The organism is uncultured Pseudokineococcus sp., from assembly GCF_947495735.1.
Classification (GTDB): domain Bacteria; phylum Actinomycetota; class Actinomycetes; order Actinomycetales; family Quadrisphaeraceae; genus Pseudokineococcus.
The window spans coordinates 633,367-691,037 of record NZ_CANMAA010000001.1; the positions used below are offsets into that span (position 1 = coordinate 633,367).

Sequence of the window (57,671 nt, forward strand, 5' to 3'; positions counted from 1 at the left end):
TGGAGCCGGCGGCAGCTGCTCGAGGTGGTCGTCGACGTCCTGTCCGACCACCTCCACGTCGCCAGCCCCTCGGACGACGTCTGGTACTGCCGGATGGACTACGACACCACCGTCCTGCGCCGCCACGCCCTCGGCCGCTTCGAGGACGCGCTGGTCGCCTCGGCGCAGCACCCGGCGATGCTCTGGTTCCTGGACAACGCCCGCAGCACCAAGCGCGCCCCGAACGAGAACTACGGCCGGGAGCTGCTCGAGCTGCACACCGTCGGCGTGGACGCCGGCTACACCGAGGCCGACGTCGTCGCGTGCGCGCGGCTGCTCACGGGCATGACCGTGGACCGCGCGAGCGGGCTGCACGTCTTCCGCCCGACCCAGCACGACACCTCCGCGGTCCGCGTCATGGACTGGAGCGCCCCGGCGCACGCGGCGGCGGACGGCGCCGCGCTGCAGGTCTCGCTGCTGCGCCACCTGGCCCGTCATCCGGCCACCGCCCGCCACCTCGTCACCAAGCTGGCCCGCCGCCTCGTCGCGGACGACCCGCCCGCGGCGCTCGTCGACCGCCTGGCGCGCGTCTACCTCGACGGCGGCACGGCGATCGCGCCGGTGGTGCGCGAGCTGCTGCTCGCCCCGGACGCCCTGGCGGCGTCGACGCCGAAGACCAAGCGCCCGCGCGAGGACCTGGTCTCCGCGCTGCGCGCGCTCGGTCACCGCCCCGACGCCACGGGCACGCAGGGTGTGGCGTCCCTCTACTGGATGGTGCGCAGCCGGGGCCACGCGCCGGCCGACTGGGCGCCGCCCAACGGGTTCCCCGACGTCGCGGGCGCCTGGGCCTCGGCGTCGGGGTCCCTCGCCGCCTGGGACCACCACCTGGAGCTCTCCTCCGCCTGGTGGCCCAAGGGCCTGGGCTTCACCGCCGCCCGCGACCTCCTGCCCGCGGCACCGCCGGCGACCGTCGGGGCGCTCGTCGACGCCCTGGCGCTGCGCCTGCTGCACGAGCCGCTGGCGCCGACCGAGCGCGCCGCCGTCGTGGCCTTCACCGGCCGCGCGGCGCTCTCCCCGCTGCGCGGCGACGACGAGTGGCTCGGCTGGCGCCTGGCCTCGCTCGCCTGCCTCGTCCTCGACAGCCCCTCCTTCGCGACCCGGTGAGGTCCCCCGTGAGCCCCTCGGACATGAAGCCCCTGGACATGAGCTCCCCGCGCACCAGCTCGCCGGTCCCGCGGCAGCGCCGGGCCGGTGGTGCGCCGGAGACCACCTCGGCCGCCCCCTCCTCGGCCGCCCTGTCCTCGGCGGGGTCGTCCCCGGCGTGCGGCTGCGACGAGGGCCGGCGGGCCGGCGTGAGGCGCCGCTCGGTGCTGGCGGGCGCGCTGGCGGGCGCTCTCGCGCTCACCGTGGGCGACGCGTCCACCCAGGTGGCGCTGGCCGAGCCCGGCTACGACGGCGACGCCCTCGTCGTCCTGTCCCTGCGCGGCGGGCTCGACGGCCTGTCCGCCGTCGCGCCGGTCGGCGACCCCGCCTACGCCGGACTGCGCCCGGACATCGCCGTGCCCGCCTCGGTCGCGCACCGCCTGGACGGGGTCTTCGGGCTGCACCCCGCGCTGGGGCCGCTCCTGCCGCTGTGGCGGGCGGGCTCGCTGGCCGTGCTCCACGCCGTCGGCATGGGGCAGGCCAACCGCTCGCACTTCTCGGCCATGGAGGAGATGGAGCGGGCGGCACCGGGCACGACCCTGCGCACGGGCTGGCTCGACCGGATGGTCGGGGGGACGGGGAGCGGGTCGGTCTTCTCGGCGGTGCAGGCCGGTCGCTCGATGCCCTCGGCCAGCCTGCGGGGGCCGACGGGCGAGGTCGCCTTCCCCGCGCTCGCCGACCTGCGGCTCCGCTCGCCGGGCCGGGGCGAGGAGGGGCGCAGGGCCGCGGCCCTGCGGGCGATGCACGCCGGGGCCCGGGACGTCGTCGCCGCCCCCGCGACGGCCGCGCTCGACGCGACGACCCGCGCCGCCGCCCTGCTGGCCGGCCGGCCGGCGCCGCCCGTCGCCTACCCCGCCTCCGACCTCGGGCGCTCGCTGCAGGACGTCGCCACGCTCGTGCGCGGAGGCGCCGGCCTGCGCGCCGCCGCCGTGGACGTCGGGGACTGGGACATGCACGTCGGCATGGGAGCCCCGACCGACCCGGCGGGGTGGATGCACGGCAAGCTCACCGATCTCGCCGCCTCGCTCGTGGCCTTCGCCGCCGACCTGGGGCCCGACCTGCAGCGGGTCGTCCTCGTCACGCTCTCGGAGTTCGGCCGCACCGCCGAGCAGAACGGCTCGGGGGGCACCGACCACGGCTACGGCAACGCGGTCCTGGTGCTCGGCGGGGGCGTCGTGGGCGGGCGGGTGCACGGGCGCTGGCCCGGCCTGGCCCCCGAGGCGAGGGTGGGCGGCGACCTCGCCGTCACCACGGACTACCGCTCGCTGCTGGCCGAGGCCCTCGTGACCCGGTGCGGCCTGTCGCCGTCCACGGTCTTCCCGGGCCAGGTGACGCCCACGCGAGGCGTCTTCCGCGCCCGCTGAGCGCGGAGGCGCCCGCCCGCGCTGCTGCGCAGCCCCCCTGCTCGAGCCCGCCCCGTAGCCTCGCGCGGGTGGAGCTGATGACGGGCGTCGTCCGGGACTACGCGTGGGGGTCGCGCACGGCCCTCCCCGAGCTGCTGGGGCTGGCCGCCGACGGCGGCCCGCAGGCCGAGCTGTGGCTGGGCGCCCACCCCGGCGCCCCGGCCACCGCGGGGGAGGAGCCGCTCGACGCGCTGGTCGCCCGCGACGCCGGCGGGGTGCTCGGGGCGCGCGTGCGCGAGCGCTTCGGCGACCGCCTCCCCTTCCTGCTCAAGGTGCTCGCCGCCGAGGCGCCGCTGTCGCTGCAGGTGCACCCGGACGAGCAGCAGGCCCGCGAGGGCTTCGCGCGCGAGGAGGACGGCGGCGTCCCCCTCGACGCGCCGCACCGCAGGTACAAGGACAGCCACCACAAGCCGGAGATGCTCGTCGCGCTGACGCCCTTCGAGGCGCTGTGCGGCTTCCGCGACCCGTCGGTCGCCGCCGCGGCGCTGCGCCGGATGGACGTGCCGTCAGCCGGCCGCCTGCTCGAGCTGCTCGAGGGGGAGGACCCCGAGCGCTCCCTGCGCGAGGTGGTGTCCTACCTGCTCTCCGGGTCCGACGAGGTCGCCGCCCTCGTGGAGGACGTCTCCGCCGCGTGCGCCGACGACGTCGCGACCGACGTCGAGGAGGACGGGGACCCCGACGGGGCGCACGGCGGCCCCGCCCCGCTGCCGGACGAGATGGGCCCGGGGGAGGACGGAACGGGCCCCGGGGACGGCGGGACCGCGCCCGAGCCGATGGCCGAGGCGGCGCCCGGGTCCGTCGACGGCGCCGTCGACCCCGACCGCCGCACCGTCGCCGAGCTGTCCGCCCACCACCCCGGCGACCCCGGGGTCCTCGTCGCGCTGCTGCTGCACCGCGTCCGGCTGGAGCCGGGGGAGGCCGTGTGGCTGCCGGCGGGCAACGTCCACGCCTACCTCAGCGGCACGGGCGTGGAGCTGATGGCGGCCTCCGACAACGTGCTGCGCGGCGGCCTGACCGCCAAGCACGTGGACGTCGAGGAGCTGCAGCGGGTCCTGGACCCGCGCCCGGCGCCGGTGCCCCGGGTCGAGCCCTCGGGCGGCGACGGGGTGCTCACCTGGCGCCCGGGGCCCGACGAGGTCGAGCTGTGGCGCCTCGCGCCCGAGGGCGGGCGCACGCTCGAGGGTCCGCCCGACGGCCCGCGCGTGGTGCTGTGCACCCAGGGGCGCGTGGAGCTCGCGGGCCGGGACGGGTCCCTGCGCCTCCAGCGGGGAGGCAGCGCGCTCGTCCGCGACGACGACGGGCCGTTGCGGGTCTCGGGCGACGGCGTCGCCTGGGTCGCCGCCGTCCCGGCCTGAGGCCGGGACGGCGCAGCTCCCTCAGGCGCGGGCGGTCGCCTGCTCCTGGGCCGCCAGGTCGTCCAGGTCCAGGCCGGCCTCGCCCGCGACCGCGACGACCGAGCCGTCGCGGCGCAGCGCACCGAGGACGAGGTCGGGGCCGAGGTCCTCGGCCAGGCCGAGGACGCGCTCGCCCGGTCGCCACTCGCAGATGCGGGCGAGGTCGTCCGCGAGCTCGAGGACGCGCCGGTCCTGGGCCTGCTCGTCGACCGCCAGGACGTCGTCGCGTCCCGTGACCTCGGCGTTGTAGTCCAGCGCTCCGGGCGGGCCGCCCTCGGTGCGGCGCGAGAGCGCCGGGGTGTCGACCACGACGACGCGGGCGGCCGGGCCGACGGGGCCGTCGGCCGTCGTCACCAGGACGGCCGGCGGCTGGGGCTCCAGGTCGTCGAGCATCTCGCCCTCGTCGCCGTCCCACGACGGCTCCGCCCCGAGGCACCACGTGGCCAGCGCGATGACGGCGGTCCGCCAGCCGGCGGGGAGGGCGAGCTCGACGACGTCGCCGGGCTCGACGTCGCACTCGTTCGCCAGCAGGTCGGCCGTCTTGGCCACCCAGTTCACCAGCACCCGCGCTGAGAGCTCGACGCGCTCCCCGTCGAGGCCGTACCAGGTCAGGCGGGGGCGGCCCGGGTCGGCCTCGACCAGCGCCTCCAGCAGCGACGGGACGTCGCGCGCCCGGGCGACGCCGGGCGGGACGGCGGCGGTCGACGGGTCGTCCTGCGGGGGCTGGGGCACGGCGGAGCTCCTCGGGCGGGTCGGTCGTCTCGCGGCGGGGCTCGCGGGGAGGCCCGCCGGCTCGTCCGCGACCCTACGGGCGCCGCACCCGCCCCGCCGGGTCCGGGCCCCGACGGGGCGCTCGTGCCGCTGCGCCCGCGGCCGGTCAGCGAAGACGCTCCAGCGACAGCTCCTTGCCGCGGACGGTGTCGATGATGGCCTGCAGGCTGCCCGAGGTGTGCTTGGCGGTCCCGTGCATGAGGACGACGCCGCCCGCCTCGACGGGGGCGGTGGAGGCGTTGCCGTACCTGAGGGCCTCGACCATCTGGGCCCCGGTCCTGCCCGCCCAGTCGCTGGTGTCGTGGGTCCAGCGGCAGACCGTGCAGCCCTGGGCCCTGGCCAGGGCGGTCAGGCGGGTGTTGTAGGACCCGGCGCCGTAGGGCGGGCGCAGGAGGGCGGGCTTGGTCGTCGCCTTCACGCCCTTGTCGATCTGGCGCCGCAGCTCCGCGTCGCCGACGCCCTCCAGGGACGGGTGGTCGTAGGTGTGGTTGCCGAGGAGGTGCCCGGCGGAGGTGATCTCCCGCATGAGCGTGGGGTTCTTGTCGCGCCAGGTGCCGTTCATGAAGAAGCGGCCCTTGACGTCGTTCTTCTTCAGGGTGGCGAGGATGGAGCGGATCTGGGCGGCGGAGCCGCCGTCGTCGAACGTGAGCCACACGTCCTTGCTGGTGTTGCCGCACCTGGCGATCGTGGTGATCTCGGCCTGGCTCATGGCCCGGGGGGTCCTGTAGCCCTTGGACACGATGGCGCGGGAGTGGCTGCCCTGGACGGTGAGGTCCCTGGCTCCCGGCTTCGAGAGCACCGCGGTGCCCGTCATCGTGTAGTCGCCCGCCGGACCCAGGCGCAGGTAGCAGCTGCGGGACGTCGTGCCCTGCACGGGGTTGTGCCACGTGCCGCTGTCGCAGCTGACGACGCTGCGGTGCTCGTTGGTGGTGGCCGGCGCGCCGGACATGCTCTTGACCGTGTAGCCGGGGGGGACGTCCTTGACGGTCACGACGGCGGGGACGGTGCCACCGGGGGCTTCGCGGGTCGCGGCGCTGACGCTCACCGTGGGTGCGGGGCGTGCGGCGGTGGCCGGCGCCAGCGGCGCCGCGGCGAGAGCCAGCGCGGTCAGCGCGGCGGCGGTGAGCGGGACGAGGCGCGTCCGCCGGAGCGGGGAGGTGGTCACGAGGTCGCCTTCCGTGGCGCTGGTCTGGGGTGCGTGGTGCGTGCTCCGAGGGGGATCGGTCTCGGGACCGCCGACCTGACGGTCCTGACCGGGTCGCCCTCGGGTGGACCAGCGTCAGCGGTCGGGCGCTCCCGGCGCCGTCGGTGGCCCGAGGCAGACTGGTGGGGTGACCGAGGCCGCCCGCTCCCTGCCGCCCGCCGCGCGCGGGCTGGTCGGCGGACGCGGCGCGGTCCGGCTCCCCCTGGAGCCGACCTCGGCGGCGTCGGGTGGAGGCCGGGCACAGGGCTCGGCGGGCGGCAGCGCTCCGCGCGAGCGCACGTGGCGGCCCGGCCGCGAGCTCGACGTCACGGCGGTGCTGGCGCCCCTGCGGCGCGGGGCCGGCGACCCGGCGGTGCGCCGCGGGCCGGGGGGCGAGCACTGGTGGGCCACCCGCACCCCGACGGGCACCGGGCTGCTGCACCTGGTCCCCGTGCCGGCGGAGGGGGTCGTGCGGGCGCGCGCCTGGGGGGACGGCGCCGACCACCTGCTGGAGCGGGTGCCCGTGCTCCTCGGCGACGGCGACGACGACGCGGGCTTCGCGCCGCGGGCGGGCCACCACCGCCTGGTGGAGGCCCACCGCCGGCACCGCGGCTGGCGCGTCCCGCGCACGGGCGCCGTGCTCGAGGCGCTGGCCGGGGCGGCCGTGGAGCAGGTGGTCACCGGGGTGGAGGCCCACCGCGGGTGGCGACGGCTGCTCGAGCGCTTCGGCGACCCGGCCCCGGGCGCCCCCGCCGCGGACGGCGGGCCGGCCGCCGGCATGCGCGTCCCGCCGTCCGCCACCGCCTGGCGGTCCGTCCCCAGCTGGGAGTGGCTGCGCGCGGGCGTCCAGCAGCGGCGCAGCCGCGTCGTGCAGGTGGCCGCGCGCTCGGCGGGCGGGCTCGAGCGCACGCTGGCGCTCCCCGCCGAGCAGGTCGAGGCGGCGTTGCGCAGCCTGCCCGGCGTCGGCGTGTGGACGGCGGCCGAGGTGCGCCAGCGCGCCCACGGCGACGCCGACGCCTTCTCCTTCGCCGACTACCACGTGGCCAAGGACGTCACCTGGGCGCTCACGGGCGAGGTCCTCGACGACGACGCCTGCGCCGAGCTGCTCGAGCCCTACCGGGGCCACCGCCACCGCGTGCAGCGGCTGCTGTCCCTGGCCGGCCACCGGCGGCCTCGGCGCGGGCCGAGGATGACGCTCCCCACCCACACGCCCGCGAGTGCCGGGGGGCGCTGACGCCGTCGCCGGACCGGTCCTGCCGGGCCCCGGCGAGGCCGCCCGCCCTCAGGCGGTCGCGCCCCCCGGCCCCAGGACCACGACCAGCACCCGGGCGGAGGCAGCGCCCGCCGTCGCCGCCGCGCTGCCCGCGTGGCCGGGGGCGGCCGCCGGGCCGACGTGGACGGACGCCGCCAGGCCCTCCGCCCACAGCGCCACGCGCACCCGCTCGGCGAGCGCGCCCACCGCGACGGCGTCACCCACCACCTCGACAGCGGCGCCCGCGGCCTCGGCCACGGCCTCGGCCGGGCGCACCGCGTGCGCCGCGGCGCCGTCGGGCGCCCCCGCACCCGTCGCCACGGCGAGCGCGCGGCGCACCCGGGCGGGCTCGGAGTCCGTCGTCGGGTCCACCGGCGGGGCCTCGACGGCTCCCGGGGGCGAGCCGAGGGCCGCGCGGACGGCCTCCACGTGGCCGTGGGCGAACCAGTCGCCGGCCCCCGTGCGCGTGCACCCGGCCGCGCCCTCGCCGTCCGGACCGCCGACGGGCGAGGGGGCCGCGGGCCCCGACCCTCGCCCTGAGGTCGAGGGCCCGGTGCTGCCGAGCCCGCGCACCAGGGCGACCGGCGTCCCGGCGGCCTTGCCCTTGACGAGGTCTCCCAGGGCGGCCACCTCGTCCGCGACCGCGCGCACGGTCACCTCCAGCGGGCGCCCGAAGCGGTCGACCTCGCCGCGGACGTCGTCGAGGGCGCGCAGGCCCGCGGCGCCGAGTGCCACGTCCGCGACGCCCACGCGCCACGGCCGGCCCGTGGTGTCGGACACGACCACGGCCGGGGTCCGCCCCGTGAGCTCGGCGACGCGGGCGCGTAGCGCGCGCGCCGAGGCATCCGGGTCCGCCGGCAGGAGCAGGACGGTGCCCGGCTCCACGTCCGAGGCGTCGACGCCGGCCGCCGCCAGGACCGGGCCGCTGCGCGACTGCACGACCCGCGTCGTCGAGCCGCCCGCCATGGTCCGCTCGGCGACCACGCGCACGGTCTCGGCGTCCACGGCGGCGGCGCGGCCCCGGGCGCGGACGGAGCGGCCCTCGGCCTTGGCGACCACCTTGCTGGCCACCACGAGCACGTCGTCGTCGCGCAGCGCGAGACCGGCGCGGGCCACCGCGTCGACGAGCACGGCGCCGAGGTCGTGCCCCGCGCGCACCTCCGGGATGCCGGGCAGCGCCACGGCGCGGACGGAGAAGCCGTCGACGGGCTGCGGCGGGGTCGGCGCGGGGCGCCCGGCGGGGGAGCCGGGGACGGCGGGGCGAGCGGCCGGGTCGGGAGCGCCCTGTCCCTGAGCGCCGGGTCCCTGAGCGCCCTGTCCCTGAGCGCCCTGTCCCCGAGCGCCCTGTCCCTGAGCGCCTCCGTCGGGGGCGCTCACGCCGCGAGGCCCGCGTGCGCGATCGGCACCGAGCCCGAGCTCGACCTCGGCCTCACGTCGAGGTCCGCCAGCTCGGCGGCGAGGTCGAGCGCCGCCCCGGCGATGCGCGCGGCGTCGGCCGGGGTGGTCATCAGCAGGGGCTCTGCCCGGACCCGGAGGTCGTCCGCGGACCGCCCCGCGAGCGCCCGGTCGTCGCGGCCGGGCGCGTCGGCCGGGTCCACCAGCCAGGCGTCGAGCACGTCGGCGTACAGGCCCGCGACCGCCGCCGCGGTCGTCGGGACGCCGACCGCCCGCAGGCACGCGTCCGCCATGCCGCGCACGGGCGCCCCACCGACGACGGGGGAGACCCCGACGACGGGCGCGCGGGTGGCGCGCAGGGCCTCGCGCACGCCCGGCACCGCGAGGACGGCGCCGAGGGAGACCACCGGGTTGCTCGGCGGCAGCAGGACGACGTCGGCGTCGCGCAGGGCCTCCAGGACGCCGGGTCCCGGCCGCGCCGCCCGGGCCCCGGCCACGGCGATGCGGCGCGCGGGCGGGACGGCGTGGTGGCGCACCCACCACTCCTGGAAGTGCAGCGCCCGCTCGCCCGGGCCCGCCAGGCCGCCCGCGAGGGGGGAGACGACCGAGCCGCCCCGGTCGGGGGCGTCCGCGGCGTCGACGACGACGTGCGTCTCGACCGGGTCGTCCGTCATCGGCAGGAGGCGGACGCCGGGGCGCCAGCGCTCGCACAGCCGGGCGGTCGCCGCCGACAGCGGCACCCCCTCCGCGAGGAGCCGGGTGCGCAGGACGTGGGTCGCGAGGTCCTTGTCGCCGAGGGAGAACCAGTCCGGCGGGTCGCCGTGCGCGGCCAGCTCGCCCGCCACCGCGAAGGTCTCCCCGGCGCGGCCCCAGCCGCGCTCGTCGTCCGCGCCGCCGCCGAGGGTGTACATGACGCTGTCGAGGTCCGGGCACACCCGCAGGCCGTGCAGCGTCACGTCGTCCGCGGTGTTGCCGATGACGACGACGTCGTGCTCCGCGGCCTCGCCGCGGTGGTCCTGGGTATCGGGGTCCTGGGTGCCGGGGTCCCGGGTGCCGGGGTCCTGGGCGCGGCGGGAGTCGAGCTCCGCGAGGAGGCCCCGCAGGAACCGGGCCCCGCCCACGCCGCCGGACAGGGCTGTGATGCGCATGCGCCCATCCTGGCGCCCGCGCCGGGCCGCTCGCGCCGCGGTCCGGTCCCGCCCCGCGGGGCTCGGGCCCGCGCCGGCGTCAGCTCGGCGGGGCGACGCGGGCCGGTGACGGGGCGTCGGGAACGACCACTCGCGGTGACGCCACGAGCACCCGACGGGACGGTGCGCCTACACCGAGCGGGCTTGACGGCGCGCGCACGACACGCGTGTAATTCAGTCACGCGCCGCGGCTCCGCCGGGCAGCCCTGGAGCCCCGCTCCGCCCGCACTGCAGAGGAGAGGCCTCCGTGCCCCACAGGACGCACGCACCGCACCGCGACGACGAGGACCTTCTCGGCGCGCCGGACCTGCTGGGCGCCCGGGCCGCGGAGCTGGACGTCGTCGTCGGTCCCTGGCCGGCCGCCGCCCCGGACGAGGGCGGGCTCGGCGGTGGCGAGGAGCGCTGGTCCTCCGCCCCCGTCGGCCGTCAGCATCCCGGCCCCCGCGGCGCGTCCCCGCTGGAGGCGCTCGCCGGTCTGGCCGACGACGGCGACGAGGGCGTCCTGGGGTGGCAGGAGCGCGCCCTGTGCGCCCAGACCGACCCGGAGGCGTTCTTCCCCGAGAAGGGCGGCTCCACCCGCGAGGCCAAGCGCGTCTGCGTCTCCTGCGACGTGCGCGCCGAGTGCCTGGAGTACGCGCTCCTGCACGACGAGCGCTTCGGCATCTGGGGCGGCCTCTCCGAGCGCGAGCGCCGCAAGCTCAAGCGGCGCGCGGTCTGACCTCGGCTCCGGCGCCGGTCGGGCGCGCCCCCGGCGGCGAGGAGCGCCCCGGCGCTCGCGCCGGGGCACCCCCCGCGCTCCCGTACCGTTGCCCGGCGTGAAGCCCCTGCCCGAGCCCGGACCGTCGAGCTCGACGACGCCCGGCGCGACGGCCCCCGGCGGCGCGGCAGCCTCCCGCGACGGGTCCGTCGGCAGGAGCGCTGCGGTGCCGGGTGCGGTCGCCGTCACGGCCCTGCTGCTCGTCACCGACCCGTCCGAGGAGGGGGCCGAGCGGCTGCGCCGGACCCTCCGCGCCCTCGAGGCGCAGGCGCTGCCGGCCGACGCCGTCGTCGCCGTGGCGGCGGGCTGCTCGCCCGAGTCCCTCGCCGTCCTGCGCGAGCACGGGCTGGAGCCCTACCTGCGCCGGCGCTCCACCCCCGCCGAGCTGATCCGGGTCCTGCCCGGCGCCCCGCCGTCCGGCCGCCGTCGGCCCCGCGAGGCCGACGGCCGGGCGCGTCCCACGGGCACCACGCGGGGGACGACCACCACGGGCGCCGCCGAGGGCGCCGTCGCGCCGGACCCGGACGCCCCGGTCCCGTGGCTGTGGCTGCTCACCGACGACGTCGAGCCCGCCCCGGACGCCCTGCAGCGCCTGCTCGAGGCGGTGGAGCTGCGCCCGGGCATCGCCGTGGCCGGCCCGAAGGTGCGCGACGCCGACCGCCCGGGCCGCCTCCTGCAGGTCGGCTTCACGACCAGCCGCCGGGGCACCGCCCTGACGCGCGTGGGCGCCGACGAGCTCGACCAGGGCCAGGCGGACGACCGCGAGGACGTCCTCGCGGTCAGCGTGCCGGGCATGCTCGTGCGCCGCGACGTCCTCGACGAGGTCGGCGGGTTCGACCCCGGCCTGCCCGCCGACGGCGCGGACCTGGACCTGTGCCGCCGCGTGCGGATGGCCGGGCACAGCGTCGTCGTCGTGCCCGCGTCGGTGGTGGAGCGGCCCGGACGGCGCGCCGAGCGCGTCGGCGGGTCCCCGCGCGCGGCCGCGTACACGCGGCTCGTGTCCGCCTCCCCGCTCGGCCTGCCGTTCGCCCTGGTCGGGGTCCTGGTCGGCGGCGTGCTGCGCGCGCTCTGGCGGTTCCTGGTCAAGGACCCCGGGCACGCGCCCGCCGAGCTGGGGCGCGTCGTCGGCGTGGTGCTGCGCCCGGACCGGGTCGTGGCGGCGCGGCGTCGCGCGGGGACCGCCCAGGTGCGCGGGCGCTCGTCCCTCGCGCCGCTGCTGGCCACGCGCGCCGAGGTGCTGCGCCACCACCGGGACCGCTGGTCCCTGCGCCGCGCGGCCGCCGACGCCGAGGCCGAGGACGCCGCCGAGGCGGCGCGCCACGCCCGCCCGCAGGCCCCGGGCGGGCTCCCGCCGCGGCGCGACCCGCTGCCCGCGCTGGTGCTCGGCGCCGTGCTGCTCGGCGTCTCGGCGCTGGCCCTGCACCGCGTCGTCGGCGCGGGTGCGGTCCAGGCGCCCGCGCTGCCGGCGGCGCCCGCGAGCTGGGCGGACCTGCGGGAGGCGGCGACGTCGTCGTGGGCCGCGGTGGCGACCGGCTCGGCGACGCCGCCGGACCCCTTCGTCGCCGTCCTCGCCGCGGCGAGCCTCGTGCTCGCCGGGTCCCCTGCCGTGCTCGTGCCGGTCCTGCTGCTGCTGGCCCTGCCGGTCTCGGCGGTGTCGGCGTGGTGGGGCGCCGGGGTCCTCGTCCGCGGCCGGGTGGTGCGCCTCGCGGCGGCGCTCGCCTGGGCGGCGGGGGCGCCGCTGCTGACCGGCGCCGCCACGGGGCGGCTCGGACCGGTGGTGGCCCACGCGGCCCTGCCGTGGCTCGCCCGCGGTCTCGTCTCGGGCTGGCGCGCCCGCTCGGCGCGCCGGGCCTGGGCCGTCACCGGGTCGGTGGCCCTGGCCCTGGTCGTCGTCGGCACCGGCGCGCCGGTGCTGCTCGTGCCGGCGCTGCTCGCCGTGCTCGTCGTCGCCGCCAGCGCCCGTCGGCGCCTGCCGCTGCTCGCCTCGGTGGTGCCCGTCGCGGCGGTCGTCGGCCCCTGGGCGCGCGGCGTCGTCTCGAGCGTGGTGGACGGCGACGCGGGGCTCGCCCTCGGTGCGCTGCTGGGGAGCCCGCTGCCCCCGGTCGCGACGGTCGCCGCCCCGGTCTGGCAGCAGGCGCTCGGGCAGCCGCTGGACGCCTCGGCGTGGGCCGTGCGGGGTCTCGGTCTCCCGGAGTCCTGGCCCGCGGAGGTCCTCACCGCGCTGCCCCTGGCCGCACCCGTCGTGCTCGCCGTGGTGGCCCTGGTCGCGGTGGTCCTGCGCCCCCGTGCCGTGGGCGGGTGGGCCCTGGTCCTGCTCGGGACCGCGCTCGCCCTCACCGCCGCGCTCGTGGGCACGGGGGTCACGCGCTCCGGGGGCGAGGCCGTCGTGGCGGCGGCCTGGTCCGGCCCCGGAGCCAGCACCGCCCTCCTCGGCCTGCTGGTCGCGGCCCTGCCGCTGCTCGCCGGGCCGCTGGGGGCGACGGGCCCGCGCGCCCCCGCTCCGGACCGTCCGCGCCGGCGCGCCGCCCGCCTGGTGGCGGCGGGGCTCGTCGCCCTGCTCGCCGGCGCCACGACGGGCGCGTGGGCGCTCGCCCAGGCGGCCACGTCCTCGCAGGAGGCAGCGGCCTCCGGCCTCGTGGCGCGCGGCGCCGGACCGCTGCTGCCCGAGGTCTCCGCGAGCAGCGCCACCACGCCGCAGGCCCTGCGGACCCTGGTGCTGCGACCCTCCGCGGCCCCGACCGCGGACGGCCTGGCGGCGGCGGGCCCCGGCGACGAGGAGTCCGCGCCCGCCGACGGCTCCGCCGGGGCGGGCTCGGCGCCGGCGCCGGTCACGGCCTCGCTGGTGCGCGGCGGCGTCGACCTGTCGGACCTGCTCTCGCTCGCGGCCGCAGCCTCCGCCGCGCCGGGCGAGCAGGAGCCCGACGCCGCGGTCCGGCCCGTGGCCGACGCGGCGGCCGCGCTCGTGGCCAGCGAGGCGCGGGCGCGGGACCGCCTGGCCGCGCTCGGCGTCGGCTTCGTCGTCCTCCTGCCGCCGCCGGGGGCCAGCACGGCGGCCGGCACCGACGCCGCGTCCGCCGTCGACGCCCTCGGCGGGCTCGAGCAGGCCGCCGAGGTCGAGGGCGCGCTGCTGTGGCGGGTCGCGCCGCGAGCCGCCGCGGCCGCCGCGCAGGACCCGTCCACGGCGGGTGACCTCGGGGTCGTCCGCCTGCTGGCGGACGACGGCGCCGTCCAGGGCGTCGTCGGGGCCGACGCCCTCACCGGCTCGACGCCCGTCCCCGAGGGCGTCGAGGGCCGCGCCGTGGTCCTGGCCGAGCAGGCGGACCCGGGCTGGACGGCGACCGTGGACGGCGTCCCGCTCGTCCCCGTGGCCAGCCCGGACCCCTCCGCGCCGTGGGCCCAGGCCTTCGCCCTGCCCGTCGGGGGCGGCGACCTCGCGGTGCGCCACGACGGCGGCTGGGCGTCGCCGAGCGGTCCCTGGCCGTGGGTCGCCGGCGCGAGCCTGCTGCTCGCGGTGCTGCTGGCCGTCCCGCTGCCCGGGCGGAGGAGCCTGTGAGCCCCCGCTGGCGCGGCCGCCCCCTCTCGGGCGAGCCGGGCCCCGCGGAGGGGGCGGCTGCCGACGCGACGACGACGGACGAGACGACGGGAGCCGTGGTGGACGACGACGGGCGCGCAGCGGACGGCGCGGCGCGGCGCGGGTGGACCCCCGCCCCGCCCAGCAGCTCCGCGGCCAGCAGCTCCGCGGCCGGCACCTCCGCGGCCGACAGCTCCACGGCCGGCAGCGCCGCGGACGGCCCCTCGGCGGGCAGCCCGTCGACCGACCGCGCCGCGGGCGCCGGCACGAGCGCCGCGGGCGCCTCGTCGGCCGGGACCTCCGCTGCGCCGCGCGACCCCGCGGCGGCCGGGGACGTGCGGGGCGGGCCGTGGCGCACGCCCCGCGTCCTGGCGGCGGTGGCCTCGGGCCTGCTGGTCCTCGGGGTGGCGGGGACGGCCGTGGCCGGCGCGTCGCTGCGCCCCGTGGACGGGCGCGAGCAGGTGCCCGACGGCGGCGTCGTGCAGGTGGGCAGCGGCCCCGGCACCTCGACGCTCGGCTGCCCGGGCGGCCCCGTCGCGCCGGTCGCGCCGGTCGAGACGGACAGCGACTTCGCGGTCGTGCAGACGCCGCCGGACCAGCGCCTGGGCCTCCTGGCCGCCGGGGCCCAGGGCCCCGTCACGACGGCTCCCGCGCTGGTGGCGGGCTCCTCGACCACCACGGGCGCCGAGCCCGCGGCGGCCGGGGAGGTCCAGCCCGTCGACGGCACCGCCGTCGGCGGCGGCGCGGCCGGCACCGGGGGCGCGGCGGTGCTCTCCGCCACGGGCGCGGACGACGAGCCGGCGCCCTCGCTGTCGGCGCTCGCGACCACGGCGACGCCGGACGGCGACCTGCAGGGCCTCGCCGCAGCCGCGTGCCCGTCCCCGACGTCCGACGCGTGGCTCGTCGGCGGCTCCACGTCCGCGGGCAGCAGCAGCCGTCTCGTCCTGGTCAACCCCGGGGCCACGGCCGCCGAGGTCGACGTCGAGCTGCTGACGCCCGACGGCCTGCAGCAGCCGCCCGCGGGCCAGGGCGTCGTGGTCCCGGCGGGCCAGCGCGCCGAGCTGCTGGTCGAGGGGCTCGTCGGCGGCGTCGAGGCGCTCGCCGTCCACGTCACGAGCACGGGCGGGGCGGTCGCGCCGTCGCTGGTCGTCACGCGCCTGGAGGGGCTGGTGCCCCGGGGCGTCGAGGTCGTCGTGCCGTCGGCGCCCCCGGCGCAGGAGCAGGTGGTCCCCGGCGTGGCCACCGCGGGGAGCAGCACCGCGGTGCTGCGCCTGGCCGTCCCCGGCCCCGAGCCCGCCGGCGTCCGCTGGGACGTCCTGGCGGACGAGGCCGGCGCCGAGGCGGCCGGGGCGCTGTCGTCGGAGGCGACCGTGCCCGCGAGCAGCACGGTCGACGTGCCCCTCGGCGGGGTGCCCGCCGGCTCGGCGGGCGTCGCCGTCACCTCGGACGCGCCCGTCGTGGCCTCCGTCGTCCTCGAGCGCCTGTCCACCGCCGCCGAGGCGGGTCCCGCCGACCTGGCCGTCGCCCCCGCCACGGCGCCGGTGGCGCCCGGTGCGGGCCTCGCGCTGCCCGCGGCGGACGCGGGGCTGACGGCGTCGCTGCTGCTGACCAACGCCACCGACGAGCCCGCGACGGCCGAGCTCGTGGGCGTCTCGGCCACCGCCGAGCAGGGGGAGCCCGTGGCGGTCCAGGTGCCGGCCCGCTCGACGACGGCGGTGGACCCGGCCTCGCTGGGGGCGGTCGCCGGCGTCCTCGTCGTCGGCGCGGACGTCCCCGGCGCGCGGGCCGCTGCGTCCGCGGGCGCCGGGGCCGAGCGCAGCAGCGGCCTGCACGCCGCCCTGGTGCTCACGGCCCCCGCCCCGGCCGGCGCCGTGGCCGTCGCCGTCCCCTCCTCGGTGCCGGCCGCGGCGGGCAGCACCCCGGTGCTCGTGACCGCCCCGGGCCGCTGGCCGTGACCGGGCCCTGACCCACCGCTGACCGCCCGGCCCAGCTCCCGCGTCGGCAGCTCGACCTGCCCCGCCGCGTCGCCGGGACCGGTCGGGCCGGGGGCACCAGGCAGGCCGGGGGGCGGGGGTCAGCCCTCGCGGTAGTGCGGGTCGAGGCGCTCGGGCTCGGTGCCCAGGGCGTGGGCGATCTGCTCCACCACCACGTGGTGGACGAGGTCCTCGAGGTCGCCGGCGCCGCTCGCGCGCGTCTCCACCGGGCGGCGGTAGACGACGACGCGGGCCGGCTGCCCGCGGTGGGCGGCCGAGAAGCGCCCCAGCGGGACGGCCTCGTCGGCGCCGGGGGAGGGGTCCGACGGCGGCACGTCCTCGACCGCGAACTCCAGGTGCGACAGGGGCTCGTCGAGGACCTGCTCGACCTCCTCCACGGCGTCCAGGACGAGGTCGTCGAAGCGCTCGCCCCGGGTGCGCGAGGCCGGCAGCGCGGCGGGGAGCAGGGGACCGCGCAGCCCGCGGCCGCGGCGGTCCCGGCGGGTGCGGTGCGGGCGTCCGGCCCGGGGCTGCCTCGTCGACGACCGCTCGGTCGGGGTCGGCGGGGTGGACGGCTGCGGGTCCGGCACGCGCCCAGGCTACGGCGCGCACGGCCGGCGCCGGCGTCGTCCCCGTGCTCCCGGCGACGACGCCCCGGACGGCCCCCGGCCCCCGGCCCGGCGGCGTGGTGGCGCGGGCCCCCCGTGCTCGGCGGGTAGCGTCCCCGCCTGTGACGTCCTCCCCGCTCACCGGCCGCCCCCCGGCCGCGCCGGTCCCCGCCGCGGGCCGCCGGTCGGCGCGCCCGGCCGGGCCCGGGGCGCCCGAGCCCCGCGGGAGCCGGCCGTGAGCCCGGGGTCGCAGGGGCCCGGCCCTCGACCGGGTGCCCGGCGGTGCTGCCGCAGCGCCTGCCAGCACCCCGCCGTCGCCACGCTGACGTACGTCTACGCCGACTCGACCGCGGTCCTGGGCTCGCTGTCGGCCAGCCCGGAGCCGCACACCTACGACCTCTGCGCCCCCCACGCCGAGCGGCTGACGGCGCCCCGCGGCTGGGAGGTCGTGCGGCTGGCGCCCGACGTCCCCCAGGAGCGGCGCAGCGACGACGACCTGCTGGCCCTCGCCGACGCCGTGCGCGACGCCGCCCGCCCGCGTCCTGCGCCGCCCGCCCCGCCGGAGCCCGCGCAGGAGACCGCCCGGCGGGGCCACCTGCGCGTGCTGCGCGACGCCGGCGGCCGCCCGCCCCGCTGACCGGCCCGCCCGCCGGACCGCCCGGGCGGTCGGACCGCGCGGCAGGGTCGGCGGCGACCTGAGGGTTCCGCTGCTCCGGACGGGTGAGGCGCTCAAGGGCGTCACCCCCTCGGCCGATGCAGGCGGGGTCACGCCGCCACCGGCGGCCCCCGCACCGCGAGGAGCTCCCCGTGCCCAGCCGCCGCGCCGCCACCTCCGCCCCCCGTCAGCGCCGTCGCCCCGAGCCGGTGCCGCCGCTGGGCTCGCTGACCCAGAGCGAGGCCGTCACCACCTCCTGCGTCGCGTGCGGCGCCGAGCGCGTCACCCGCCTGGCGATGACCCTGACCGACGGCACCCCCGCCGTCTTCACCTCCTGCACCCGCTGCGAGCACCGGGGCTGGGAGACCGAGGGCGCGACCCTCTCGATCGACGACGTCGTCGACCGCACGCGCCGTCCCGTCTGAGCCGTCCCGTCCGGCCCACCCCGTCCGGCCGTCCGGCGCCGCCCGCCCCGGTAGCCTCCGGCGGCGTGAGCACCTCCGACCTGTCGGCGATCGTCAAGGCCTACGACGTGCGCGGCGTCGTCCCCGACCAGTGGGACGAGCGCGCGGCGCGCGCGCTCGGCGCCGCGGTGGCCGACGTGCTCGTCCTCGAGGCGGCGCACCCGGCCGGGGGCTCCCCGGACCGCGGCTCCGGCGCCGGCGGCGCGCGACGCCTGGTCGTCGGCCACGACATGCGCCCCAGCTCCCCGGGCCTCGTCGACGCGTTCGCGGCGGGCGCCCAGGACCGCGGCGTCGACGTCGTCGTCATCGGCCTGTGCTCGACCGACGGCCTCTACTACGCCAGCGGCGTCATGGACGCCCCGGGCGCGATGTTCACAGCCAGCCACAACCCGGCGCAGTACAACGGCATCAAGCTGTGCCGGGCCGGCGCGCGCCCCGTCAGCCTCGACTCCGGCCTCGCGGCCGTCCGCGACCACGCGAGCGCGTCGCTGGCCGAGGGCGGCCCCCAGGTCGTCGACGACCGCGGGGCCCGCACCGACACCGACGTGCTGCGCGGCTACGGCGAGCACCTGCGGGGGCTCGTCGACCTCTCAGGCTCGCGGCCGCTGCGCGTCGTCGTCGACGCCGGCAACGGCATGGCCGGGCTCACGGTCCCCGCCGTCCTCGGCGACGCGGCGGGCCTGCCCGCCCTCCCGCTCGACGTGCGCCCGCTGTACTTCGAGCTCGACGGCACCTTCCCGAACCACGAGGCCAACCCGCTGGAGCCGGCCAACCTCGTGGACCTGCAGCGCGCCGTCGTCGAGCAGGGAGCCGACCTCGGGCTGGCCTTCGACGGCGACGCCGACCGCGTGTTCGTCGTCGACGAGCGGGGCGGGGCCGTGAGCCCCAGCGCCGTCACGGCTCTCGTGGCGCTGCGCGAGGTGGCCCGCGCGCGGGAGGCCGACCCCGAGGCGCCCGTGACGGTCATCCACAACCTCATCACCTCCGCCGTGGTCCCCGACGTCGTCAGCGCCGCCGGCGCCACGCCCGTCCGCACCCGGGTGGGCCACAGCTACATCAAGGAGGAGATGGCGCGCACGGGCGCCGTCTTCGGCGGCGAGCACTCGGCGCACTACTACTTCAGCGACTTCTGGGGCGCCGACACCGGCATGCTCGCGGCGATGCACGTGCTCGCGGCGCTGGGGGAGGACGACCGCCCGCTGTCCGCCCTCGTCGCCGACTACGCGCCCTACGCGGCGAGCGGCGAGGTCAACAGCGTCGTGGCGGACGTCCCGGCCGCGGTGGCGCGGGTCCGCGACGTGTTCTCGGCCCGCGGCGCGGGCTTCGACGACCTCGACGGGATGACCGTCACCGCCCCCGTCGGCAGCGGCGACGAGGCCGAGGAGGCCCCGCCCTCCGCCGGTCCGGGGGGACCGGGCGGTCGGGCGTGGTGGTTCAACCTGCGCGCCAGCAACACCGAGCCGCTGCTGCGGCTCAACGTCGAGGGCGTCGACGCGGCGACCACCGACGCCGTCCGCGACGAGGTCCTCGCGCTCGTGCGGGCCGACGCGTGAGCGCGGCGAGCGGCGCGTCCGCCGGCCCGGACCTGCCCGTCTGGCTGCGGGAGGTCCTGCGCTGCCCGGCGACGCGGGGCCCGCTGCAGGACGTGCGCGACGACGACGGGCGCCTGGTCGGGCTGCTCAGCACGTCCGCCGACCCGCCGCTGCTCTACCCCGTGGTGGACGGCATCCCCGTGCTGCTCGTCGACGAGGGCGTGCCGCAGGCGCCCGCCGCGGGCGGGGACGCCGGGCCCGGAGCCGTCGGTGCCTGAGCTGGACGAGGGCCTCCTCGACGACGCCGACCGCCTGGCCGCGGCCGACCCCTCCTCGGTGCTGCGGGCGCTGGCGGGCGCCGGCGCGCAGGTGCGCCGGGCCCGCGAGCTGGTGGAGGACTCCCCGGCCTCCCGGTGGGACGCCGCCGACCGCCCGCGCGCCGTCGTCGTGGCCGCGCGCGGCGGCGCGACCGTCGTCGCGGGGGCGCTGGAGGCCCTCGCCGGCCAGCGCGCCGCCGTGCCGGTGGTCGCGCGCACGGGCGCCGCGCTCCCGGCGTGGGTCGGCGCCCTCGACCTCGTGGTCGCCGTCTCGCTGTCCGGCCGCGCGGAGGCGACGGTCGCCCTGGCCGCCGAGGCCGGGCGCCGCGGGGCCCGGCTGCTGACCGTCGGCGCCGCCGGCTCGCCGCTCGAGACGGTCTGCGCGATCGCCCGCGGGGTGCACGTGCCGCTGCCGGAGCCCGGCCGCGAGGCGACGTCCGCGCCGACGTCGCGCACCGCGCTGTGGTCGCTGCTGACCCCGGCGCTGTGCGTGACCTCCGCGCTGGGGGTGCTCGCCCCGCTGGGGGAGGGCTCGCCGGCCGAGGCGCTCGACGAGGTCGCCGCGGCCCTCGACGCGGAGGCCGAGGCCTGCCGCCCGGGCTCGGAGTCCTTCGTCAACCCCGCCAAGGCGCTGGCGCTCGACCTCGCCGCGGACCTGCCCGTCGTCCTGGGCGACGGCGACCTCGCCGGCGTCGCCGCGCGCCGCGCCGCGTCGGTGCTCGCGCGCACCGCCCGCATCCCCGCCGTCCACGGGCGCCTGCCCGACGACGCGGGCGACCTGGTGGCCACCTTCGGCGGGCCCTTCGCGGCCGCGGCCGAGGACGAGCTGTTCGAGGACCCCTTCCTCGACGGCCCGTCCCGCAGCCGCCTGCGGCTGGTCATGCTCCGCGAGGCCACCACGGGCCCCTCCTCGGCCGTGCTGCGCCTCGCCGAGCGCTCCGGCGTGCGCACCACCGACGTCGTGGCCGACGCGCCGGGTCCGCTGGCCCGCTTCGCCCAGCTCGTCGCCCGCACCGACTTCGCCGCGGCCTACCTCGCCCTGGCCACGGGCCTGGACCCGGGCACCTCGCCCCACGTCGCCGAGCTGCGGGACGTCCTGGGCTGACGTCGCGGAACCGGGACCCGCGCCGCCCGCGGGCGCCCGTCGAGGCCCGGTGACGCCCGGACGGAGCAGCGCGCTCGGCCGAGGGGGTGAGCGGCGGGCGGGACCCCTCAGTCGCCGCTCCAGGCCCGGCGTCCGCCTGCCGACACCCCCGTCATGGCGACGAGCGACGTGACCGAGTTCCCGACGGCCCCCTCTGCGGCGGCGACCACCACGCTGGCGGCGCGCACGGCCACGACGCCCCCGGGCCAGGCGCGCCCGGCGCACGACGACCTCGCGCACGACGACCTCGCGCCCGCGCAGCCGACGGCGGCCGTGCCGGGGCAGCGGACCGTCCTCGACCAGGGCCTGGTCGAGGAGCTGGGGGCCGCGCCGGCGGGTGCACCGGACTTCGAGCGGCCCTCCGTCGCCGGCCACGGCGCCCTTCCCGAGACGGCCGACGAAGCCGACCCGGGCCGCGGCACGCCGCTGCAGGCGCTGGCCGGCTGGGGCGGCGCGCTGGTGCTGGGGGCCACCTGCTGGGCCGGGGCCCTCGCCGTCATCGGCCGCTTCGTCTGACGAGCCCGCCCCCGGGGAGGGGCGGACCGGTGCGAACCGGCCCGCTCCCGGCCCCGGAGGTAGGGTCGACGTGCCCGGCGTCGGTGATGCCGCAGGCCCAGAGGGGCTGCGCCGGTGACCCGACCGCCCCTCCCGCGAAGGAGTCCACCGTGACCCTCACCGCCCCCGCCGCTCCCGACACGACCGCCCCCGCCGGCTCCACGGCGCCGCAGGACCTGCCGACGGCCGTCGTCGTCGGCGACGTCGAGCACCTCGTCGCCGACCTCGGCCTCGCCGAGGCCGGACGCCACCAGATCCGCCTCGCCGAGCACGAGATGCCCGGCCTCATGGCGCTGCGCGAGGAGATGGGCCCGACCCAGCCGCTGCGCGGGGCCCGCATCACCGGCTCGCTGCACATGACCGTGCAGACGGCCGTGCTCATCGAGACCCTCACGGCGCTCGGCGCCGAGGTCCGCTGGGCCAGCTGCAACATCTTCTCCACCCAGGACGAGGCCGCCGCGGCGATCGTCGTCGGCACGGGGACCCCCGAGGCGCCCGCCGGCGTGCCCGTCTTCGCCTGGAAGGGCGAGACCCTCGCCGAGTACTGGTGGTGCACCGACCGCGCCCTGGACTGGACGCGCGAGGGCTTCGGCGGCCCCAACATGCTGCTCGACGACGGCGGCGACGCCACCCTGCTCGTGCACGACGGCGTCCTGGCCGAGGAGGCCGGCGAGGTCCCCGGTGCCGAGACGGCCGAGAACGCCGAGCACGCCGTCGTCCTGGAGACCCTGCGCCGCAGCCTCGCGGCCGACTCCCAGCGCTTCACCAAGCTGGTGGCCGAGCTCAAGGGCGTCACCGAGGAGACCACGACCGGCGTCCACCGCCTCGTGGAGATGTCGCGCGAGGGCCGCCTGCTGTTCCCGGCGATCAACGTCAACGACGCCGTCACCAAGTCCAAGTTCGACAACACCTACGGCTGCCGCCACAGCCTCGTCGACGGCCTCAACCGGGCCACCGACATCCTCATCGGCGGCAAGGTCGCGGTCGTCTGCGGCTACGGCGACGTCGGCAAGGGCTGCGCCGAGTCGCTGCGCGGCCAGGGCGCGCGCGTCATCGTCACCGAGGTCGACCCCATCTGCGCGCTCCAGGCCGCGATGGAGGGCTACCAGGTGACGACGCTCGACGAGGTGCTGCCGGTCGCCGACATCGTCGTCACCACGACGGGCTGCAAGGACGTCGTGACCGCCGACCAGATGCAGCGGATGAAGGACAAGGCCGTGGTGGCGAACATCGGCCACTTCGACAACGAGATCGACATGGCCGGCCTCGCGGCGCTGCCCGGCGTCGTGCGCACCGAGATCAAGCCCCAGGTGCACGAGTGGGTCTTCCCCGCCGGCGAGGCGGGCGAGCACAGCATCATCGTGCTGTCCGAGGGGCGGCTCATGAACCTCGGCAACGCGACCGGCCACCCGTCCTTCGTCATGAGCTGCTCGTTCTCCAACCAGGTCATCGCCCAGGTGGAGCTGTTCACGCGCACCGACGAGTACTCCACCGCGGTGCACGTGCTGCCCAAGCACCTCGACGAGAAGGTCGCCCGCCTGCACCTCGGCGCCCTCGGCGTCCGGCTCACCGAGCTGAGCTCCGCGCAGGCGTCCTACCTCGGCGTCCCCGTCGAGGGGCCGTTCAAGCCCGAGGCCTACCGCTACTGATCAACCGCCGACCGGCTCCGCCGGTGCTGCCGTGACGGGCGGCCGTCCCCTCCGGGGACGGCCGCCCGTCCGCGTCCCTGACCTCCGACCCCCGGCGCACCCTGTCGACTCCCCGCCGTGGTGGGGCCTCTAAACCTGCACCCTGTCGACTCTCTGCCGTCATGGCGGCACCTAGGGCGGCACTGTGTCGGCTCTCTGCCGTGGTGAGGCCCTCTGAAGGGCACTCTGTCGGCTGTCTGGCAGTCAGCCGCCGAAGGGCAGGCGCTGCAGCTCGTCGGCGTCGCGACGTCGGCGCTCCTCCTGGCCGCGCAGGCGCTCGAGGTCGCGGCGGCGCCGCTCCGCCAGGACCGCCGACAGCACGCGCTCGGGCGTCGCCGAGGACGGCGGGGGCGGGAAGACGCGGGCCACGACGTCCGCGCGCAGCTGGGCGCCGAGGCGCTCGCGGGACGTGGGGTTGAGCTTGTCGGTGCGCGCCAGGAGCTGCCGGCACGCGAGCGCCAGCCCGGCGGGCAGCACGCCGACGTCGGCGCTGGCGGCCCAGCGGGCGAGCTCCGGCGGCATCACGACCTCGCGCACCTCCTGCTGCGCCGCCCGCTCGCGGATGACGACGGTGCCCGCGAGGAGGTCGCCGAGGCGCTTGCCGCGCCGGTTGGACAGCGCCGTGATCAGCGCGGGAGCGCCCGTCAGCAGCCACAGCTCGCCGACGCCCGTCAGCGCCCGGACCACCGCGTGGCGGAAGCGCACGGGGCCGCCGTCGTCGCGCACGACGCGCGTGCCGACGACCAGCCGCCCGACGGAGCGGCCGCGGGTGAGCGTCTCCACGGTCGTCGGGATGCCGACGACGACCAGCGCGCTCAGCACGGCGACGACGGTCGCGAGGGTGGACGTGTTCGTCTCCGCCAGCCGCGGGACCGCGACGACGAGCACGAGGGCCGCGACCGCGAGGACGACGAGCGCGTCCAGCAGGGCCGCGAGGATGCGCAGGGCGGCCGAGGCGCGCGGCAGCTCCAGCACGACGGCGTCCCCCGTGACGACGCCCGTCCCCAGGGCGGAGGCCAGCGCCTCGTCCTCCCAGTGCGCCGAGCGCCCGTCCTCCGCGGTGGTCACGGACCCCATGCTGGCAGGCGGCCCGGCTCGGTAGCGTGAGCCCGTGCGCTGCCCGGGCGCCGCGGACCGCAGGGGAGCACCGGTGGACGTCGACGCCTTCGTGCAGGTGCACGAGCCCACCTGGCTGCGCCTGGAGGAGGTGCTCCGCCGGGGCCGGCTGCAGGGCGCCGACGCCGACGAGCTGCTGCGCCTGTACCAGCGCACGGCCACGCACCTGTCGGTGCTGCAGGCGAGCAGCCCCGACCCCGTGCTCGTCTCCCGGCTCTCGCGGCTCGTGGCGCGCGCCCGCAGCCGCATCGGCGGGGTGCGCGAGCCCGTGTGGCGCGAGGCGGCTCGCTTCCTGCTGGTCTCCTTCCCGGTGGCCGTCTACCGCATCCGCTGGGTGGTGGTGGGCGTCGCCGCGGTGTTCCTGGCGCTCGCGACGGCCGTGGCGGTCTGGACGGCGTCCGACCCCGCCGTCATCGCCTCGATCGGCAGCGAGCAGGAGCTCCGCCAGCTCGTCGACCGCGACTTCGTCGACTACTACTCCCAGAACACCCCGGCGTCCTTCGCCGGGCAGGTGTGGACGAACAACGCGCGCATCGCCGCGCTGTGCGTGGCCTTCGGCATCACGGGCGTCTTCGTGCTCTACATCATCGCGGCGAACGCGCTGGGCGTGGGCTCGACGGCGGGGGTGATGTTCGCCTACGGCCGCGGCGACGTCTTCTTCGCCTTCATCCTCCCGCACGGACTGATGGAGCTCACGGCCGTCTTCGTCGCCGCCGCGGCCGGCCTCGCCCTGTTCTGGGCCTGGGTCGCCCCCGGGGCGCGCACGCGCGCGGACGCGCTGGCCGCCGAGGGCAGGGCGCTGTTCACCGTCGCGCTGGGGCTCGTCGGCGTCCTCGCGATCAGCGGCGTCGTCGAGGGCTTCGTGACGCCTGCGCCGTGGCCGACCGCGGTCCGCATCGGCATCGGCGCGCTGGTGCTCCTGGCCTTCTGCGCCTACGTCGGGGTCCTGGGACGTCGGGGCGTGGCGGCGGGGGAGACCGGCGACCTGCGCGCCGGCGACGTCGGCGACGTCGCTCCCGTGCGCGGCTGAGCCCGCGCCGTCCTCGCCGGGCACCCGGGTGACCGGGAGGCCCCTACGCTCCACAGCCGTGAGCGCACCCCGCAGACGGTTCTCCGGCTGGACCCTCCACGGCGACGGGCGCACCGTCGGCCCCGGCGAGGTGGTCGCCCCGGGGGAGCGCCTGGTCTGGTCGCGGACGGTGCTGATCGGCGTCCAGCACGTCGTCGCCATGTTCGGGGCGACCTTCCTGGTGCCGCTCATCACCGGGCTGCCGCCGTCGACCACCCTGTTCTTCTCGGCGGTCGGCACGCTGCTGTTCCTGCTGGTCACCGGCGGCCGGCTGCCCAGCTACCTCGGCTCGAGCTTCGCCTTCATCGCGCCCATCGCCGCCGCGACGGCGCAGGGCGGCGTGGCGACGGCCCTCGGCGGCGTCCTGGTGACGGGCCTGGCGCTCGCGCTCGTCGGCGTCGTCGTGCACGTCGCCGGGCCCCGCTGGATCGCGCTGCTCATGCCCCCCGTGGTCACCGGCACGATCGTCGCACTCATCGGCCTCAACCTGGCCCCGAGCGCGCGGGCCAACGTCGAGGCCGGCCCGGTCACCGCGGTGGTCACCCTCGTCGTGATCATCCTCGCGACGGTGCTCTTCACGGGCCTGCTCGGCCGGCTCGGGATCCTGGTCGGCGTCGCCGCGGGGTACGTCGTCGCGCTGGTGCGCGGCGAGGTCGACCTCGCCCCCGTGGGGGAGGCCGCCTGGGTAGGCCTGCCGCCCTTCACCGCGCCCGTGCTGGACGTCGCCGTGCTCGGGCTCTTCCTGCCGGTCGTGCTGGTGCTCGTCGCCGAGAACGTCGGCCACGTCACCTCGGTCGCCGCCATGACGGGCTCGGACGTCGAGCGCCTCACCGGTCGGGCGGTCTTCGCCGACGGCGCCGCCACCGCGCTCGCGGGGCTCGGCGGCGGCTCGGGGACGACGACGTACGCGGAGAACATCGGCGTCATGGCCGCCACCCGCGTGTACTCGACGGCCGCCTACCTCGTCGCGGCGCTCGCCGCCCTCGGGCTGAGCCTCTCGCCCAAGGTGGGCGCTCTCATCGCCTCGGTGCCCGCCGGCGTCCTCGGCGGCGCGGCCACGGTGCTGTACGGGCTCATCGGCGTCCTCGGAGCCCGCATCTGGGTGCAGCGCCGGGTCGACTTCTCCGACCCGGTGAACCTCATGACCGCCGGCGCGGCGCTGGTCATCGGCATCGCCGACTACACGCTGGTCCTCGGCGACCTCGTCTTCGGCGGCATCGCGCTCGGCTCGGGCGCGGCGATCGGCGTCTACCACGGCATGCGCGGCGTCCAGCGGCTGCGCGGGACCCGCCCCGAGGACCAGCGGGCCGACCTCGTGGACGCCGCCGACGCCCCCTGAGGTCGTCGAGCGGGCGGCTCCGGGGCCCGCAGGCCGCCGACTCCTCCGGGGGCGGACGCTCTGCCGGGCGGGGGGTCGCTGCCGTCCTCGGGTGGGGGCGCCGCCGGCAGGGCCCCTCAGAGCCGGCCGGCGGCCTTGAGCGCAAGGTAGGCGTCGGCCAGCCGCGGCGGCAGCTCCTCGGGCGTCCCGCGGACGACGTGCACCCCGGTGCGCCCGAGGCGCTCGACGAGCCGGTCGGTCTCCAGCAGCACGCGCTCGGCGGCCGCGGCGTCGTAGACCTCCACGGCGTCGCCGCGCCGCGCGCGCATCTCCTCGACGCGCGGGTCGGTCACCGAGGCGACGACCACCTGGTGGCGGCCCGTGAGCTGGCCGAGGACGGGCAGCAGGCCCTCCTCGACGGCGGCCGGCTCCAGCGGCGTGAGCAGCACCACCAGGGCGCGGCGGGTGAGGGCCGTGCGGACCGTGCGGGCCACGAGCGTCCAGTCGGCCTCGACCAGGCGCGCCTCCAGGGGCGCCATGGCCTGCACGAGCGCCGGGAGGAGAGCCGCTCCCGTGGTCTTCTGCACGCGGGCCCGCACGCGCCGGTCGACCGCCACGAGGTCCACCCGGTCACCGGCCCGCGAGGCCAGGGCGGCCAGCAGGAGCGCGGCGTCCATCGCCGCGTCCAGGCGCGGCGCGTCGCCCACGCGCCCGGCGGCGGTCCGGGAGGTGTCCAGGACGAGCAGCACCCGGCGGTCGCGCTCGGGCCGCCAGGTGCGCACGACGAGCTCCTGCCGGCGCGCGGTGGCGCGCCAGTCGATGGAGCGGACGTCGTCGCCCTCGACGTAGTCGCGCAGGCTGTCGAACTCCGTGCCCTGCCCGCGGACCTGGGTCGCCGAGCGGCCCTCGAGGTCGCGCAGGCGCGCCAGGCGGCTGGGCAGGTGCCGGCGGGAGCGGAAGTGCGGCAGCACGCGCAGCGACGCCGGCACCTCCCGCGAGCGCTGCCGGGCCACCAGCCCGAGCGGCCCCAGGGCGCGCACGGTCACGCGGTCGCCCTCGCGGTCCCCGCGCCGGGTCGGGAGCAGGGGCGTCAGGAACCGCCGGCGCTCGCCGGCGGGCACGTCGAGGCGGTGCCGGTCCCCGGAGGGGCCCGCCGAGGGGCCCCACGCGTCGCGCACCAGCCCGCGCAGCCGCCGCGGCCCGGGGTTGGTCACCACGAGCGCGCTCGTCGCCGGCTCGCCCAGGCGCACGCCCGACGGGACGTCGCGCGCGAGCCCCAGCCGCTTCGGGGACGCCGCCAGCGCGAGGTCCACGACGACGGCGAGCAGCACGAGCACCGCCCACGTCAGCGCGGGCGCCCAGCCGGGCAGGAGCCCGATCGGGACGGCGCCGAGGGCGACCAGCAGGACGAGGCGTCCGGTGACGGCCACGGGCGGGATCAGCGGGGGACGGCGACGCCGGCGAGCACGCTCGCCAGGACGGCGTCCACGGTCACGCCCTCGAGCTCGGCCTCCGGGCGCAGCTGGACGCGGTGCCCCAGCGTCGCCGGCGCGAGCGCCTTGACGTCGTCGGGCGTCACGTAGTCGCGGCCCTGCAGCCACGCCCAGGCGCGGCTGGTGGCCAGCAGCATCGTGGCGCCGCGGGGCGAGACGCCGAGGGAGAGCGACGGCGCCTCGCGCGTCGCCCGGACGACGTCGACGACGTAGCCGAGCACCTCGGGCGCCACGCGCACCTGCCCGACGGCGCGGGCGCCGGCGGCCAGGTGCTCCGGACCGGCGACCGGGCGCAGGCCCGCGGCGGCGAGGTCGCGGGGGTCGAAGCCCCCCGCGTGGCGCTGCAGCACCTCCAGCTCGACGTCGCGCGGCGGCAGCGGCAGCCGCAGCTTGAGCAGGAAGCGGTCGAGCTGGGCCTCGGGCAGGGGGTAGGTGCCCTCCTGCTCGACGGGGTTCTGCGTCGCGGCGACGACGAAGGGCCGCGGCAGCAGCCGGGGACGCCCGTCCACGGTGACCTGCCGCTCCTCCATGGCCTCGAGCAGGGAGGCCTGCGTCTTCGGCGGGGTGCGGTTGATCTCGTCGGCCAGCAGCAGGTTGGTGAAGACGGGGCCCTCGCGGAAGACGAGGTCGGAGACCCCGGCGTCGTAGACGAGGGAGCCCGTGACGTCGCCCGGCATCAGGTCGGGCGTGAACTGCACGCGGGCCGTGCCCAGGCGCAGCGAGGCGGCGAGGGAGCGGACGAGGAGGGTCTTGGCCGTCCCGGGCACCCCCTCGAGCAGGACGTGCCCGCGGCTGAGGAGGGCGACGACGAGGCCGGTGACGGCGACGTCCTGGCCCACCACGGCCTTGGCGACCTCGGCGCGGACGGCCGTGAGGGCCTCGCGGGCCTCGTCGGCCGAGGGCAGCGCGAGCCCGTCGGCGGGCAGGTCGGCCGGGGAGCTGCCGGCGGGCGCGTCGGGGACGGGGGCGGGCGGGCTGTCGGGCTGGTGCGTCGGCTCGGTCACGAGCTGCGGACCTCCTTCTCCAGGGAGTCGAGGGCGTCGGCGAGGACCACGAGGGCGGCGTCGTCGCGCGGGGCGGGGGAGCGGTAGAGGGCGTCCACCTCGGCGGCCGGCCGGCCGGTGGCGGACGCGGTCGCGTCGACGACGGCGGTGGTGCCGGCGGAGACGGGGACGCCGAGCCGCCCGGCCAGCCGGCCCAGCGAGGCCGACCTCAGCACGGCGGCGGCGTGCGCGCGGTCGCCGGCCGCGCGGTAGAGCCGTCCGCGCCCCTCGACGGCCTCCGAGGCGCGGACGACGACGGGCAGCTGCTCGGGCACGAGGCGTCCCAGGCGCCGTCCGCGCCACAGGAGCAGCAGGAGCGCGGCGACGACGAGCACCTGCGCGGCGCGCACCAGGCCCGGGGGCACGAGGGCGGACAGGGGGAGGGGCTCGTCGGACAGCGCGGGGTCGAGCGGGTCGGGCAGGTACCAGACCAGGGCGTCCCGCGCGCCGAGCGTGCGCAGGGCGAGGGCGGCGTTGCCCTCGTCGGCGACCGCCTCGTTGGTCAGGACCTCGGGCTGGCCGAGCACGACGACCCGCGAGCCGTCGCCGTCGACGACGGCGTAGGGGGCGCCGCCGAACGGCAGGCCGTAGCAGAGCGAGACGGAGGGGTCCTCGTCGTCGCGCGGCTCGACGAGCGCCCCGCCGCCGGTGGCGGGTCCGGCCGCCCGGGCGGCCGGCACGTCGCACTGGGGCGGGACGGCGGGAGCCGCCTCGATCTCCTCGGCGGTGCGCAGCGCCGGGGCCAGCACCTCGAGGTCGTCCGCCGGGGGCGCCAGCAGCACGAGGTCCGCGCCCGAGCCCGCCAGGTCCTCCAGCTGGGCCCGCCCGAGGGGCGCGGTCGGCACGACCAGGACGGCGGCCCCGCCCGGACCGGCGGCGCGCACGGCCTCCAGGGTCGCCTCGGTGCTCGTCGTGCGCGTGACCGGGACGCCGAGGTCCTCGAGCACCTGGGCCACGGCGCGACCGCCCTCGGGCGCCGGGCTCGTGGGGTCCAGGTCGCCCTGCCCCGTGCCGCGCGAGGCGAGCGCGAGGGCCACGAGCACGAGCACCGCCAGCCCGGCGAGGGCGAGAGGGCCCCGGCCCGGACGGCGGCGGCGCGCCGGGTCCGGTGCCGTCTCCCCGTGCCCGGCCCCGCCGGCGCTCGCGGGACGGACGGCGGCCGGGGCGCTCACGGCGCGGCTCCGGACGGCAGCTGCGCATCGGCGGGGCGCTCGGCGCGCACGCGCTCGTCCAGGCGGCGCAGCCGGGCGTCGTCCTGCTCGCTGCCGGGCGCCGACCCGTAGACGACGTCGTCGAAGACGCGGGCGCCGGCGCGCAGGTCGTCGGCGACGGCGGGCAGCGCGGCCCCCATCTCCGCGGCGGCCTCGGTGGCGGTGCGGCCGGGGCGCTCGTCGAGCAGCACCCGCTCCTCCGCCCCGCGGACGACGGCGCGGAAGCGCTCCGCGACGGCGCCGGGCCAGTCGCCCTCGGCGGCCAGCGCGTCCGCGCGGGCGCGGTGGGCGTCGGCGCTGCGCCGGGCGTCGTCGGCGAAGACGTCGTCGGGCGCGCCGGCCCCGCCCCGCCCGCGCCGCACCACCTGACCCGCGACCCGCAGGGCCACGAGCACGAGGACGAGGAGCGCGGCCACGACGAGGGCGTCCACCACGGGGCCGCCGTCGAGGTCGTCGGGGAGCAGCTCGGCGACGCGGTCGCGCAGCCAGCGCAGGGCCTGCTGGAGCGGCCCGGGGCGGGCCTCGGCGTAGACCGTGCCGCTCAGCTCGCGCACGAGGGCGTCCTGCGCCTCGTCGCGGCCGACGTCGCCGGCGCCCAGCCGCGACAGGGCTCCGGCGCTCGGGGCGGTGGTCAGGGCGCTGCCTCGCCGGCGGCCCGGGCGAGCTCCACGTCCAGGCCCTCCTGGCGGATGCGCAGGTCGGTGTACAGCAGCGCGACGACGGCCGACGCGAACGGCTGCACGAGGATGCTCGCGACCGTCCCGAACAGCAGGGTCACGAAGGCGGCCAGCGCGCTGCCCGCGGTGCTGCCCACGACGACGTCGATGACGCCGCTGACGACCCCGGCCGGGACCACGAGGACGGCGGTGGCGATGGACACGAGCACGTAGGTGAGCAGGAGGACGCCGAAGACGCGCCACCACGTGCCGCGCACGAGCCCGGCGCTGCGACCGAGCGCCGAGAAGACTCCGCGCCCCTCGAGCAGGAGCGCCACCGCGGCGAAGGCCCACCGCGTCCCCAGCCAGACCGCGACGGCGACGCCCGCGAGCAGACCCAGGACCAGGCCGCCGACGCCGGCGCCCGTGCCGGCGAAGAACCCGAGGGCGCCGATCCCGGCTCCGAGGAGGACCACCGCGAAGTAGACGAGACCGGTGAGCAGCGCCAGCCCGACCAGGGCCAGCACGCGCCCTCGCACCCGCTGCCAGAGCTCGCCCGCGGGGACGGTGCGGCCGATCACCGAGCCGCTGACCGACAGGACGAGCAGCCCCGTCAGGACGGTGGTGGCCACGAGGGAGACGACGGTCGTGACGGGGTCGGTGCCGGCGAGGTCGAGGGCGGAGAACTCGCTCCCGGCGCCCGCCGCGGGCAGCGACTCGTTGAGCACCGCGGCGAAGGCGCTCCCGAACAGGGGCGCCAGCAGCAGCGAGAGGACCGCCACGGCCCCGAAGACCGCCGCGCTGGTGCCGAGCATCACGCGGGGGTTGGCGCTGATGGCCCGGAAGCCGCCCTCGAGGAGCTCCAGCGCGCCGAGCGGGCGCAGCGGCACGATGCCGGGCCGCTGGGGGGAGGACCACGCGGGTCCTGCGCCGGGCGGCGGTCCCCACCCCGGGGCGGTCGAGGGCGGCTGCCCGGGCGCCCCGGCGTCCCCGTCCCGCGGTGCTCCGCTCCCGACGGACCAGCCCGTCGCGGGGGCCTCGTCGGCACCCGCCCCCGCGGGCGTGCGCTCGTCGTCGCCGGGGCGCCCCCAGCCCTGGTGCTCGGTCATCCTCGCCTCGTCCTCCTCGTGCCGGTCGCGGGCCGCGTCGTCCGGGGCCGGGGCGACCCTTCACCGGCGCGCTCGAGCGCCCGACCGCCCCTCGCGCGATCTTGTCACGCGGGGCCTGCGCGCGAGGAGGTGCGCGCACCGGTGACAGCGGGTTCACCCGGCTGCGACGCCGGGCGCCCGGACGCGCAGTGCGAGGCACGCTCCGTGAGCGGAAGACGACGAAGAAGTCCCCCGGACCAGGAGTTCCGCTTCCACCGTGACGAACGCGTCGTCTGCCCGTAACCTGGCGACTTCAGCGAGACACCGGCGTCCGCACCTGAACGTGATCTCGAGATGCGCTCCCCGAGCGCCGGTGATGGAGGACGCAGCCCATGGACGCACGTCAGGGAGCTCCTGCGCTCGAACGGGTGCCGCGCCCCTCGCGACCCACCACCCCGCCCGGCGCGTCGGGCGCCGCACCGCTCGACCCCGCGCCGGCCGGGACGCGGACGGCCCCGGGCGCGAGCGCCGCGGGCGCCTCGCCCGTCGCCGCCGCGCTGCGGTCCCAGGACCCGCGCGACGCCGGATGGGTGCGCCGCTACACGCGCAGCCTGCCCCTCGTCGACGGCGGCGCCGCTCTGGTGGCGGCGCTCGTGGGCTACGCCGTGCGCTTCGGGCAGCCCGACTCGGCGAGCTGGTGGTGGGCCATCACGCACCAGCCGGCCTGGTCGGTGCTGCTGCTGCCGCTCCTGTGGGTCGCCGCCGTCGCGGTGATGCGGGGCTACGAGTCCCGCTTCCTGTTCAGCGGCCCCGAGGAGGTGCGCCGCGTCGGCTTCGCCGGGGTGAGCGTGGTCGCGGCCGTGTCCACGACCGCCTTCGCCTTCGACCTCCAGGTCGCCCGCGGCTACGTCGTCGTCGCCCTGCCGCTGGCGCTGCTGCTCACGCTCCTGGCCCGGCTGGCGATGCGCCGCCGCGTGCACCAGCTGCGCAGGGCCGGTCGCCGCACGGCGACCACGCTGGTGGTGGGGCGGGCCGAGAGCGTCCGCGACCTCGTCGCCCAGCTGGAGCGCGCCCCCCAGCAGGGCATGCAGGTCGTCGGCTGCTGCACCACCGCGTCCGCGGACGTCGACGGCCTCTCGGTGCCGGTGCTCGGCGGGTTCGACGACGTCGTGGACGTCGTGCGCCGCGACGGCATCCAGACCGTGGCCGTGCTGCCCTGCGCCGAGATGGACACCCGGCGGCTGCGCCGGCTCGGCTGGCGCCTGGAGGAGACGACGGCCGAGCTGGTCGTCGCCCCCGGCATCGCGGAGGTCGCCGGACCCCGCGTGGCCATCCGCCCCGTGGCCGGGCTGCCGCTGCTCCACCTCGAGCGCCCCGAGCTGCGCGGCGTCCGCGCGCTCGTGAAGAACGTCATCGACCGCGTGGGTGCGGCGCTGGGCGTCGCGGTGCTCGGACCCGTGCTGGTCGCCCTCGCCGTGCTGGTGAAGCGCTCGGGCCCCGGGCCCGTCTTCTTCCGCCAGGAGCGCGTGGGCGAGGACGGCCAGCACTTCGACATGCTGAAGTTCCGCAGCATGGTGGACAGGGCCGACGAGAAGCTGCCCGAGCTCATGGTGGCCAACGAGGGCAACGGCGTCCTGTTCAAGATGAAGGGCGACCCGCGCATCACGCCGATCGGTCGCGTGCTGCGCCGCTACTCCCTCGACGAGCTGCCCCAGCTCTTCAACGTGCTGAAGGGCGAGATGTCGCTCGTCGGGCCGCGTCCGCCGCTGCGCTCGGAGGTCGACCGCTACCGCCCCGACATGCACCGCCGCTTCGCCGTCAAGCCGGGGATCACCGGCCTGTGGCAGGTCAGCGGCCGCTCGAACCTCTCCGCCGAGGAGTCCGAGCGCCTCGACGTGCGCTACGTCGAGAGCTGGTCGCCCGCGACCGACGCGATGATCCTGTGGAAGACGGTCGGCTCCGTCGTCAAGGGGCGCGGGGCGTACTGACCGGCCCCTCGACGCGCACGTCGGGGCTCGGTCCAGAGACGAGACCGGCCGGCGAGGACCCGAGGTCCTCGCCGGCCGGTCTCGTCTCTCGCCGAGCGCGAGCTCGCTGGCCGACCGAGGAGAGCCGGTCGGCCAGCGGCGTCCTCAGCGCGCCGCGCCGAGCCCGCGGTAGGTCCAGCCGGCCTCGCGCCAGGCGTCGACCGGCAGGCAGTTGCGGGCGTCGATGACGGTCGCGCCCGGCTTGGTCAGCTCCAGCAGGGCCGACGGGTCGGCGGTGCGGAACTCGGGCCACTCGGTGAGCACGAGCACGACGTCGGCGCCGGTGACGGCCTCCTCGGTGCTGGCGCCGTAGGTCAGCGACGGGAAGATCCGCTTGCCGGTGTCGCCCGCCTTGGGGTCGAAGACGACGACCTGGGCCCCGCGCAGGTGCAGCCCCGCGGCGACGTTGAGGGCGGGGGAGTCGCGCACGTCGTCGGTGTCGGGCTTGAACGCCGCCCCGAGGACGCCGATGCGCCGGTTGAGCACGCTGCCGCCGCAGGCCTGCACGGCCATGTCGATGACGCGCTGGCGCTGCCACATGTTGATCTCGTCGACGTCCTGCATGAGGTCGACGAGGGAGTCGGCGCCGAGCTCGCCGGCGCGGTGCATGAGGGCGCGGATGTCCTTGGGCAGGCAGCCGCCGCCGAAGCCGAGGCCGGCGTTGAGGAACTGCCGGCCGATCCGCACGTCGTGGCCCAGGGCGTCGGCGAGGACGGTGACGTCGGCGCCGGCCTTGTCGCACACCTGCGAGATGGCGTTGATGAAGCTGATCTTCGTGGCGAGGAAGGCGTTGGCCGACACCTTGACCAGCTCGGCGGTGGGCAGGTCGGTGGCGATGAAGGGGGTGCCGTCGGCGACCGCCCGCGCGTACACCTGGCGCAGCAGGTCGTCACCCCACTCCGAGGCGCCGCCGACGACGACGCGGTCGGGGGTGAGCGTGTCCTGGACGGCCTTGCCCTCGCGGAGGAACTCGGGGTTCCAGGCGAGCTCGACGCGCAGGCCGGCGGGGGCGATCTCGCGGACGCGGGCGGCCAGCCGGGCGCCGGTGCCGACCGGCACGGTCGACTTGCCCACCAGGAGGGCGTCGTGGGTCAGGTGCTGGGCGAGCCCCTCGAAGGCCGCCTCGACGTAGCGCAGGTCGGCGCCGTTGGAGCCCGGGCGCTGCGGGGTGCCGACGCACACGAAGTGGACGTCGGCGAAGGCGGCCGCCTCCGCGAGGTCGGTCGTGAAGCGCAGCCGGCCCGAGTCCACCCCGCGCACGAGCAGCTCGGGCAGCCCGGGCTCGTAGAAGGGCACCTCGCCGGCGGACAGCGCCGCGACCTTGGCGGGGTCGACGTCCACGCCGACGACGTCGAAGCCGAGCTCGGCCATCGCCGCGGCGTGCGTGGCGCCGAGGTAGCCGGTGCCGATGACGCTGAGGCGGAGGCGCCGTCCGGTGGCCGGCTCGACGGTCTCGTCGGTGGTCGGGGCGTCGGTCTGCTCGGTCATGGTCTCTGCTGTCCTCCGGGGTGGGCTGGGCGCGCGGGCGGTTCGGCGCACCGTCGCGCCCGCGGCAGCATGTCACCCGGGCTCGCCGCACCGCGCGTCCGCAGCGGGTCGGCGGGCCCTCACCGGCCCGATCTCCGCACATCGGGTGACGCGCGGCCGAGCGGGCGCGACGGCGGCGGAGGAGCAGCGGGGACGGGCGCTGGTCGCCGGCCTCCGCGCACCGGCTCGGGGGTGGTCCGCGCCGGGGATGACAGCATGGCCCCATGACCCCTCGCGTCCTCGTGGTCGACGACGACACAGCGCTCGCGGAGATGATCGGCATCGTGCTGCGCGGTGAGGGCATCACCCCCACCTTCTGCGCCGACGGGTCCGGGGCCCTCGCGGCCTTCCGCGAGGACAAGCCGGACCTCGTCCTGCTCGACCTCATGCTGCCGGGCGTCGACGGCATCGAGGTCTGCCGCCGCATCCGGGCGGAGTCCGACGTGCCGATCGTCATGCTCACGGCGCGCAGCGACACCACCGACGTCGTCGCCGGCCTGGAGTCCGGGGCCGACGACTACGTGCCCAAGCCGTTCAAGCCCAAGGAGCTCGTCGCGCGGGTGCGGGCGCGCCTGCGCCGCACCGAGGACGAGGTCCCCGAGACGCTCCGCGCCGGCGACCTCGTCATCGACGTCGCCGGGCACTCGGTCTCGCGCGGGGACCAGCAGATCGCCCTGACCCCGCTGGAGTTCGACCTCCTCGCGGCCCTGGCGCGCAAGCCCTGGCAGGTCTTCACCCGCGAGGTGCTGCTCGAGCAGGTGTGGGGGTACCGGCACCAGGCCGACACCCGCCTCGTCAACGTCCACGTGCAGCGGCTGCGGAGCAAGATCGAGCACGACCCCGAGCACCCCCAGGTCGTGCTCACCGTCCGGGGCGTCGGCTACCGCGCCGGCGCCGGCGCGGTGAGGGCCGAGGACGCCGCGGCCCCGTCGGCCCCGTCGGCCGGCGCGGGGGCGGCGGACGCGGGCTGAGCGCGTGGCGGGGCGCGTAGCGCGGCGTCTGAGCGCGGCGGGCACCGGGGCGGCGCAGCGGTGGCGCCGCTCCCTGCAGGTGCGCGTGGTGGGCCTGACCGTCGCCCTGTCCGCCCTGACCATGGCGGTGGTCGGCGGCTTCCTCGCCGACGCCATCAGCGAGCGCCTGTTCGACGCGCGCCGGACCCAGGCGTTCGAGGAGGCCGCGGTGGGAGCGCGCGCCTTCCAGGAGCGGCTGGACCAGGCGGACGTGCCCACGTCCGTGGAGCTGCAGCAGTTCCTGGCCGACAACCGCGAGCAGCTGGAGTCCGTCGGGGGCGAGGGAGCGGCGGGCATCCTCCTGCTGCGGGTCCCGGAGAGCCGGGCGTCGGTCACCGTCACCGGCATCGCCAGCGACGGCCTGACCCCCGGCCTGCTGCCCGACGCCCTGCGCGACGCGGTGCAGACCAAGGACGCGCAGCAGGCGGCGCCGGTCCCGCTGCCGAGGGGCGAGGGCAGCGTCCCCGCCCTCGCGGTGGGCCAGCGGGTCGACCTCGCCCTGGCCGGCGAGCACGAGCTCTACTTCGTCATCGACCTGTCGCGGGAGCAGGCGACGCTCGACGCCGTCCAGCGCGTCCTCGTCGTCGGCGGGCTCCTGCTCGTGCTGCTGCTGGGCGGCGTCGTCTCCGTGGTCACCCGTCTCGTCGTGCGGCCCGTGCGGGAGGCGGCGGAGGCCGCCGCGCGGATGTCGGCCGGCGACCTCGACCAGCGCGTCGACGTCCGGGGCGAGGACGACCTCGCCGCCCTGGGGCGCTCCTTCAACGAGATGGCCGGGTCCCTGCAGCGGCAGATCACCCGGCTGGCGGCGCTCTCGCACCTGCAGCAGCGCTTCGTCTCCGACGTCTCCCACGAGCTGCGCACGCCGCTGACGACGATGCGGATGGCGGGGGAGGTGCTGCACGAGGCCCGCGGCGACCTCGAGCCCGCGGCCTCCCGGTCGGCGGAGCTGCTGATGACGCAGCTCGACCGCTTCGAGGCGCTGCTGGCCGACCTGCTCGAGATGAGCCGCTTCGACGCCGGTGCCGCGGCCCTGGACGCCGAGCCGGTGGACCTCCGGGCGCTCGTCGTCCGCGTCGTCGAGCACGCCGAGCCGGTGGCCACGGCCCAGTCGGTGGCCGTGGAGGTCTCGGTGCCGGCGGAGCCGGTGACGGCGGAGGTCGAGGCCCGCCGCGTCGAACGGGTCCTGCGCAACCTCGTCCTCAACGCCGTCGAGCACGCCGAGGGGCGCCCCGTCGAGGTCGAGCTGGCCGCCGACGAGACCGCGGTGGCCGTGCTCGTGCGCGACCACGGCATCGGGCTGCGGCCCGAGGACGCCGAGCGGGTCTTCGACCGCTTCTGGCGTGCCGACCCGGCCCGGGCCCGCACGACGGGGGGCAGCGGGCTCGGGCTGGCCATCGCGACGGAGGACGCCGTCCTGCACGGCGGCCGCCTCGAGGTCGTCGGCCAGCTCGGGCTCGGGGCCGCCTTCCGCCTCCTGCTGCCGCGGACGGCGGAGGGCGACGTGGGCATGTCCCCCCTGCCGATGCCGCTCGACCTGGCCCCCGCGGCCCCTCCGGACCACCCCTCGGCCCCCAGCGTCCTCGTCGAGACCCTGCCGGGCGTGGTGCTCGTCCCCAGCGCCGCGGGCTCGCCCGGCGCGTGGGGGGACGCCGGCACGGAGGCGGCCGCCGACGCCATCGCGACGGCGTCCCTGCCCGTCGTCCCGCCCCCGGCCGGGCGTCGTGGCTGACCGCGGGACGGGCGCCGGGCGCGCGGGTCGCCGCGCCGCGGGCGGGGGGAGCGCCCGGTCCGGCGCGCGGGCGCCGCGCGCGGCGGCCGCCCTCCTCGCCGTCCTGCTGCTCGTCACCGGCTGCGTCGACCTGCCCCGCGACGGGGCGGTCTTCGAGGGCCCGGCCCAGCTGGCGCCGAACCCCGTCCCCCGCCTCCTGGCGGACCCCCCGCGCGAGGGGTCCTCGCCGGAGGGCGTCGTGGAGGGCTTCCTGCGCGCGTCGGCCGCCTTCGACGACGACTACTCGATCGCCCGCCTGTTCCTCACGCCGACCTCGGTGAAGTCCTGGCGCCCCACCGAGGGGGTCGTCGTCGTCGGCGCCGGCGGCCTCGTCGTGGGCGACGTCGACTCGCCGGTCCCGTCCTCCGACGCGGGCGGCCCGGAGCCCACGGCCACGCAGGGCTCTGTGCGCACGGTGCGGGTGACGGCGCCGCTCGTCGGCGAGGTCGACCGCGACGGCCGGTGGACCACGGCGCCGCCCCGCAGCTCCTACGCCGTCGAGCTCGAGGTCGTGCGCGTCGACGGGGCCTGGCGGGTCAGCGACCCGCCGGACGAGGTGGTCCTGGACTCGAACGTGTTCCGGCAGATCTACCGCGCCTACCCGCTGCAGTTCCTCGACCCCTCCCGGTCGGCGCTGGTCCCGGAGGTGCGCTGGTTCCCGGGGCGCTCGCCGAGCGCGACGCGCCTCGTCGCGGAGCTGCTCGAGGGGCCCTCGCCCTGGCTCGCGGACGCCGTGACCACGGCCTTCCCGCCCGGCGCGGTCCTGCTGAGCTCCCCGGCGGCGGTGCCGCTGGACCCCGCGGGGACGGCGGTCGTCGACCTGTCGGTGCAGGCGCGGGACGCGGACCCGCAGCAGCGGGCGCTCATGCGGGCCCAGCTGCGCGCCACCCTGCGGTCCGTGCCGGGCGTGCGGGACGTCCAGCTCTCCGCCGAGGGCAGCGCCCTGCAGGTGCCGACCGCCGACCCGGGCCTCGTGGACGGCACCGCGCTCGCGTCGGCGCCGGTGGTCCTCTCCGGCGGGCGGCTCGCCCGTCTCGACGGCGACGGCGCGCAGGTGGTCCCGGACCTCCTGGACGTCTCCGCCCTGCTGCCGAGCGACCCCGCCGCGGGGGTCGGCGGGCTCTTCGCGGTGCTCGTGCAGCAGCGCAGCCAGCTGCTCGTGGGCCTGCCCGAGGAGCCCGGCGGCGCCGGTGACCCGGGGCTGCGGACCGTGCTGACCGGGGACTCCCTCGTGCCGCCCAGCGTCGACCCGAGCGGCTGGGTGTGGACCACGCCGGCAGCCGTGGAGGGCGGCCGGCTGCTGGCCGTGGACGCCAGCGGCGAGGTCGTGCGCGTGCGGGCCCCGTGGCTCGCGGGGCGCCGCGTCCTCGCGCTGCAGGTCTCGCGCGACGGCGCCCGCGTCGTGGTGGCCTCGCTCGAGGACGGCGCCGCGCACCTGGACGTGGCCGCGGTCGTGCGCGCCGGGGACGGCGCGCCCGAGCGCCTCGAGGTGCCCGAGCGCTCACCGCTGCCCGGTCTCGCGTCCGTCACCGACGTGGGCTGGGCGGACCCCGTCACGGTCGTCGCGCTGGGAGCCCTCGCGGAGGGCTCCCAGCAGCTGCTGCGGGTGGTGGTCGACGGCTCCTCCATCAGGACCTCCGACGTGCCGGAGGGGGTCGAGCGCCTGACCACCGCCGAGGGCGCCGTGCGGGTCCTGCTCGACGCGCCGGACGGCGGGGTCCTGGAGCCGGCTGGGCAGGCCTGGGTCGTGCGGCCCGGCTCCGAGACCTCGACCGACCCGTCCTACCCGGGCTGACGCCTCCGCGCACCGGCTCCCACCTCCGCGCCCCCTCCTCCGCGCACCGACCCCGCGCCTCGTCCGGCCCCCGGGCACGCCGGGGCCGTGCGCTCTCCCTGTGGACGGCGCCCGTCGTCCCCAGTCCCGCCGCCGCGAGCCGGCGCCGGGGCCGGGGCGACCACGCTGGCGCCCGTGAGCACCACCGCCCGCCACGCCCCGCCGCCCGGGCCGGCGCGCGCCGCGCTGACCGCCCTCGGCCGGCTGGTGTGGCCGGTGGACTGCCCGGGCTGCGAGCGCGAGGACGTGGCCCTCTGCCCGACCTGCCGGTGGTCCCTCGCCGCCCCGCCCCTGGGCCGGGTCGAGCACACCGCGCCGGGCGCGCCGCCCGTGCGCGCGGCGGCCCGCTACGACGGTGCGCCGCGCCGGCTGCTGCTGGCGTGGAAGGAGCGGGGGCGCCACGACCTGTCGCCGGTGCTCGCCGACGCGCTGCGACGCGCGGGGGAGGGCGCGGTCCTCGCCGCCGTGCGCGACGGCGACGGGGCCGAGACCCTCGCGCTCGTGCCGGTGCCCTCCACCCGGGCGGCCGTCCGGGCCCGGGGCGACGACCTCGTGGCCGACCTCGCCCGGCGGTGGGCCCGCTCGCTGCGGCACCGGGGCGTGCGCGTGCGGGTCGAGCCCGTGCTGGCGCTGCGGGCCGGCGCGGGGGACCAGGTGGGGCGCACGGCGACCGAGCGCGCGGCGGCCCGCCGCGGAGCGCTGCACCTGCGCGGGCGCCCCCCGGCCCGGTGCCTCCTCGTCGACGACGTCGTCACCACGGGCTCGACGCTCGCCGAGGCCGCCCGGGTCCTGTCCGGCGTCGGCACCCGCGTCCTGGGCGGTGCCGTGGTCCTCGCGGCACCGCCTCCCGGCACCGCCCGGCGGGGCGGGAGCGGGCCAGGCCCCGACCTGTCGAGACACCTCCGGCGACGGTTGGTGACCGATCGTCACGAGCCCCGGTCGGCGGCCGCGAGGCGACCGTCGGCGCGCGAGGTGCTCCGGCGCGCCGAGACCGTCTGCGGCTCAGGGCCGGCCGCGCCAGGTCACGCGCCGTGACCGGGACGGGGACGGTCCCGTCCTCGCCCCTCCCCGTGCGCACCCGGCGGCTCGTGGGCGGAGGGCACCCGGACGGCGGGCCGGGGTGTCGCCGCCGCCGGATGGCCGCTAGCGTCCCGACATGGAGCTCCACCGGCGGTCGTCCCCGGGCTCGGCGCGCGCCCGCGACACCCGCCGGGCGACGTCGGCCGTGCGGCGCCCCGGGCACCTCGTCGCGCGGGTCCTCCGCCCTGAGCCCCTCCGCCGCGAGCGCTCCGGCGGCGGGGACCCCCGCGCCCACGCACCCGGTGCCGAGGCTCCTCGCGATGACGCCCGGCGCCCCGACGCGACGCCGGCGCGGCCGCTCGCCCCCCTGCTCCCCGGGCGCCTGTCGTCCGGGGCTCGCTCCCTTCCCGCACCGTCGCGGGGAGGTGGTGCCTGAGCACCGAGCGACCGCCGCCACGGCCAGGACGCCGACGGCGGCGGGGCGAGTCCCACCCCCCACGCAGGAGGACCGATGGAGATCACGCTCACCAGCCGCCACACGACCGTGCCGGAGAGGTTCCGCCGTCACCTCGAGGAGAAGCTCGCGAAGGTCGAGCAGATCGCTCCCCGCGCCGACCGCCTCGACGTCGTGGTCAGCCACGAGCCCAACCAGCGCCAGCCGCAGAGCTGCGAGCGCGTCGAGCTGACGCTGCGCCACCGCCGCGAGGTCGTGCGGGCCGAGGCGTGCGCGGACGACGTGCACGGCGCCCTGGACCTGGCCGAGGAGAAGCTGCTCGAGCGGCTGCGGCGCCTGCGCGACCGCCGCAAGGTCCACCACGGCCGCCAGACGCCGCCGTCGGTGCGGCGCGGCGTCCCGGTCGACGGCGCCGACCTCCCGCCGCTGGCGGCCGTCCCCGAGGGGGCTGCGAGCTCCGAGGTGCCGGACGCCGCCCCGCCGGAGCCCGACGACGCGGCGGCGGCGGACGTCGCCACCGTCGTCGGCACGCTGGGGGCGGGCGAGGAGGACGAGCACGGCCTCGCCGACGCGGTCGGCGCCTCCCCGGTGCGCATCCGGGAGAAGACCCACCTCGCGCACCCGATGAGCGTCGACGAGGCGCTCGCACAGATGGAGGCGCTCGGCCACGACTTCTACCTGTTCCTCTGCCGCAGCACGGGAGCCGTGAGCCTGGTGTACCGCCGTCGCGGCTGGAGCTACGGCGTCATCCGGCTCGAGGAGGCGCCCGAGGAGGCGGCTCCCGACCCGGCGGACCAGGAGCTCGTGGCACCGGAGCGCCTCGGCGCCTGAACCTCCTCGGCCCCCAGGAGGGAGCGCCGGACGCACGAGACCGCGGGCCCGCGGTGCGGTCGCAGCGACCGCACCGCGGGCCTCGGTGCGATCCGGACCGAACCCCACCCAACCGCCCGGCTCGCGGCGGCGAAGAAGTCGGACACCGGTCCTTCGCGGCCCCGGGGCTGGGCGCGCTCAGGCCGTGGCTCGATCGTGACGATCCGGTGGAGACGGGTGGGGGCGTGCGCTGGCATGCTCCTGCGGGCCACCGGCGCGCGACGAGCGGGCCGGCACGGACGGGAGGACCATGGACGTCGCCAGCCGGAACACGGAGGTGGCCGGGGGCTCGGACGCCAGGAGCCGAGTCGACGGCCGACGCGCCTGGGAGGACGGCGGCCGGAGCTCCTCGGCGGTGGTCGCGCGCGTGGAGCCCTCCGCCGCCGACCCGATCAGGGTGCTCGTGGTCGACGACCACGTCCTGTACCGCCGCGGCCTGGAGCGCGTCCTCGAGCTCGACGACGACATCGTCATCGTCGGGGAGGCCAGCGACGGCAGCGAGGCCATCGCCCGCGCCGAGGAGCTGCTCCCGGACGTCGTGCTGATGGACGTGCGCATGCCCCGGCGCAGCGGGATCGAGGCCTGCGCGGCCATCCGCGAGGTGGCGCCCAGCACCCGGATCGTGATGCTGACCATGAGCGAGGACGAGGCCGACCTCTTCAGCGCCGTGCAGGCGGGGGCCAACGGCTACCTGCTCAAGGACGTGCCGCCCGAGGAGGTCGCGGCGAGCCTGCGCGCCGTCCACGGCGGGCAGTCCCTCATCAGCCCCTCGATGGCCAGCCACCTCCTCGCCGAGTTCGCCGCGCTGAGCCGTCGCGGCCCGGTGACGCCGGACGCCCCCGCCGTCCCCGCACCCCGGCTGACGGCCCGGGAGCTCGAGGTCCTGCGCCTGGTGGCTCGCGGCCGGTCGAACCGCGACATCGCCGGAGAGCTGTGGATCTCCGAGAACACGGTGAAGAACCACGTGCGGAACCTGCTCGAGAAGCTGCAGCTGCACTCGCGCATGGAGGCGGCCATGTACGCGGTCAAGGAGAAGCTGCTCGAGCCCGAGGCCTGAGCGGGTTCGGGGTCTGCGCCAGCCCCGAGGTCCGGGCCAGCCCCGAGGTCCGGGCCAGCCCCGGGGGCTAGGGGCCGGGCGCCACGGGCACCCGGGCCGGGGTCGGGCGGGGGCGCGGACCGCAGGGGCGTGGCAGCATCCCCGCCGTGGTGAGCAGCGCACGGGCGGCGTCGTCGCCGGGCGGTCGCCGGCGCGAGGTCCTCACCGCGGCCCAGGCCCGCCGGACGGCGCTGGCCGCGCAGGGGTTCACCGACCCGCGACCGGCTGGTCCTGCGACCGTGCGGCACCTGCAGCGGGTGCTCGACCGGGTCGGGCTCCTGCAGATCGACTCGGTCAACGTGGTCGCCCGCAGCCACCGCCTGCCGGTCTTCAGCCGGTTGGGCCCCTACGACGACGACCTGCTGCGCCGCGCCGCCGAGCGCCCGCCGCGGCGGCTCGTCGAGTACTGGGCCCACGAGGCCAGCCTCGTGCCGCCCCGCACCCACCGGCTGCTGCGCTGGCGGATGGCGCGCGCCGCCGAGGAGGCGTGGGGCCGCTACCGGCGCATCCTCGCCGAGCGCCCGCGGCTGCTGCAGGACGTGCTCGACGTCGTGGGTGACGGCGGGGCGATGACCGCCGCGCAGGTGACGGCGCGGCTGCACCCGGGGGCGCCGCGCAGCTCGGCCGGCTCGTGGATGGTCCCGCCCACGGACGCCGTCCTGGCCGGTCCCGCACGGGACGTGAAAGCCGCCGCGGAGCAGCTGTTCTGGTCCGGCGAGCTCTCGGCCGCCGGGCGGACGCCGCAATTCGAGCGGCGCTACGACCTCCCCGAGCGGGTCCTGCCGCCGGAGGTCTCGTCGGCTCCCGACCTGCCGGAGGCCGACGCCGTGCGGGAGCTCGTGGCCCTCTCGGCGCGCAGCCTGGGCGTGGCCACCGAGGCGCACCTGCGCGACTACTTCCGGCTGCGGCCCGCCCAGAGCCGCCGCGCCGTCGAGGAGCTGGTCGAGGACGGCGTCCTCGCCCCCGTCGCCGTCCGGGGCTGGGCGCGCCCGGCGCTGCTGCACCGCGACGCGGCCTTCCCCCGGCGCGTGAGCGGTCGGGCGCTGCTGTCCCCCTTCGACTCCCTCGTCTTCGAGCGCTCCCGGACGCAGGCGCTCTTCGGCGTCCGGCTGCGCCTGGAGATCTACGTGCCCGCGGCCCAGCGCGTGCACGGGTACTACGTGCTGCCGCTCCTCCTCGACGGCGAGCTCGTCGCGCGGGTCGACCTCAAGGCCGACCGGTCGGCGGGCGTCCTGCGCGTGCAAGCCGCGTGGGCCGAGCCGCACGCGCCCGAGCACGTCGCCGACGAGCTGGCCGGCGAGCTCCGCTCCACGGCGAGCTGGCTCGGCCTGGACGACGTCGCCGTCGCCGGCCCCGGTGACCTGGCTCCGCGCCTGGCCGAGGCCCTCGCGCGCACCTGAGCCCGGCACCTCGTCGCCTCTCTGCCGTCGGGTGCGCCCCCGGACGGCGGAGTGACGACGAGGTGCCGGGAGAGGCGGCCCTCGGACGGCACAGTGACGACGAAGTGCCGGGAGTGGCGCCCCCGGAGGGCACAGTGACGACGAAGTGCCGGGAGTGGCGGCCCCCAGACGGCAGAGAGGCGACGAGGTGCCGGGAGGGGCGCTCTCGGACGGCGAAGTGACGACGAAGTGCCAGCAGAGGCGCGTCAGGCGGGCGGCAGGTCCTGGGCGCGCAGGACGAAGCGGTCCAGCGTCGTCGGGCCCTGCTCGGGGAGCCCCGGCGCCAGGTCCCAGCCGGCGCTCGCGAAGCCCGCGCGCTGCGCGACGGCGCGGCTGGGCGCGTTGCCGGGCTCGGCGCGCAGGAGGACGGCGGGCAGGCCCAGTCCGCCGACGTCCGCCGGCAGCAGGGCGTGGCGCGCGGCTGCCCGCACCCCGCTCGTGACGACGCCTCGCCCGCGGGCGTCCGGGTGCGCCCAGTACCCCAGCTCCGCGGGGCGCCCGCCCTGGCCCAGGCCGAAGAGGGTCACGGAGGCCAGCGCCAGGTCGGTGCGCGCGTCCGCCGCGCACCAGCCGACCGCGTGCCCCTCGGCGGCGCCCAGGCGCGTGCTCTCGACGAAGCCGGCGGCCTGCTCCGGCTCGTAGGGGTCCGGCAGGTGGGGCAGCCACTGCCGGGTGAGCGGGTCGGTGCACGCCTCCACGACGCGGGGGACGTCCTCGTCGGCCCACGGGCGCAGGACGACGTCGCCGAGGTCGACGCGCGGCACGTCGAGCCAGGTGGTCGCGGGGGTGGTCGGGTCCCCGGCGCACCAGGTGCCCGTCCAGCAGTCGCGCAGCTGCCCGCGCTGGGCCTCCGCCCGGCGGACGGTGCCCTCCACGCGGAAGCCCGTCGCCCACGCGACGCGCCGGCTCGCCCAGTTGCCGACGTGGGCGCTCCAGCGCACCGCCTCGCACCCGTGCTCGGCCGCCCACGGCAGCAGGGTGCGCAGCGCCGCCGAGAGGACGCCGCGACCGCGGTGGCCGGCGTCCAGGCCGAAGCCCACGGAGAGCACGCCCGGGGTCGCGGTGGTGCGCAGGCCCACGTTCCCGGCGTGCGCGCCGTCCACCTCGAGCGCCCACGTCAGGACGTCACCGCTCGCCCAGCCCGCCGGGACGACCTCGAGGACGAAGCGCTCGGCGTCGGCGCGCCGGCTCGGCACCGGCACGGTCGTCCACCGCGCGAAGGTCTCGTCGGTGGCCGTGGCCAGGACGGCGTCGACGTCGTCCGGCCGGTACGCGCGCAGGAGGACGCCTCCCGCCGCGAGCAGCTCGGGCGGTCGGTCGGGCGTCGCCCGGGCGCTCGGGGTGGTCACCGGGCGACCCTGCCGCGCCCTGCGCCCCTCGGGCAACGAGGTTCCCGTCGGTCGCCCCCTGACCGGGTCGGCTCGGGGCGGGCGTCGCCAGGGAGAGCGCCCGAGCGGGCGCGCGGGGCCCGCCGGAGGCAGGGTGGCGCGCATGGCGACGCAGACGACCGTGGACCGGCGCGAGGACAGCTACGTCCTGCTGGACGGCGACGAGGAGGTGGTGGTGCTGGCGTTCGAGCCCGCGGGCGAGGGCGTGGTGGCGCTGACGCACACGGTCACCCGCGAGGACCGCCAGGGCGAGGGGCTGGCGGGCCGGCTCGTCGGCGCGGTGCTCGACGACCTGCGCGGGCGCGGGCTGCACCTGCGCCCCGACTGCGCGTACGTCGCCTCCTACCTCGAGGACCACCCCGACCAGCAGGACCTCGTCGCCGGCTGACGCGCGCCCCAGCGCCTCCCGAGCTCGTCCCGCGACTGCGAGGCGTGACCGTCGGCACGCCCTGCGTGCGTAGCATGACGGCCGACCTGACCAGCGCCGCGGGAGCCCGACAGGGCGCTCCGCGCGCGCGGACGACGAGGGAGCGCGCGACGTGGGGATGCTCGAGAAGCTGCTGAGGGCCGGCGAGGGCCGCTCGGTCAAGCGGCTGCAGGGCCTGGCCGACCAGGTCAACGCCCTCGAGGAGGACTTCGAGAAGCTCACCGACGCCGAGATGCGCGAGGAGACCGAGCGCTTCCGCGAGCGCATCGCCGACGGCGAGTCCCTCGACCACCTGCTCCCGGAGGCCTTCGCCAACTGCCGCGAGGCGGCCCGCCGCAGCCTCGGCCAGCGCCACTTCGACGTCCAGGTGATGGGCGGTGCCGCGCTGCACCTCGGCAACATCGCCGAGATGAAGACGGGCGAGGGCAAGACGCTCGTCGCGACGCTGCCGGCCTACCTGAACGCCCTCACCGGGCGGGGCGTCCACGTCATCACGGTGAACGACTTCCTCGCGTCCTACCAGAGCGAGCTGATGGGGCGCGTCTTCCGCTTCCTCGGCGTCAGCTCGGGCTGCATCACCGACGGCATGCGGCCGGAGCAGCGGCGCGAGCAGTACGCGCTGGACATCACCTACGGCACGAACACCCAGTTCGGCTTCGACTACCTGCGCGACAACATGGCGTGGCAGACGAGCGAGATGGTCCAGCGCGGCCACGCGTTCGCGATCGTCGACGAGGTGGACTCGATCCTCATCGACGAGGCGCGCACGCCGCTCATCATCTCCGGCCCGGCGCAGGGTGATGCCACGCGCTGGTACGCCGAGTTCGCCAAGGTCGCCCGCGGTCTCACGATCGAGCAGGACTACGAGGTCGACGAGAAGAAGCGCACCGTCGGCGTGCTCGAGAGCGGCATCGAGAAGGTCGAGGACCGGCTCGGCATCGACAACCTCTACGACTCGGTGAACACGCCCTACGTCGGCTACCTCAACAACGCGGTGAAGGCCAAGGAGCTGTTCACGCGCGACAAGGACTACGTCGTGCAGGACGGCGAGGTCCTCATCGTCGACGAGCACACCGGGCGCATCCTGTCGGGCCGCCGCTACAACGAGGGCATGCACCAGGCCATCGAGGCCAAGGAGGGCGTGGAGGTCAAGGCGGAGAACCAGACGCTGGCGACCATCACGCTGCAGAACTACTTCCGCATGTACGACAAGCTCGGCGGGATGACGGGCACCGCCACGACGGAGGCGGCCGAGTTCCAGGGCACCTACAAGCTCGGCGTCATCCCGATCCCCACCAACCGCGACATGCAGCGCATCGACCAGGCCGACCTCGTCTTCAAGACCGAGGAGGCCAAGCTCGACGCCGTCGTGGAGGACATCGCCGAGCGCCACGAGGCGGGCCAGCCCGTCCTGGTCGGCACGACCAGCGTGAGCAAGAGCGAGCGGCTCAGCGCCCAGCTGGCCAAGCGCGGCGTGCGCCACGAGGTGCTCAACGCCAAGCACCACGCCCGGGAGGCGGCCATCGTCGCCATGGCGGGCCGCAAGGGCTCCGTGACCGTCGCCACCAACATGGCCGGCCGCGGCACCGACATCATGCTCGGCGGCAACGCCGAGTTCCTGGCGGTCAGCCGCATGCACGAGCAGGGCCTGGACCCGGCCGAGAAGCCCGAGGAGTACGAGGCCCTGTGGCCGCAGGTGCTCGCCGAGGCCGAGGACGCCGTGCGGTCCGGTCACGACGAGGTCGTCGAGCTCGGCGGGCTCTACGTGCTGGGCACCGAGCGCCACGAGTCGCGGCGCATCGACAACCAGCTGCGCGGGCGCTCGGGCCGCCAGGGCGACCCGGGGGAGTCGCGCTTCTACCTCTCCCTGCGCGACGACCTGATGCGCCTGTTCAACTCCGGCGCCGCCGAGTCGCTGATGTCGCGCACCGGCTTCCCCGACGACATGCCGCTGGAGTCCAAGGTGGTCAGCCGGGCGATCCAGAGCGCCCAGGGCCAGGTCGAGGCCCGCAACTTCGAGATCCGCAAGAACGTCCTGAAGTACGACGACGTCCTCAACCGCCAGCGCCAGGTCATCTACGACGAGCGCCGTCGCGTGCTCGAGGGCGAGGACCTGCAGCAGCAGGTCGCCCACTTCGTCGAGGACGTGGTGACCGGCTACATCACCGCCGCGACGGCGGACGGCTTCGCCGAGGACTGGGACCTCGACCAGCTCGTGACCGCCCTGGGGACGCTGTACCCGATCAGCCTGTCGGTGGCCGACCTCGAGGAGGAGGCCGGCGGCCGCAACCAGATCACGCGCGAGCTGCTCCTCGAGGAGGTGCTGAGCGACGTCAAGCTGGCCTACGAGCGCCGCGAGGAGCAGCTGGGCGAGGCGGCGACCCGCCAGCTGGAGCGCCGCGTCGTCCTGTCGGTGCTGGACCGCAAGTGGCGCGAGCACCTCTACGAGATGGACTACCTGCAGGAGGGCATCTCGCTGCGCTCCATGGCCCAGCGCGACCCGCTCGTGGAGTACCAGCGCGAGGGCTACCTGCTCTTCACGGCGATGATGGACGCCATCAAGGAGGAGTCCGTCGGCTACCTCTTCAACCTCGACGTGCAGGTGCAGCCCCCCGCCCCGGAGGCCGCGGCGCCGACCGGCGCCCTGGGCGCCGGCATCGCGGCGGCCGCTCCCCAGCTGAGGGCGAAGGGGCTCGACACCCCGCAGACGCCGCAGCGCCTGGCCTACAGCGCCGGGTCGGTGGACACCGAGGACGGCGTGGAGCAGAAGATCGAGAACGCCGACGGGACGCGCGTCTCGGGCGACGGCAACCGGGCTCAGCGCCGGCAGGGGCGCCGCCAGGGCTGAGCCGCCGGCGCGTCCGCGCCCGGCTCAGCCGACCTCGACCGCCGTGGCCCGCCAGCGGCGGTCCCAGCCCTCGAGGCGCATCGCCACGGCGCGCACCCGCTCGCCGTCGACGACGACGGCGGAGGCCTCGACCACGCCCTCGGCCGGGCGGCAGACGCGCACGCGCCGCACGACGGCGGGGCGCCCGGTGCGGGCGGGGCCGCGGGTGCCGGCGCGCGGCCGGCGCAGGCGGGCCGCCAGGGCCGCCCGGCGGACGAGGCCCTCGTGCACCTCCAGCGTCGTCCAGCGGACCAGCTGGGCCGCCGGGCGGTGCCCGGAGAGCACCTCCACCACGGCGCCCGCGAGGGCCGCGCACGTGGCCGTGGGGTCGGAGAGCTCCTCGTCCGCGCTGGGGCGCGCCGCGACGACCGGGTCGACGTCGCAGGCGCCGGGGCGCGCGGAGCGCCCGGAGGTCAGGACGAGGACCTGCTGACCGGCCGGCTGGGACGCGTCGGCCAGACCGGGCCGGCCCACTCCCGCCAGCGGCGCGGGCTCGGTGCTCGGGACGGGGGCCAGGCGCACCCGCGGGGCGCCGGTGGCGTCCGGCACGGCCGTCGGGGTCGCGGCGCAGCCCGCCGGTCGCGCCCGCCGCGGGCGGGGAGGAGCGGCGGCGGTGCTCACCGGCGCGCTCACGGGAGGTCTCCTGCGGCCGGCGCGGTCCGCCCCGGGGGCACGAGCCGCTGGCCGGGCAGGAGGTGGTCGGGGTCGTCGCCGACGACCGACCGGTTGGCCTCGTGCCAGGCCGGCCACGCCGCGGCCACCTCGGCGTCGTCCGCGCCGGCGGGCAGGGCGCGGCGGGCGATGTCCCAGAGGGTGTCGCCGCGGACGACGACCACCTCGCCGGGGCGCTCGCGGCCGTCGTCGGCGGCCCGGGGCTGCGGCACGACCAGGGAGGCCGCGGCGTCGACCGCCGCGCTGGTCGGGCGCGGCGGCGGCGAGGGGCGCCACGTGACGTCCGGCACGCCCTCCGGGGCCTCCGCGGTCCCGGACGCCGCGGCGACGACCGAGGTCGGGTGCTCGGGCGACGTCGCGCCGGCTCCCGCGGCCGGGTCTCCTCCGGCCGGGTCTCCTCCGGCCGGGACGCCGGCGACGGCGGAGCTGACGGAGACGGCGGGGGTGGCCGCCAGGGCGGGGCCGGCCGCAGCCACCGGTCCGGCGCCGAGCGCGATCACGAGCAGCCCGCGCAGGACAGACGGCAGGAGCCGCTGGGCGACCCGGGCGAGCGCGGAGGCCGCTCCGGCGCGCGGGGCCAGCCGCGCGAGCGCCACCAGGGCCGCCGCGAGCGCCCAGGTCGCCGCCAGCGCGCCACCGGCTCCGGCGGCGAGGCCCACGAGCAGGTCCTCCGCCGTGGTGGCGGGGGAGGACGCCGACGCGAGGGCGGGCAGGGCCGTCACGAGAGCGCCGGCTCCGAGGGCGCCGAGGACCGCGGCGACGGCGAGGACGCCCAGGGCCCTGCCGCGGCCCGCGCCGCAGCGCGAGCTCTCCTCGGGCGGTGCGGGGGGAGCGGGGTCCTGCGGGACGGCGGTGGAGGGCACGGCGTCTCCTCGGGTCGGCACGCCTGCGGCGTGCGTGGTCCAGCTGCTGGGGCTGTTGTAGACCGCGGACGGTGTTGCTGGCCATCGTTTGACGCCGTTTGCTGTCGATCACCACTCGTCAGTGTCCGTCCGTCCCCCCTGCGGGTAGCGTGCGGCCGTGCGCTGGGAGCGGCTCTTCGCAGACCTCGAGGCCCAGCTGGACGAGACGACGGCGGTGGACCTGCGGGCCGAGGTGGCGGACCGCACCCGCGCCGAGCAGGCCGACGTCTGGCTGGCGGACCGCCTGCGCGCCGCGGCAGGGGGCGAGGTGGTCGTGCACCTGCGCGACGGCGCTGTCGTCGCGGGCCGCGTCGAGGACGTCGGCCCCGAGTGGGTGGTGCTCTCGAGCGCGCGGGGCCAGGCGCTCGTGCCGCTGGGGGCGGTGGGCTCGGTCGCCGGTCTGCCGCGGCGCGTCGCGGTGCCGGCGGGGGAGGTGCTGCGCCGGCTGACCCTCCGCTCGGCCCTGCGGGCGCTCGTGCGCGACCGCGCGCCCGTGCGCGTGTCGGTGCCCGGGGCCGAGCTCGCGGGGACGCTCGACCGCGTCGCCGGCGACCACGTCGACCTCGCGCTGCACCCGGTCGGGGAGGCGCGGCGCCCCGGCGCCGTCCTGGAGGTGCGCGCCGTCCCGCTCGCGGCGGTCCTCGTCGTCCGCAGCGCCTGAGGCGCGGTGCCCGGGACGGAGCGCCCGGGACGGAGCGGCGGGGACGGAGCGGCGGGGACGGAGCGGCGGGGATGGGTCGGCGGGGACGGGGCGGCCCGGGACTCAGCGCTCGGGACTCAGCGGAGGGAGCGCGGGGGCGGGGTCAGCGCCCGGCGCGCTCCCCGGGAGCGCCCGACCGGGTCGCCTCGTCGGCGTCCTCCAGGCCGCCCCGCTCGACGAGCGCGCGGGTCTGGGAGTACATGCGCTGGATGTAGTCCTCGAGCTCGGTCGTCTCCACGCGCCACTGGCCGCGCCCACCGACCTTGATGGCGGGCAGGTCGCCGGAGCGCACGAGGGCGTAGGCCTGCGCGGAGGAGATGCTGAGGATCTCCGCGACGTCCGCCAGCGGCAGGAATCGGGCGGGCACGTCCCCTCCTCGGGTCGGGCCTGCCGGCCCGGGGCCCTGTGCCCCGCCGGCGGCTGCGGCGCGGAGTCTGGCACGCGGTCGGAGGACTCCGCGGCTCGGTCGGGTGAGCCTGTGGACGACGCGCCGGCAGCGGGCGCGGGCGCTGGCAGCATCGCGCCGTCGCACCTCGGCGCCGGTGCCGGGTGCGCAGGACGCGATGCAGCGGCACCGACGGCGCGGAGGAGGACGACGTGGCGGACCTACCGGGGGCGGCGAGGGCGGGCTCAGCGCCCGCACGGAGGGTCGCGATGCCGTCCTGGAGGGACCCGCGGCTGCTCGTCGGCGTCCTGCTCGTGCTGGCGGCCGTCGTCGCCGGCGCCCGGCTGGTCGCCGCGGCCGACCGCACGGTGCCGGTCTACGCGGCGGTGGAGGCGCTGACGCCGGGCGAGGCGGTGGGCGCCCCGCAGCTCGACGTCGTGCGGCTGCGCCTCGACGGCGGGGCCGGGGCCGGGGCCTACGTCTCCGCCGAGGAGCCGCCCGCGGACGGCCTCGTCGCCCTCCGGGGCGTGGGGGCGGGCGAGCTCGTGCCCGCGGTCGCCCTCGGCTCGGCCGACTCCCTCGACGTGCGCCCGGTGGGCGTGCCCGTCCAGGGCGCGCTCCCGAGCGGGCTCGTCCCGGGCGCCCTCGTGGACGTCTGGGTGACGGCGGTCGACCTGGCGACGCCGGGCGCGCTGCTCGAGCCGCGCCGCGTCGTCGCGGCCGCCCCCGTCGCCGAGGTCGACGCCGACAGCGGCGCCCTGGGCTCCGCGGCCACCACGACCGTCCAGGTCCTCGTCGGCACGCAGGCCCTGCCCGACGTCCTCGCCGCCCTCGCCGCCGACGCCCGCGTCCACCTGGTGCTCACGCCCGGGGGCGGCTCGGCGGACGACCCGGGCCCGGCGCCGGCGACCGGCGGGGCGACGGGCGGCGGCGACGCCGCACTCCCACCGCCGGCGACCCCGGCCCCCTCCGCGAGCGCGGTTCCGAGCGCTCCGGCCGCCACCGCGCTGCCGGACGGCGGAACGGCCGTCCCGGACGACGCGCCGTCGGCCCCGGCCCCGGCCCCGGCCCCGGCCCCGGCCCCGGCGCCACCGGCCGGCGGGCCGGTCGTCGAGGGCGCCCCGCCCGCCGTGACCGCCCCGCCCGCTGCCGCCACGGCTCCGGAGACCCCCGCCCCGGCGGGGGCGGCGCCAGCGGCTCCCGGTGGGGACCCGGCCGTCGCGGGGAGCAGCGGTGGGTGAGACGGGGGTGCTCGTCGCGGTCACCGGGGCGTGGGAGGCCCCCCTGGTCAGCGCGCTGGAGCGCTCGCGCTCGCTGGTCGTCCTGCGCCGCTGCGCGGACCTCGCCGAGCTGCTGGCCGTGGCCGCGACCGGGCGCGCCGGCGCCGCGCTCGTGTCGGCCGACCTGCACCGGCTGGACCGGGCCTCGGTCGCGCGGCTGACCTCCGCCGGCGTGGTGGTCGTCGGTCTCGCCGCACCCGCGGCCCTGCGCGAGCAGGAGCCCCGGCTGCGGGCGCTCGGGGTCTCCGCCGTCGCACCGGTCGACGCGTCCGCGGGCCAGCTGGAGGAGCTGGTCCTCGCGGCGCAGCGCGAGCCCACCCCGTCCGGGGCCGCCGACGCCCTCGCCCGCACGGGCTCCTCGCAGGAGCAGGACCGCCGTGCCCGCGCGGGCACGGCCGACCCCGCCGACGCCCTCGAGGCCGTCGGCCCCGAGGAGCCGCACCCGGTCGAGGACCCGCTGGGCCTCCCGGAGCCGCCGGTGCCCGGCGCGGCGCCCGGCCGCCTCGTCGCCGTCTGGGGACCTCCGGGCGCACCCGGGCGCACCACCGTGGCGACCGGCCTCGCCGCGGAGCTGGCCGCCGCGGGCGAGGAGGTCCTGCTCGCGGACGCCGACACGCACGCCGCCAGCGCGGCGCAGGTGCTGGGGGTGCTCGACGAGTCACCGGGGCTCGCGTCCGCCTGCCGCTCGGCGGGGTCGGGCGTCCTGGACGCCCGGGCGCTGGCGCGCGCCGCGGTGCAGGTGGCGCCGCGCCTGCGGCTGCTCACGGGCGTCACGCGCAGCGCGCGGTGGCCCGAGCTCGCCCCCGCCTCCCTCGAGCGCGTGTGGGAGGTCGCGCGGGAGCAGGCTCGCTGGGTCGTCGTCGACCTCGGCTCGCCCCTGGAGGCCGACGAGGAGCTGACCTACGACACCGCGGCCCCGCGGCGCAACGGGGCGGCGCTGAGCGCGCTGGCGGCGGCCGACGAGGTCGTCGTCGTCGGGGCCGCCGACGCGGTGGGCCTCCAGCGGCTCGTGCGCGGCCTCGCCGAGCTGGCCGAGGCGGTGCCCTCGGCCGCACCACCGTTGGTCGTGGTGACCCGCGTGCGCGCCTCCGCGGTCGGCTCCCCGCCGGAGGCGCGGGTGCGCGACGCCCTGCAGCGCTTCGCCGGCCGGCAGGACGTGGTGCTCGTGCCCGACGACCGGCCGGCGCTCGACGCCGCGCTGCTCGCGGGGCGGACGCTGGTGGAGAGCGCGCCGCGCTCGCCGGCCCGCCTCGCGCTGGCGGGGCTCGCCGCGCAGCTGCGGCGCGCCGGCCCCGGGGGGCGCGAGGGCGCCGAGGTCGCCGCGGCGCGCGCGTCCTCCCGGCGCCGGCGCGGGCGGCGTCGGGCCGGCTGAGCGGCGCGGCGCGGCGCGGCGCGCGGGTGGTGGACCACCGCGCCGCGTCCCGCGGGGTGTGGGGCACCCTGGCCGGGCGGACCGGCACCACCGGTCCGCACCCGGGGGACCGGACCCGGACGACGAGACACGACGACGAGACACGACGACGAGACACGACGACGAGACCCGGACGACGAGACCCGAGGGGGTGCGGTGCCCGACCGGCTGAGCGCGCTGGACGCGTCCTACCTGTACCTGGAGGACGGCGCCACCGTCATGCACGTCGGCTCGGTGATGGTGCTGGAGGCGCCGCCCGAGGGCTTCGACGTCGAGGACCTCGCCCGCTCCGTCGAGGCCCGCATCGCCTACATCCCGCGCTACCGGCAGCGCGTGCGCAGCGTGCCCGGCCACCTGGCCAACCCCGTCTGGGTCGACGACGAGCGCTTCGACCTGGCCCACCACGTGCGCCGCACGGCCCTGCCCCGCCCGGGCTCGCGCGCCCAGCTGACCGAGCTCGTCGCACGGGTCCAGCCCCGGCGGCTGGACCGCACGCGCCCCCTGTGGGAGGTCTACCTCGTCGAGGGCCTGGAGGACGGCGGCCTGGCCATCATCACCAAGACCCACCAGGCGATGGTCGACGGCGAGGCGGCCGTCGACCTCGGCCAGGTCCTGTGGGACGACGCCCCGAGCGCCGCGGCCCCGCCGGGGACGACGTGGCGCCCCTCGCGCGAGCCCTCGCTGGTCGAGCTCGTGACCGGTGCCGTCGTCGACGCCGTCCGCCGCCCCCCGCAGGTGCTCGACACGCTGCGCTCCGGCGCGGGGGACGTCCGGGCGACCCTGCGCCGGGCCGCGGGCACGGCCACCGGCCTGGCGCGGGCCGCCAGCTCGGCCACGGGGCCGCAGGGCAGCCCCCTCGACGTCGTCGTCGGCGAGCAGCGCCGCTTCGCGGTCGTGGACACCGACCTGGAGGACTACCGGGCCGTCCGGCGGGCCCTGGACGACGGGCCGCGCCGACGCCGCCCCGCGGCCCAGCCCCGGGCGGCCGGGGAGCCGGCGCAGCTGTGGCCCCGCACGGACCTGCACGACGTGGTCCTCGCCGTCCTGACCGGCGCCCTGCGCGCCTGGATGCTGGCGCGGGGGCTCGGCGTCGGCCCCTCGACGGTGGTGCGCACGCTCGTCCCGCTGAGCGTCGAGGCCCCGGAGGAGGAGCCCGGTCTCGGGTCGGTGCTGCCGGCCACGCACGTCGTCGGCCACCTCGTCGACCTGCCCGTCGGCGAGCCGGACCCGGTCGTGCGCCTGCAGCAGGTCTCCTTCGCCATGCGCCGCGGCTCGGGCGGCCGCCGCGTCAGCGCGCGCGAGCTCGCCGGGGTCGCCGGCTTCGCCCCGCCCACGCTGCACTCCCTGGGGGTGCGGGTCGCCGGCTCGCTGAGCCACCGCGTGTTCAACCTCGTCGTCACCGACGTGCCGGGCCCGCAGCATCCGCTCTACGTCGGGCCGGTGCGCCTGCGGGCGGCCTACCCCGTGATCCCGCTCGCCGCGGGGCAGGGCCTGGCGGTGGGCGTCAACAGCTACGACGGGGCGGTGACGTTCGGGCTCAACGCCGACCGGGACGGCGTCCCCGACCTCGACGTGCTGGCGGGGTGCGTCGCAGACGCCCTGGCGGAGCTCGTCGAGGTGACCGGCGCGGTCCCCGGCGCCCGCTCGCGCTGACGCCGACTGCGCCGGGCCGACCCGGGCGGGGGCAGGATGGGCCCGTGCGCGTCTACGTCCCGGCCACCCTGCCGCTGCTCGCCGCCTGGCTCGACGCCGGTTCCGCCACGGCGCCGCGCGCGCGGGCGGTGACGCCGGCGGTGCGGGAGTGGTACTCCGGCGGCGACGAGGAGGAGCTGGAGTTCTCGGCGCTGCTCGACGCCGCTACGGACTCCCTGGCCCTGCTGGCCGAGGACGGCACCGCCCCGCGCCGCCGGCTCGTGCTGGCGGCGGACGTGCCCGACGGGGACGTCCGCGCCCTCGGCGGCCCGCTCGACGACGAGCCCCCCACCGCGGTCGAGCTGGCCCGGCCCCTGCCGCTGAGCGCGGTGGTCAGCGCCCACTGCGACGAGCCGGACGCGCAGGAGGCCGTCCGTGCTGCCGCGCAGGCGCTCCCGGCAGCGCGGGCGGGCGACGAGGACGCGGCCTTCGTCGTGGACGGCGCCGAGGACGGCGACCTGCTCTGGTACGACGCCCGCGAGCTGGGCGCGCTCCTGGGCGACGGCTGAGCCCGGCGCTCGTCCGGGCGGGCCGGTCGCGGGCGCCGAGCGGCGTCGCCACCGCGCCGTCCCGGGGCTGGGGAGGGTCCGGCGACGGGGCCTCAGCCCGCGTGCTCGGCCAGCCAGCGCCGGCCGAGGGCCTCCTCGCTGCGGATGGCGTCCTGCACGAAGGGTGCGGCCGCCTTCTCGAGCGAGCCGCCGATGAGCGGCACGGAGGCCTTGAGCTCGCCCTCCATGGTCTCGGTGCAGGCGTCCGGGCCGTCGGCCCGCAGGCGCAGCGACGTGCGCACGGTGAGGGGGGCGCCGACGAGGTCCATCGTGGTGGTCCCGGTCCGGGAGCCGTCGGCCGCCGGGGCC

General features: G+C 78.4%; 47 protein-coding genes and 1 pseudogene (2 of these 48 only partly in view). 31 read left to right on the top strand and 17 right to left on the bottom strand.

Features of this window, described 5'->3' with window-relative positions:
* The 3 genes from Q0848_RS02650 to manA form a co-directional block, all read left to right on the top strand.
* A protein-coding gene (locus Q0848_RS02650) for a DUF1800 domain-containing protein (protein WP_299034392.1) crosses the window boundary here: on the top strand, positions 1-1,143 show its 3' portion. 393 nt of this gene lie to the left of the window's left edge; the window shows 1,143 of its 1,536 coding nt (coding positions 394-1,536); the start codon falls outside the window, past its left edge; its stop codon occupies positions 1,141-1,143.
* An 8-nt stretch (positions 1,144-1,151) separates the two neighbouring features.
* Positions 1,152-2,546 carry a DUF1501 domain-containing protein gene (locus tag Q0848_RS02655; protein ID WP_299034394.1) on the top strand — a complete coding sequence of 465 codons (1,395 nt, stop codon included), beginning with the start codon at positions 1,152-1,154 and terminating at the stop codon, positions 2,544-2,546.
* A gap of 68 nt (positions 2,547-2,614) precedes the next feature.
* Positions 2,615-3,940 carry a mannose-6-phosphate isomerase, class I gene (gene manA / locus Q0848_RS02660; protein ID WP_366146349.1) on the top strand — a complete coding sequence of 442 codons (1,326 nt, stop codon included), beginning with the start codon at positions 2,615-2,617 and terminating at the stop codon, positions 3,938-3,940.
* 21 nt (positions 3,941-3,961) lie between these two features.
* On the opposite strand, the gene Q0848_RS02665 is transcribed toward manA, so the two are convergent.
* Positions 3,962-4,711: a TIGR03089 family protein gene (locus tag Q0848_RS02665; RefSeq protein ID WP_299034396.1), complete on the bottom strand. Its 750-nt coding sequence runs from the start codon at positions 4,709-4,711 to the stop codon at positions 3,962-3,964.
* A gap of 145 nt (positions 4,712-4,856) precedes the next feature.
* Positions 4,857-5,915 carry a polysaccharide deacetylase family protein gene (locus Q0848_RS02670; protein WP_299034398.1) on the bottom strand — a complete coding sequence of 353 codons (1,059 nt, stop codon included), beginning with the start codon at positions 5,913-5,915 and terminating at the stop codon, positions 4,857-4,859.
* 166 nt (positions 5,916-6,081) lie between these two features.
* Here Q0848_RS02670 and Q0848_RS02675 point away from each other — a divergent pair, with 166 nt between their 5' ends.
* Positions 6,082-7,167 carry a DNA-3-methyladenine glycosylase gene (locus Q0848_RS02675; protein ID WP_299034400.1) on the top strand — a complete coding sequence of 362 codons (1,086 nt, stop codon included), beginning with the start codon at positions 6,082-6,084 and terminating at the stop codon, positions 7,165-7,167.
* 48 nt (positions 7,168-7,215) lie between these two features.
* Here the strand turns inward: Q0848_RS02675 and cofE are convergent, their stop codons facing one another.
* Both cofE and Q0848_RS02685 read right to left on the bottom strand, forming a co-directional pair.
* On the bottom strand, positions 7,216-8,367 hold the full coding sequence (gene cofE / locus Q0848_RS02680) for a coenzyme F420-0:L-glutamate ligase (protein ID WP_299034402.1): 1,152 nt from the start codon (positions 8,365-8,367) through the stop codon (positions 7,216-7,218).
* Positions 8,368-8,558: 191 nt separating this feature from the next.
* Positions 8,559-9,728 carry a 2-phospho-L-lactate transferase CofD family protein gene (locus Q0848_RS02685; RefSeq protein ID WP_299034405.1) on the bottom strand — a complete coding sequence of 390 codons (1,170 nt, stop codon included), beginning with the start codon at positions 9,726-9,728 and terminating at the stop codon, positions 8,559-8,561.
* Between the two features lie 514 nt (positions 9,729-10,242).
* Between Q0848_RS02685 and Q0848_RS02690 the strand changes: the two genes are divergently transcribed.
* From Q0848_RS02690 to Q0848_RS02700, 3 genes are all read left to right on the top strand, one after another.
* On the top strand, positions 10,243-10,485 hold the full coding sequence (locus Q0848_RS02690) for a WhiB family transcriptional regulator (RefSeq protein WP_366146386.1): 243 nt from the start codon (positions 10,243-10,245) through the stop codon (positions 10,483-10,485).
* 97 nt (positions 10,486-10,582) lie between these two features.
* Entirely contained in the window at positions 10,583-14,077 is a 3,495-nt protein-coding gene (locus Q0848_RS02695) for a glycosyltransferase (RefSeq protein ID WP_299034407.1), read from the top strand.
* Positions 14,074-16,050, top strand: coding sequence for a DUF5719 family protein (locus Q0848_RS02700; RefSeq protein WP_299034408.1), 1,977 nt, complete (start codon positions 14,074-14,076; stop codon positions 16,048-16,050). The genes Q0848_RS02695 and Q0848_RS02700 overlap by 4 nt, the downstream gene beginning before the upstream one ends.
* Before the next feature lie 119 nt (positions 16,051-16,169).
* On the opposite strand, the gene Q0848_RS02705 is transcribed toward Q0848_RS02700, so the two are convergent.
* A complete protein-coding gene (locus Q0848_RS02705) occupies positions 16,170-16,658 on the bottom strand; it encodes a metallopeptidase family protein (protein WP_299034411.1) in 489 nt (162 codons plus the stop codon).
* Between the two features lie 253 nt (positions 16,659-16,911).
* Here Q0848_RS02705 and Q0848_RS02710 point away from each other — a divergent pair, with 253 nt between their 5' ends.
* The 7 genes from Q0848_RS02710 to ahcY all read left to right on the top strand — a co-directional run bounded on the left by Q0848_RS02710 (position 16,912) and on the right by ahcY (position 22,992).
* Positions 16,912-17,313, top strand: coding sequence for a DUF3499 domain-containing protein (locus Q0848_RS02710; protein WP_299034413.1), 402 nt, complete (start codon positions 16,912-16,914; stop codon positions 17,311-17,313).
* Between the two features lie 170 nt (positions 17,314-17,483).
* A complete protein-coding gene (locus Q0848_RS02715; protein ID WP_299034415.1) occupies positions 17,484-17,756 on the top strand; it encodes a hypothetical protein in 273 nt (90 codons plus the stop codon).
* 65 nt (positions 17,757-17,821) lie between these two features.
* The gene (locus Q0848_RS02720; protein WP_299034417.1) at positions 17,822-19,348 is read left to right on the top strand and encodes a phosphomannomutase/phosphoglucomutase; all 1,527 of its coding nucleotides are present in this window, start codon (positions 17,822-17,824) and stop codon (positions 19,346-19,348) included.
* Positions 19,345-19,605 carry a Trm112 family protein gene (locus Q0848_RS02725; protein ID WP_299034419.1) on the top strand — a complete coding sequence of 87 codons (261 nt, stop codon included), beginning with the start codon at positions 19,345-19,347 and terminating at the stop codon, positions 19,603-19,605. Before Q0848_RS02720 ends, Q0848_RS02725 begins: the two co-directional genes overlap by 4 nt.
* Positions 19,598-20,749 carry an SIS domain-containing protein gene (locus Q0848_RS02730; protein WP_299034421.1) on the top strand — a complete coding sequence of 384 codons (1,152 nt, stop codon included), beginning with the start codon at positions 19,598-19,600 and terminating at the stop codon, positions 20,747-20,749. The genes Q0848_RS02725 and Q0848_RS02730 overlap by 8 nt, the downstream gene beginning before the upstream one ends.
* Before the next feature lie 153 nt (positions 20,750-20,902).
* A complete protein-coding gene (locus tag Q0848_RS02735; RefSeq protein WP_299034423.1) occupies positions 20,903-21,304 on the top strand; it encodes a hypothetical protein in 402 nt (133 codons plus the stop codon).
* Positions 21,305-21,519: 215 nt separating this feature from the next.
* Positions 21,520-22,992: an adenosylhomocysteinase gene (gene ahcY / locus Q0848_RS02740; RefSeq protein WP_299034522.1), complete on the top strand. Its 1,473-nt coding sequence runs from the start codon at positions 21,520-21,522 to the stop codon at positions 22,990-22,992.
* Positions 22,993-23,235: 243 nt separating this feature from the next.
* Here the strand turns inward: ahcY and Q0848_RS02745 are convergent, their stop codons facing one another.
* Positions 23,236-24,099, bottom strand: coding sequence for an RDD family protein (locus tag Q0848_RS02745; RefSeq protein ID WP_299034424.1), 864 nt, complete (start codon positions 24,097-24,099; stop codon positions 23,236-23,238).
* Between the two features lie 82 nt (positions 24,100-24,181).
* Here Q0848_RS02745 and Q0848_RS02750 point away from each other — a divergent pair, with 82 nt between their 5' ends.
* Positions 24,182-25,177 carry a stage II sporulation protein M gene (locus tag Q0848_RS02750; protein ID WP_299034426.1) on the top strand — a complete coding sequence of 332 codons (996 nt, stop codon included), beginning with the start codon at positions 24,182-24,184 and terminating at the stop codon, positions 25,175-25,177.
* Between the two features lie 58 nt (positions 25,178-25,235).
* Entirely contained in the window at positions 25,236-26,555 is a 1,320-nt protein-coding gene (locus Q0848_RS02755) for a uracil-xanthine permease family protein (protein ID WP_299034428.1), read from the top strand.
* 116 nt (positions 26,556-26,671) lie between these two features.
* Here the strand turns inward: Q0848_RS02755 and Q0848_RS02760 are convergent, their stop codons facing one another.
* The 5 genes from Q0848_RS02760 to Q0848_RS02780 form a co-directional block, all read right to left on the bottom strand.
* Positions 26,672-27,964 carry a DUF58 domain-containing protein gene (locus Q0848_RS02760; protein ID WP_299034430.1) on the bottom strand — a complete coding sequence of 431 codons (1,293 nt, stop codon included), beginning with the start codon at positions 27,962-27,964 and terminating at the stop codon, positions 26,672-26,674.
* Positions 27,965-27,972: 8 nt separating this feature from the next.
* The gene (locus Q0848_RS02765) at positions 27,973-28,953 is read right to left on the bottom strand and encodes a MoxR family ATPase (RefSeq protein WP_366146387.1); all 981 of its coding nucleotides are present in this window, start codon (positions 28,951-28,953) and stop codon (positions 27,973-27,975) included.
* Between the two features lie 74 nt (positions 28,954-29,027).
* A complete protein-coding gene (locus tag Q0848_RS02770) occupies positions 29,028-30,242 on the bottom strand; it encodes a DUF4350 domain-containing protein (RefSeq protein WP_299034434.1) in 1,215 nt (404 codons plus the stop codon).
* On the bottom strand, positions 30,239-30,835 hold the full coding sequence (locus Q0848_RS02775; protein WP_299034436.1) for a DUF4129 domain-containing protein: 597 nt from the start codon (positions 30,833-30,835) through the stop codon (positions 30,239-30,241). Before Q0848_RS02775 ends, Q0848_RS02770 begins: the two co-directional genes overlap by 4 nt.
* 77 nt (positions 30,836-30,912) lie before the next feature.
* Complete coding sequence (locus Q0848_RS02780; protein ID WP_299034437.1) at positions 30,913-32,046, bottom strand: glycerophosphoryl diester phosphodiesterase membrane domain-containing protein; 1,134 nt, start codon at positions 32,044-32,046, stop codon at positions 30,913-30,915.
* A gap of 371 nt (positions 32,047-32,417) precedes the next feature.
* Between Q0848_RS02780 and Q0848_RS02785 the strand changes: the two genes are divergently transcribed.
* Positions 32,418-34,013, top strand: coding sequence for a sugar transferase (locus Q0848_RS02785; protein WP_299034439.1), 1,596 nt, complete (start codon positions 32,418-32,420; stop codon positions 34,011-34,013).
* Between the two features lie 144 nt (positions 34,014-34,157).
* On the opposite strand, the gene Q0848_RS02790 is transcribed toward Q0848_RS02785, so the two are convergent.
* On the bottom strand, positions 34,158-35,540 hold the full coding sequence (locus Q0848_RS02790; RefSeq protein WP_299034442.1) for a UDP-glucose/GDP-mannose dehydrogenase family protein: 1,383 nt from the start codon (positions 35,538-35,540) through the stop codon (positions 34,158-34,160).
* A gap of 263 nt (positions 35,541-35,803) precedes the next feature.
* Between Q0848_RS02790 and mtrA the strand changes: the two are divergent.
* From mtrA to Q0848_RS02825, 7 genes and pseudogenes are all read left to right on the top strand, one after another.
* Positions 35,804-36,472, top strand: a pseudogene (gene mtrA / locus Q0848_RS02795) (MtrAB system response regulator MtrA); the annotation flags it as partial.
* An 82-nt stretch (positions 36,473-36,554) separates the two neighbouring features.
* Positions 36,555-38,318: an MtrAB system histidine kinase MtrB gene (mtrB, locus tag Q0848_RS02800; protein WP_299034445.1), complete on the top strand. Its 1,764-nt coding sequence runs from the start codon at positions 36,555-36,557 to the stop codon at positions 38,316-38,318.
* On the top strand, positions 38,311-40,152 hold the full coding sequence (locus Q0848_RS02805; protein ID WP_299034448.1) for an LpqB family beta-propeller domain-containing protein: 1,842 nt from the start codon (positions 38,311-38,313) through the stop codon (positions 40,150-40,152). Before mtrB ends, Q0848_RS02805 begins: the two co-directional genes overlap by 8 nt.
* A gap of 174 nt (positions 40,153-40,326) precedes the next feature.
* Positions 40,327-41,226: a ComF family protein gene (locus tag Q0848_RS02810; protein ID WP_299034451.1), complete on the top strand. Its 900-nt coding sequence runs from the start codon at positions 40,327-40,329 to the stop codon at positions 41,224-41,226.
* Between the two features lie 496 nt (positions 41,227-41,722).
* Positions 41,723-42,496 carry a ribosome hibernation-promoting factor, HPF/YfiA family gene (gene raiA, locus Q0848_RS02815; protein WP_299034454.1) on the top strand — a complete coding sequence of 258 codons (774 nt, stop codon included), beginning with the start codon at positions 41,723-41,725 and terminating at the stop codon, positions 42,494-42,496.
* A 289-nt stretch (positions 42,497-42,785) separates the two neighbouring features.
* Positions 42,786-43,592, top strand: coding sequence for a response regulator transcription factor (locus Q0848_RS02820; RefSeq protein ID WP_299034457.1), 807 nt, complete (start codon positions 42,786-42,788; stop codon positions 43,590-43,592).
* Positions 43,593-43,738: 146 nt separating this feature from the next.
* Positions 43,739-45,031, top strand: coding sequence for a winged helix-turn-helix domain-containing protein (locus Q0848_RS02825; protein WP_299034460.1), 1,293 nt, complete (start codon positions 43,739-43,741; stop codon positions 45,029-45,031).
* 245 nt (positions 45,032-45,276) lie between these two features.
* Here the strand turns inward: Q0848_RS02825 and Q0848_RS02830 are convergent, their stop codons facing one another.
* Positions 45,277-46,419, bottom strand: coding sequence for a GNAT family N-acetyltransferase (locus Q0848_RS02830; RefSeq protein ID WP_299034463.1), 1,143 nt, complete (start codon positions 46,417-46,419; stop codon positions 45,277-45,279).
* 142 nt (positions 46,420-46,561) lie between these two features.
* Between Q0848_RS02830 and Q0848_RS02835 the strand changes: the two genes are divergently transcribed.
* Positions 46,562-46,846, top strand: coding sequence for a GNAT family N-acetyltransferase (locus tag Q0848_RS02835; RefSeq protein WP_299034464.1), 285 nt, complete (start codon positions 46,562-46,564; stop codon positions 46,844-46,846).
* Between the two features lie 157 nt (positions 46,847-47,003).
* Complete coding sequence (gene secA / locus Q0848_RS02840) at positions 47,004-49,733, top strand: preprotein translocase subunit SecA (protein WP_299034525.1); 2,730 nt, start codon at positions 47,004-47,006, stop codon at positions 49,731-49,733.
* 24 nt (positions 49,734-49,757) lie between these two features.
* Here secA and Q0848_RS02845 read toward each other — a convergent pair whose 3' ends face one another.
* Together Q0848_RS02845 and Q0848_RS02850 are read right to left on the bottom strand one after the other, a co-directional pair.
* Positions 49,758-50,405 (bottom strand): Rv3235 family protein, encoded by a 648-nt coding sequence (locus Q0848_RS02845; RefSeq protein ID WP_299034466.1) that lies wholly within the window; start codon positions 50,403-50,405, stop codon positions 49,758-49,760.
* Positions 50,402-51,307, bottom strand: coding sequence for a LysM peptidoglycan-binding domain-containing protein (locus Q0848_RS02850; RefSeq protein WP_299034468.1), 906 nt, complete (start codon positions 51,305-51,307; stop codon positions 50,402-50,404). The genes Q0848_RS02845 and Q0848_RS02850 overlap by 4 nt, the downstream gene beginning before the upstream one ends.
* Before the next feature lie 157 nt (positions 51,308-51,464).
* Here Q0848_RS02850 and Q0848_RS02855 point away from each other — a divergent pair, with 157 nt between their 5' ends.
* Positions 51,465-52,007 carry a hypothetical protein gene (locus Q0848_RS02855; RefSeq protein WP_299034470.1) on the top strand — a complete coding sequence of 181 codons (543 nt, stop codon included), beginning with the start codon at positions 51,465-51,467 and terminating at the stop codon, positions 52,005-52,007.
* 142 nt (positions 52,008-52,149) lie between these two features.
* Here Q0848_RS02855 and Q0848_RS02860 read toward each other — a convergent pair whose 3' ends face one another.
* The gene (locus Q0848_RS02860) at positions 52,150-52,413 is read right to left on the bottom strand and encodes a helix-turn-helix domain-containing protein (RefSeq protein ID WP_299034472.1); all 264 of its coding nucleotides are present in this window, start codon (positions 52,411-52,413) and stop codon (positions 52,150-52,152) included.
* A 287-nt stretch (positions 52,414-52,700) separates the two neighbouring features.
* Here Q0848_RS02860 and Q0848_RS02865 point away from each other — a divergent pair, with 287 nt between their 5' ends.
* The 4 genes from Q0848_RS02865 (at position 52,701) to Q0848_RS02880 (ending at position 57,323) form a co-directional block, all read left to right on the top strand.
* Positions 52,701-53,672: a hypothetical protein gene (locus Q0848_RS02865; protein ID WP_299034473.1), complete on the top strand. Its 972-nt coding sequence runs from the start codon at positions 52,701-52,703 to the stop codon at positions 53,670-53,672.
* Positions 53,665-55,083 (top strand): hypothetical protein, encoded by a 1,419-nt coding sequence (locus Q0848_RS02870; protein ID WP_299034475.1) that lies wholly within the window; start codon positions 53,665-53,667, stop codon positions 55,081-55,083. The genes Q0848_RS02865 and Q0848_RS02870 overlap by 8 nt, the downstream gene beginning before the upstream one ends.
* 195 nt (positions 55,084-55,278) lie before the next feature.
* Positions 55,279-56,775 carry a wax ester/triacylglycerol synthase domain-containing protein gene (locus Q0848_RS02875; RefSeq protein ID WP_299034477.1) on the top strand — a complete coding sequence of 499 codons (1,497 nt, stop codon included), beginning with the start codon at positions 55,279-55,281 and terminating at the stop codon, positions 56,773-56,775.
* A gap of 44 nt (positions 56,776-56,819) precedes the next feature.
* Positions 56,820-57,323 carry a DUF6912 family protein gene (locus tag Q0848_RS02880; RefSeq protein WP_299034480.1) on the top strand — a complete coding sequence of 168 codons (504 nt, stop codon included), beginning with the start codon at positions 56,820-56,822 and terminating at the stop codon, positions 57,321-57,323.
* Between the two features lie 92 nt (positions 57,324-57,415).
* Here Q0848_RS02880 and Q0848_RS02885 read toward each other — a convergent pair whose 3' ends face one another.
* Positions 57,416-57,671, bottom strand: partial view of a DUF2505 domain-containing protein gene (locus Q0848_RS02885; RefSeq protein WP_299034483.1) — the 3' portion only. 251 nt of this gene lie beyond the right edge of the window; the window shows 256 of its 507 coding nt (coding positions 252-507); the start codon falls outside the window, past its right edge — the gene reads right to left on this strand; it ends in the stop codon at positions 57,416-57,418.

Coding starts and splice junctions, on each gene's coding strand:
- Q0848_RS02865 (WP_299034473.1), top strand. CDS start 52,701: ATGCCGTCCTGGAGGGACCCGCGGCTGCTCGTCGGCGTCCTGCTCGTG.
- Q0848_RS02820 (WP_299034457.1), top strand. CDS start 42,786: ATGGACGTCGCCAGCCGGAACACGGAGGTGGCCGGGGGCTCGGACGCC.
- Q0848_RS02785 (WP_299034439.1), top strand. CDS start 32,418: ATGGACGCACGTCAGGGAGCTCCTGCGCTCGAACGGGTGCCGCGCCCC.
- Q0848_RS02835 (WP_299034464.1), top strand. CDS start 46,562: ATGGCGACGCAGACGACCGTGGACCGGCGCGAGGACAGCTACGTCCTG.
- Q0848_RS02780 (WP_299034437.1), bottom strand. CDS start 32,046: ATGACCGAGCACCAGGGCTGGGGGCGCCCCGGCGACGACGAGCGCACG.
- Q0848_RS02685 (WP_299034405.1), bottom strand. CDS start 9,728: ATGCGCATCACAGCCCTGTCCGGCGGCGTGGGCGGGGCCCGGTTCCTG.
- secA (WP_299034525.1), top strand. CDS start 47,004: ATGCTCGAGAAGCTGCTGAGGGCCGGCGAGGGCCGCTCGGTCAAGCGG.
- raiA (WP_299034454.1), top strand. CDS start 41,723: ATGGAGATCACGCTCACCAGCCGCCACACGACCGTGCCGGAGAGGTTC.
- Q0848_RS02790 (WP_299034442.1), bottom strand. CDS start 35,540: ATGACCGAGCAGACCGACGCCCCGACCACCGACGAGACCGTCGAGCCG.
- Q0848_RS02735 (WP_299034423.1), top strand. CDS start 20,903: ATGGCGACGAGCGACGTGACCGAGTTCCCGACGGCCCCCTCTGCGGCG.